The sequence below is a fragment of the Micromonospora sp. NPDC047548 genome (genome assembly GCF_040642975.1).
GTDB lineage: Bacteria > Actinomycetota > Actinomycetes > Mycobacteriales > Micromonosporaceae > Micromonospora.
The window spans coordinates 1-57671 of record NZ_JBEYTI010000030.1 but is presented as its reverse complement, the minus strand read 5'-3'; the positions used below and the strand labels follow the sequence as shown (position 1 = coordinate 57671).

Annotated in this window: 34 protein-coding genes and 2 pseudogenes (1 of these 36 running past the window's edge); 22 read left to right on the top strand and 14 right to left on the bottom strand. The window is 73.1% G+C overall.

Features of this window, described 5'->3' with window-relative positions:
* Together ABZ807_RS24610 and ABZ807_RS24605 are read right to left on the bottom strand one after the other, a co-directional pair.
* Nucleotides 1-1430: the 5' portion of a ricin-type beta-trefoil lectin domain protein gene (locus ABZ807_RS24610; RefSeq protein ID WP_357162390.1), read on the bottom strand. It extends 118 nt beyond the left edge of the window; 1430 of the gene's 1548 nt are visible here — the first part of the coding sequence; its start codon is at nt 1428-1430; its stop codon lies off the left edge, out of view.
* A 184-nt stretch (nt 1431-1614) separates the two neighbouring features.
* A complete protein-coding gene (locus ABZ807_RS24605; protein WP_357162387.1) occupies nt 1615-1797 on the bottom strand; it encodes a GNAT family N-acetyltransferase in 183 nt (60 codons plus the stop codon).
* Between the two features lie 239 nt (nt 1798-2036).
* Between ABZ807_RS24605 and ABZ807_RS24600 the strand changes: the two genes are divergently transcribed.
* The 3 genes from ABZ807_RS24600 (at nt 2037) to ABZ807_RS24590 (ending at nt 4087) form a co-directional block, all read left to right on the top strand.
* Nucleotides 2037-2498 carry a deaminase gene (locus ABZ807_RS24600; RefSeq protein ID WP_357162384.1) on the top strand — a complete coding sequence of 154 codons (462 nt, stop codon included), beginning with the start codon at nt 2037-2039 and terminating at the stop codon, nt 2496-2498.
* Between the two features lie 284 nt (nt 2499-2782).
* Nucleotides 2783-3529 (top strand): ABC transporter permease, encoded by a 747-nt coding sequence (locus tag ABZ807_RS24595; RefSeq protein WP_357162381.1) that lies wholly within the window; start codon nt 2783-2785, stop codon nt 3527-3529.
* A gap of 435 nt (nt 3530-3964) precedes the next feature.
* Complete coding sequence (locus ABZ807_RS24590) at nt 3965-4087, top strand: 50S ribosomal protein L36 (protein WP_357162378.1); 123 nt, start codon at nt 3965-3967, stop codon at nt 4085-4087.
* Between the two features lie 86 nt (nt 4088-4173).
* Here the strand turns inward: ABZ807_RS24590 and ABZ807_RS24585 are convergent, their stop codons facing one another.
* Nucleotides 4174-4332, bottom strand: coding sequence for a hypothetical protein (locus ABZ807_RS24585; RefSeq protein WP_357162375.1), 159 nt, complete (start codon nt 4330-4332; stop codon nt 4174-4176).
* Between the two features lie 129 nt (nt 4333-4461).
* A complete protein-coding gene (locus ABZ807_RS24580) occupies nt 4462-5319 on the bottom strand; it encodes an SDR family oxidoreductase (RefSeq protein WP_357162372.1) in 858 nt (285 codons plus the stop codon).
* A 114-nt stretch (nt 5320-5433) separates the two neighbouring features.
* On the opposite strand from ABZ807_RS24580, the gene ABZ807_RS24575 reads away from it, so the two are divergent.
* Both ABZ807_RS24575 and ABZ807_RS24570 read left to right on the top strand, forming a co-directional pair.
* Nucleotides 5434-5874: a helix-turn-helix domain-containing protein gene (locus ABZ807_RS24575; RefSeq protein ID WP_357162369.1), complete on the top strand. Its 441-nt coding sequence runs from the start codon at nt 5434-5436 to the stop codon at nt 5872-5874.
* 237 nt (nt 5875-6111) lie between these two features.
* A complete protein-coding gene (locus tag ABZ807_RS24570) occupies nt 6112-6453 on the top strand; it encodes an MmcQ/YjbR family DNA-binding protein (RefSeq protein ID WP_357162366.1) in 342 nt (113 codons plus the stop codon).
* Nucleotides 6454-6459: 6 nt separating this feature from the next.
* Here the strand turns inward: ABZ807_RS24570 and ABZ807_RS24565 are convergent, their stop codons facing one another.
* The 4 genes and pseudogenes from ABZ807_RS24565 to ABZ807_RS24550 all read right to left on the bottom strand — a co-directional run.
* On the bottom strand, nt 6460-7002 hold the full coding sequence (locus ABZ807_RS24565; protein WP_357162364.1) for a hypothetical protein: 543 nt from the start codon (nt 7000-7002) through the stop codon (nt 6460-6462).
* 39 nt (nt 7003-7041) lie between these two features.
* Nucleotides 7042-7779, bottom strand: coding sequence for a VOC family protein (locus ABZ807_RS24560; RefSeq protein WP_357162361.1), 738 nt, complete (start codon nt 7777-7779; stop codon nt 7042-7044).
* A 130-nt stretch (nt 7780-7909) separates the two neighbouring features.
* On the bottom strand, nt 7910-9487 hold the full coding sequence (locus ABZ807_RS24555; RefSeq protein WP_357162359.1) for a Na+/H+ antiporter: 1578 nt from the start codon (nt 9485-9487) through the stop codon (nt 7910-7912).
* Between the two features lie 377 nt (nt 9488-9864).
* Nucleotides 9865-9960, bottom strand: a pseudogene (locus ABZ807_RS24550) (transposase); the annotation flags it as partial.
* Between the two features lie 197 nt (nt 9961-10157).
* On the opposite strand from ABZ807_RS24550, the gene ABZ807_RS24545 reads away from it, so the two are divergent.
* From ABZ807_RS24545 to ABZ807_RS24535, 3 genes are all read left to right on the top strand, one after another.
* The gene (locus tag ABZ807_RS24545) at nt 10158-10892 is read left to right on the top strand and encodes a hypothetical protein (protein ID WP_357162356.1); all 735 of its coding nucleotides are present in this window, start codon (nt 10158-10160) and stop codon (nt 10890-10892) included.
* A 328-nt stretch (nt 10893-11220) separates the two neighbouring features.
* Complete coding sequence (locus ABZ807_RS24540; RefSeq protein ID WP_357162353.1) at nt 11221-12069, top strand: mycofactocin-coupled SDR family oxidoreductase; 849 nt, start codon at nt 11221-11223, stop codon at nt 12067-12069.
* A 154-nt stretch (nt 12070-12223) separates the two neighbouring features.
* Complete coding sequence (locus ABZ807_RS24535; RefSeq protein ID WP_357162350.1) at nt 12224-12970, top strand: TylF/MycF/NovP-related O-methyltransferase; 747 nt, start codon at nt 12224-12226, stop codon at nt 12968-12970.
* Nucleotides 12971-13114: 144 nt separating this feature from the next.
* On the opposite strand, the gene ABZ807_RS24530 is transcribed toward ABZ807_RS24535, so the two are convergent.
* Complete coding sequence (locus ABZ807_RS24530) at nt 13115-13906, bottom strand: ABC transporter permease (RefSeq protein ID WP_357162347.1); 792 nt, start codon at nt 13904-13906, stop codon at nt 13115-13117.
* Nucleotides 13899-14876, bottom strand: a complete 978-nt coding sequence (locus tag ABZ807_RS24525; protein ID WP_357162344.1) for an ATP-binding cassette domain-containing protein — start codon at nt 14874-14876, stop codon at nt 13899-13901. The genes ABZ807_RS24530 and ABZ807_RS24525 overlap by 8 nt, the downstream gene beginning before the upstream one ends.
* A 946-nt stretch (nt 14877-15822) precedes the next feature.
* Here ABZ807_RS24525 and ABZ807_RS24520 point away from each other — a divergent pair.
* On the top strand, nt 15823-16053 hold the full coding sequence (locus tag ABZ807_RS24520) for a hypothetical protein (protein ID WP_357162341.1): 231 nt from the start codon (nt 15823-15825) through the stop codon (nt 16051-16053).
* Nucleotides 16054-16092: 39 nt separating this feature from the next.
* On the opposite strand, the gene ABZ807_RS24515 is transcribed toward ABZ807_RS24520, so the two are convergent.
* Both ABZ807_RS24515 and ABZ807_RS24510 read right to left on the bottom strand, forming a co-directional pair.
* Nucleotides 16093-16317 (bottom strand): acyl-CoA carboxylase epsilon subunit, encoded by a 225-nt coding sequence (locus ABZ807_RS24515; RefSeq protein WP_357162338.1) that lies wholly within the window; start codon nt 16315-16317, stop codon nt 16093-16095.
* The gene (locus ABZ807_RS24510; RefSeq protein WP_357162335.1) at nt 16314-17882 is read right to left on the bottom strand and encodes an acyl-CoA carboxylase subunit beta; all 1569 of its coding nucleotides are present in this window, start codon (nt 17880-17882) and stop codon (nt 16314-16316) included. Before ABZ807_RS24510 ends, ABZ807_RS24515 begins: the two co-directional genes overlap by 4 nt.
* Before the next feature lie 427 nt (nt 17883-18309).
* Here ABZ807_RS24510 and ABZ807_RS24505 point away from each other — a divergent pair, with 427 nt between their 5' ends.
* Complete coding sequence (locus ABZ807_RS24505; protein ID WP_357162332.1) at nt 18310-20433, top strand: MMPL family transporter; 2124 nt, start codon at nt 18310-18312, stop codon at nt 20431-20433.
* A 1108-nt stretch (nt 20434-21541) separates the two neighbouring features.
* On the top strand, nt 21542-24367 hold the full coding sequence (locus tag ABZ807_RS24500; RefSeq protein ID WP_357162329.1) for an AAA family ATPase: 2826 nt from the start codon (nt 21542-21544) through the stop codon (nt 24365-24367).
* Between the two features lie 138 nt (nt 24368-24505).
* On the opposite strand, the gene ABZ807_RS24495 is transcribed toward ABZ807_RS24500, so the two are convergent.
* On the bottom strand, nt 24506-24778 hold the full coding sequence (locus ABZ807_RS24495) for an acyl carrier protein (protein ID WP_357162326.1): 273 nt from the start codon (nt 24776-24778) through the stop codon (nt 24506-24508).
* A gap of 104 nt (nt 24779-24882) precedes the next feature.
* Here ABZ807_RS24495 and ABZ807_RS24490 point away from each other — a divergent pair, with 104 nt between their 5' ends.
* From ABZ807_RS24490 to ABZ807_RS24465, 6 genes and pseudogenes are all read left to right on the top strand, one after another.
* Complete coding sequence (locus tag ABZ807_RS24490) at nt 24883-26421, top strand: AMP-binding protein (RefSeq protein ID WP_357162323.1); 1539 nt, start codon at nt 24883-24885, stop codon at nt 26419-26421.
* 76 nt (nt 26422-26497) lie between these two features.
* Nucleotides 26498-43207: a type I polyketide synthase gene (locus ABZ807_RS24485; RefSeq protein WP_357162320.1), complete on the top strand. Its 16710-nt coding sequence runs from the start codon at nt 26498-26500 to the stop codon at nt 43205-43207.
* Nucleotides 43208-43212: 5 nt separating this feature from the next.
* Nucleotides 43213-44544, top strand: a pseudogene (locus ABZ807_RS24480) (beta-ketoacyl synthase N-terminal-like domain-containing protein); the annotation flags it as partial.
* 56 nt (nt 44545-44600) lie between these two features.
* Entirely contained in the window at nt 44601-45191 is a 591-nt protein-coding gene (locus tag ABZ807_RS24475) for a flavin reductase family protein (protein ID WP_357162317.1), read from the top strand.
* A 252-nt stretch (nt 45192-45443) separates the two neighbouring features.
* Nucleotides 45444-46727 carry an LLM class flavin-dependent oxidoreductase gene (locus tag ABZ807_RS24470; RefSeq protein WP_357162314.1) on the top strand — a complete coding sequence of 428 codons (1284 nt, stop codon included), beginning with the start codon at nt 45444-45446 and terminating at the stop codon, nt 46725-46727.
* Between the two features lie 133 nt (nt 46728-46860).
* A complete protein-coding gene (locus ABZ807_RS24465; RefSeq protein ID WP_357162311.1) occupies nt 46861-47634 on the top strand; it encodes an alpha/beta fold hydrolase in 774 nt (257 codons plus the stop codon).
* A 37-nt stretch (nt 47635-47671) separates the two neighbouring features.
* Here ABZ807_RS24465 and ABZ807_RS24460 read toward each other — a convergent pair whose 3' ends face one another.
* The gene (locus ABZ807_RS24460) at nt 47672-48454 is read right to left on the bottom strand and encodes a TetR/AcrR family transcriptional regulator (RefSeq protein WP_357162308.1); all 783 of its coding nucleotides are present in this window, start codon (nt 48452-48454) and stop codon (nt 47672-47674) included.
* A gap of 279 nt (nt 48455-48733) precedes the next feature.
* Here ABZ807_RS24460 and ABZ807_RS24455 point away from each other — a divergent pair, with 279 nt between their 5' ends.
* The 5 genes from ABZ807_RS24455 to ABZ807_RS24435 all read left to right on the top strand — a co-directional run.
* Nucleotides 48734-49966, top strand: coding sequence for a cytochrome P450 (locus ABZ807_RS24455; protein WP_357162306.1), 1233 nt, complete (start codon nt 48734-48736; stop codon nt 49964-49966).
* 17 nt (nt 49967-49983) lie between these two features.
* On the top strand, nt 49984-50214 hold the full coding sequence (locus ABZ807_RS24450; protein ID WP_357162303.1) for a ferredoxin: 231 nt from the start codon (nt 49984-49986) through the stop codon (nt 50212-50214).
* A gap of 131 nt (nt 50215-50345) precedes the next feature.
* The gene (locus tag ABZ807_RS24445) at nt 50346-51539 is read left to right on the top strand and encodes a DUF993 family protein (RefSeq protein ID WP_357162300.1); all 1194 of its coding nucleotides are present in this window, start codon (nt 50346-50348) and stop codon (nt 51537-51539) included.
* Entirely contained in the window at nt 51536-52945 is a 1410-nt protein-coding gene (locus tag ABZ807_RS24440; RefSeq protein ID WP_357162297.1) for an FAD-dependent monooxygenase, read from the top strand. Before ABZ807_RS24445 ends, ABZ807_RS24440 begins: the two co-directional genes overlap by 4 nt.
* A gap of 55 nt (nt 52946-53000) precedes the next feature.
* Nucleotides 53001-57671 (top strand): type I polyketide synthase (locus ABZ807_RS24435; RefSeq protein ID WP_357162294.1); only part of this gene is annotated, 4671 nt, incomplete at its 3' end.

Sequence of the window (57671 nt, the reverse complement as noted above, 5' to 3'; positions counted from 1 at the left end):
AGGTCGCCGGCGCCGCTCAGCACGAACTGCTGCGCGGCGTTGCCGGAGCAGTTGACAATCTGGATGGCGGCGCCGTTCGCGGTGGAGCCCCACGCCACGTCCATGCACTTGTTGTTGGACGTCTGCAGGGTGCCGTTCACGAAGGTCCACCGCTGGGCGGCGGTGTTGTTGCAGGTGTACATCTGCAACTGCTTGCCGTCGGAGAAGTCGCTGCCGGGCACGTCGATGCACTTGTTGTTCCAGTTGCTGATGATCGCGCTGCCACCGCCACCGCCACCGGATGTGGTGAGTGTCAGGCCGTACGTGTTGAGGATCTCGTTGACCGGCTGGAACCACATGGTGCCGCCCGACGAGCAGTTGCCGGTGCCGCCCGATGTCACACCCTGGGCCTGGTTGCCGGCGATCCACGAACCGCCCGAGTCGCCGGGTTCGGCGCACGCGTTGCTGCGGGACAGGCCGGAGACCGCGCCCTGCGCGTACACGATGGTCTCGTCGCGGCCCAGCAGCGTGCCACAGCGCCAGCCGGTGGTCCGTCCCGAGCGGCAGATCGAGCTGCCGACCGCGGCGTCCTGGGACCCGGCCACGATCACGTTGCCGCCCGCGTAGTTGTTGACCCACGGCTGCGGCGTCCAGCTGCCGTTGGTCCGGATCCACGAGTAGTCGTTGCCGGGAAACGACGAGCCGGCGAAGGTGCCCTGCCCGACATTGTTGTAGCCGAGCGTCGGACTGCCCGTACCGCCGCAGTGGCCGGCGCTGACGAAGCCACCCGAGACCGCGAAACCGACCGAGCAGAGCGTGTTGCCGTTGATGACGTACTGGTCGCCGCCGCGGATGTCGTACATCGGCTTCGGTGCCTCGGCGCTGGTGACCACGGAGACCGTACCCGCGCCGCTGTCCCTGGCGAATGCCCTGGCCGCCGCCTCGGCGCCGGGCTTGGCCAGCACGACCACGCTGTTGGTGGTGATGTCGACGTACCAGCCGCGGACGGAGCTGCGGGTGGCGTTGGCGGCGTGCCGGTCGAGCGACTGGCGCGACCTGGTCAGGTCGGCCTCGCTGCGCTTGACCACCGTGGCGTCGGCGCCCTCCGCCCGCACCGTCGCCGCCGCGGACGGGTCGGTCACCGCGACCGTGAGCCGGCTGGCGCCGGACGGGATCCACGCGCCGGCGAAGACCGCGCCGAGCTCGCCGCGCAGCCGGTGTTCCGTCGCCGCGGCGGCCGCCTCGGTGCGCAGGCGGGTGGCGATCTGGTGGTCGTCGAGCTTGAGGTCGCGGCGCATCGCCGCGAGCATGCCGGGCGCCATGTCGAACGAGGGGGTGGCGGTGGGTGTCGCCGCCGCGGACCTCTCGGCAGCGAAGCTGACGAGCGGCGACGCGCCGACCACGGTGAGGGCCACCGCGGCGACGACGAGCGCCTTGACTGGACGGGCCATCGAATTCCTTTCACACACGTCGGTGCCGCTCCGGGGGAGGGGTGCGGGACGCGGCGCTGTTCGTAGCGGACCGAGGAGCATGGAGAGCGCTCTCTTGATCGGAGTGTGTCTATGGTCTGTCGAACTGTCAAGGTTCTTTAGAGAAGTGTCCCGGTGAGAGTCGGGGCGGGTGTCGCGGAGCCGGTCACCCGATCAACGGCAGGTAGCTCTCCGGACGCCACCCCGCGACCACCCTGGTCCGCAGCGTGGCGCCGAGCCGCCGGTAGAACCGTTGCGCCGCCACGTTCTCCGGTTTCACCTCCCAGCGGATGGCCAGCCTGTCGGCGGCCGCCGACCCGGCCAGCGCGGTCATCAGCTGACGCCCCACACCGGCGTCCCGGGTGCCCGCACGTCATCGCGGCCGAGCAGTTCCCGGCAACGGCGTGGGAAGATCTTCACCATCGACCCGGGGGCGTCGAACGTGGTGACAGACAGCCGGGCGGCACGCTTCGTCGGTGACCGTCGGCTTCCATGGAACCCGGATCACCGGGCCCGCCCGGCCGAGGTACGCGAGATGGGGGACGTGGTGCTGCTGCAGTACGTGTGGTCGGATCGGTTTGGCACGACATGACCGAGCCGCTTTCCGTCGACCGCCGTTGGCTCCGGGACGCGATCGACCTTTCCCGGCGCTGCCCGCCGAAGGCGACCGCGTACGCGGTCGGTGCGATCGTGGTCGGCGGCGACGGGGCTGAGCTGGCCCGCGGGTACTCCCGGGAGACCGACCCCCATGGGCACGCCGAGGAGTCTGCGCTGGGCAAGCTCCAGGGAGCCGGGATCGACCTGTCCGCAGCGACGATCTACAGCTCCCTGGAGCCCTGCAGCGTCCGTAGCCACCGGTCGCCCACCTGCACCCAGCTGATCCTGGCCGCAGGTATCCGTAGGGTCGTGCTGGCGATGCGGGAACCGCCGAACTTTGTGGACTGCCAGGGGGTCGAGGTCCTCGAGGCGGCGGGCGTCGAGGTGGTCGAGATGCCGGATCTCGCGGACCAGGTACGCCTGATCAACGCGCATGTCATGGGAGCGCCGTGACGCCCTCGCCGCTGATCGGCTTCGGCGCGTGTTCCGGGCGCCATCGCCCGGCGCTGACCTACGCTGCCGAAGGGGAGAAATGTCCGGGAGGTCAGATGACGGAACCACAACGGGTGGCCGTACTCGGGCTCGGCGGTATGGGGCGGCCGATGGCGGGCGAACATCCTCCGGGCCGGCCTGCCCACGGTCGTCTGGAACCGCCGCCCTGAGCCGGCCGCGGGCAGGTGACCGCGATCGCAGACAGGTGACGCGCGGACCTGGCGACGTCGCGGGAGACTGATCCGATGTCGTCGACGATGCTGGTGGTCGGCCCGAAGCTGGCTGTGGGCCTGGTCGTGCTGACCGCCCTGGCGGCGGCCGTGGCCACCGTCGGGAAGCTCGGGCACGGCCGCCAGATCGCGGTCGCCGCCATCCGGGCGGCGGTCCAGTTGGCGGCGGTGTCGCTGCTGATAGCCGCCATCGTGGCATCGCTGTGGGCCACCGCCGGTTTCGTGGTCGTGATGTGCGCGGTCGCGGCGGGCACCTCCGGCCGGCGGATCACCGGTGGGGCACGCGGTTGGTGGGCTGCCCTGCCGATCGTGGCGGGAAGCCTGTCCGTCGTGGCGGGTCTGCTGCTGGCGGGCCTGGTGCCGCTCCGCGGGATCGCGATCATCCCGGTGGCCGGGATCCTGATCGGCGGGGCGATGACCGCCGCCTCGCTGGCCGGCCGGCGGGCGGTGGACGAGCTGACCGGTCGCCGGGGCGAGGTGGAGGCGGCCCTGGCCCTGGGCCTGCGGCCGCGGGACGCAGTGCTGCTGGTCTGCCGCCCGGCGGCCGGCCAGGCGTTGATCCCGGCGCTGGACCAGACCCGCACGGTGGGCCTGGTGACCCTGCCCGGGGCCTTCGTCGGGGTGCTGCTCGGCGGGGCGAGTCCCCTCGCGGCCGGGGTAACCCAACTGTTCGTCCTCGTCGGACTTCTGGCCGTGGAGGCCGTCGCGGTCGTCCTGACCGTCGAACTGGTGGCCCGCGGGCGGCTGCGTCCGATGCCGTGACCCGCCGAGAAACCCCTGCCGATCCCGTCCTCGATGGACGCCGCCACCACCGCCCTGTTGAACGCCGGGTACATCCCGAAGTCGTCCAGGTTGACGATCAACACCCGGGCGTCGGCCAGAAACTCCCAGCAGTTCGGTGGAGCGAACCGGCGGCGCGCAGGAGGCCGGCCCGTCCATGCCCCATCCTGGGCCGGCAAGGGACGACCACCGCGCGAGTTCCCCAAACCCGGCACGCGGAGACGACCTGACCGTTCGCGAACGCGGGACGCCGACGGCTCGACGATTGCCCGCTGCCTGCTCGGGTAGACCATCCGCGGTCCGCCGACGGCCCGGCTGGCAGACGCCCTGGTGCCGTCGCCGCCCCGGGCCAGCCGACCCGTTGCGCCGGTCCACCGGTCGTGGCGGGGCGGGACCACCAGGAAGGGATGGCTTGCGATGAAGGTCAGAAGCTCCCTGCGGGGGTTGAAGAGGAAGGTGAACTCGATCGTGGTTCGCCGCCGAGGCAAGCTGTTCGTGATCAACAAGGCCGACCGGCGCCAGAAGGCGCGGCAGGGCTGAGCGGAGGGTGCTGTCGCCACCACGGTCGGCTGACCTATGCAGCGGCGGCGCCGGCACCGATCGGGTGCCGGCGCCGCCGCTGACTGTCAGCTCTTGGCCTGGCGCTTGGCCATCTCCGGTTGAACGCCCTTGCCAACCTGGCGCAGGGCGTTGCGGAGCTGGTCCTCGGTCATCTTCGAGTTGCCCTCGATGCCCGCGTTGTGGGCCTGCTGGCGCAGTTCGTGCAGTTGCTCGCGGTGAGCCATGTCCAACCTCCCCTGTGCGGTCGGCGCGAGAGGGTCGCGCCGTCGAGTCCCCTGGCTTCCCGGGCCGGTCCGCCACAAACAGCCCGGGTGTTCGGCGCAGCAGTACCGGTCCGCCGTCGTCGACGTGGGTCAGCCCTTGAGCGCCACCGCGACCGCGTCGGCGAGGGTGGTGGTGGGGCGGCCGGCGAGCCGGCGCAGGTCACCACTGTCGGTGGTCAGCTCGCCGCGGGCGATGCCCAGGTCGCACTCGGCCAGCGTGGCGGCGTACGGCTCGGGCAGGCCGGCGGCGACCAGCACCTTCGTGTACTCCTCGGCCGGCAGGTCGCGGTAGACCACCTCGGTGCCGCTTTGCCGGGAGATCTCGGCGGCGAGTTCGGCCATCGTGAACGGCTCGTCGCCACCCAGTTCGTAGACGGTGTTCTCGTGGCCGTCGCCGACCAGGACGGCGGCGGCAGCGGCGGCGAAGTCGGCCCGGGTGGCGGCGGCGACCCGGCCGTCACCGGCGCTGCCGAGGACCGCGCCGTGCTGGAGCGTCGCCGCGAGGTTGCCGGTGTAGTTCTCGGTGTACCAGCCGTTGCGCAGCAGCGCGAACGGTAGCCCGGAGGCCCGGATCAGCTCCTCGGTGGCCTGGTGCTCGGCGGCGAGGGGGAAGGTGGCGGTGTCGGCCTTCAGGACGCTGGTGTACGCGAACAGGCGTACCCCGGCGCGCACGGCGGCGTCGACGACGGCGCGGTGCTGGGCTGCCCGCCGGCCGACCTCGCTGGACGAGACGAGCAGGAGGCGGTCGGCGCCGGCGAACGCGGGGGCCAGCGTCTCGGGGCGGTCGTAGTCGGCCTCCCGGACCACCACGCCCCGTCTGGCCAGGTCGGCGGCCTTCTCCGTGGTGCGGACCGCCGCGACGATCTCCTGGGCGGGAACGCCCCGATCGAGCAGTTCGGCGACGACGAGGCGGCCGAGCAGGCCGGTGGCTCCGGTTACGACGATCATGGTTACTCCTCTGGATGACGGGTGCGCCTTGAATGATGCACTAACTTTTAGAAAGTGCCAACCCGACGGTAAGTGCGGTGGTACGGATCGCGTCCAGGCGGGTACCGTCGAGCCATGACTGCTCCCCTCACCGGCCCCGGCGGAGCGGACGCCCCGGACGCCGACGACCAGCTCGTCGCGGACGTCTTCGCCCGCGGCTGCGGCTCGCGTCGCACCCTGGAGAACATTGCCGGCAAGTGGGGGATCCTGGCGCTGTCCGCGCTGCATGAGGGCGCGTACCGCTTCAACGCGCTGCGTCGGCGCGTCGACGGGGTCAGCGAGAAGATGCTGTCCCAGACGTTGCAGGCGCTGGAGCGGGACGGCCTGGTCCGGCGCGACGTGCAGGCGACCATCCCGCCCCACGTCGAGTACAGCCTTACCCCGCTCGGGGCCCGGGTCGCCGAGCGGCTGATCAGGCTGATCGAGCTGGTCGAGAGCGAACTGGGCACCGTCGTGGCGGCCCAGGCCGAGTACGACCGGGTGGCCGCGGACCGAAGGCGACACAAGCCGGCCTGAGGCCGGCGGCAGGGCAGCGACACCGCTGCCCGTCACCAGGGACGACAGCCTGGTCCGGTGCTCCATCCGCCGATGTTTCCATGGCGTCGGAATGGCGACAGTGGCTGCGGGGGGCCGACGGCCGGCCGGACGGCTAGATTCCCGCTCCCCGTACCCTGCTGCGCGCGGTGTGGGTCAACCGGGCCCGCGGGCGCTGAGCGTCCAGGGAATGTCGGCCCCCGCCGCTAGGGTCCGGGCATGGTCACCGTCGCCGACGTACGGGCGCTGGCACTGACGCTGCCGCGCACCACCGAGCACCTGATCCGCGACCGGGTGAAGTTCCGGGTCGGCGCCATCGTGTACGTCGCGTTCTCCCGCGACGAGACGACGATGGGCTTCGGCTACCCGAAGGAGGAACGCGACGCGCTCGTCGCCGCCGAGCCGGACGTCTTCTTCCTGCCCGGGACGTCCGACCTGCGCTTCCAGTGGGTCTGCTGCCACCTCGACCGGCTCGACCACGACCAGATGACCGAGCTGGTCAGCGAGGCGTGGCGGATGGTCGTGCCCAAGTTCCTGGCCCGGCAGCGGCTGGGCGACTGACGGCGGTCAGCACCGCCGGTGCAGGAAGGCGTAGGCGCGGTCCCGCATCTGCGGGGTGAACACGTGTCCCGCCTCGTACATCGCGAGCTCGACCCGGTCACCGAGCGACCCTCGGGCACTGTCGAACAGTTTCTCCGCGCCCCGGCTCCACCGGTCGTCGGAGGTGGTCGAGATGAGCAGCGACGCCGGGCCGAAGCGGGCCACGACGTCCTCCAGGTCGTGCTCGGCGGCGAACCCGGGCAGGACGAATTCGGCCTGCAACCCGGTGTCGTGGGTGAATGAGTACCGGTACGGGATGCAGCCGTAGTGCGACACCGACGCGGTGATGCGGTGGTCGAAGGCGGGCGCCCACAACGCCGTCCGGCCGCCGTACGAGTGGCCGACGAAGCCCCGCTCGGCCAGCTCCCGGGCGTACGCCTGGTCGGGGTGGCCGGCGAGACCCACCACCTCGCTCTTGCCCAGGTGGAACTGCCCGGCGTGCTGGTGGTGGCAGAAGACCGCCGGCAGCGGGCCGTCCGCGCCCTTGGGGACGCAGACGTACGCCGACACCCGCTGGTCGACGTAGTGAGCGGATGAAAGGGGTCTGGGTCAGCCTGGGGCGAGGAGGCAGAACTCGTTGCCTTCCGGGTCGGCGAGGACCGTCCACGGGACTTCGCTCTGGCCTAGGTCGGTGGCGGTGGCGCCGAGAGTCCGCAGTCTGGCCGCCTCGGCCTCCGGGTCGTCACCTGGGTATGGGCGGACGTCGAGATGGACGCGGTTCCACACGGTCTTCACGTCGGGTGTGCGGAGGAACTGCAGATATGGGCCGACGCCCTTGGCGGAGCGCAGTACCGCGTTGTGGTCGGTCACCTCGTGCAGGGCCCAGTCCATGGCCTCGCCCCAGAAGCGGGCCATGGCTCGCGGATCCGCGCAGTCGACCACTACCGCGGCGATCGGTCCGGTGTCTCGGTAGAGCGGGCGGGGGTCCAGCACGCAGAACTCGTTGCCCTCTGGGTCGACCATGACCGTCCATGGGACGTCGCCCTGGCCTACGTCGGCGGGTGTTGCGCCGAGATCCTTCAGGCGCGTGACCACCTCCGCCTGATGGGTCGCCGAGGTGGTGGCGAGGTCGACGTGTACGCGGTTCTTCACCGTCTTGGGTTCCGGGGAGGCGATGAGGTCGACGCAGACGGCGACGGGGTCGGGGTAGACGAAGCCCTCGGGTTCGAGGTTGGTCACGCCGGGTCCCTCGCTGGAGACTCCCCAGCCGAGCGCCTCCGCCCAGAAACCGCCCAGCGCGGAGTCGTCCCGAGCCTTCATGTTGATCTGAACAAGCCGCGTTGCCATGCCGGCGATGCTAGCGTGTTCTCAAAGTCTTGAGCTGTGTCCCGGCGTGCCATGATCGTTGAATAGGGGGCCTCCGGTAGGAGGGTTTTTCGATCAAGAAGAACCTGACTACCGGAGGCCTCGTGGTGCCCTAGTCGTTGGTGTCCGGCCCCAGCAGCCGGATCTCCTCGATGTCCATCGCGGCCTGCACCTCCCGCTGCACGGCGTCGTCGATTTCGTTGGTGTCGCGCAGCCGGTTCACCTCGCGGCGCTTGTGTTCGAGCACGCTGAGCCGCAGGCGCCGGTCGAGCTCCCGGGCCCGGGCGGCCTCGTCGCCCGTGTCGGCGGCGAGCACGTCGTCGAGGTGTCGCTGGTAGTCGGAGCGGAGCCGGTCGACCGCGTCCGGCTCGACGCCGAGCCCGGCGGCGGCCTCGGGCAGCGCGGCCAGACCGGCGCGGGTGGCTGCCGCCCGGGCCCGCCGGACCTCGCTCTCCCGCTCCCGGTCGCCCGTGAGGCCTGCCCAGCCGACGACCGCCGGCAGCGTGGTGCCCTGGATCAGCATCGTGAGCACGATGACCATCGCGGTGCAGAAGATGATCAGGTCACGGTCGGCGACGCGCGCCCCCGACGCGGTCGTCACCGGCACCGCGAGCGCCGCCGCGAGGGACACCGCGCCGCGAAAGCCCGCCCACCCGGCCGCGGTGCGCACCCGCCAGCCGGTCTGGTCCTCGCGCTGCGGCGTTCGCCAGTGGACGAGGCGCAGGCCGTACGTGGACAGGTGCACCAACGCCATCCGGGTCGCCATCACCACGCCCGTCGCCACCGCCCCGATGGTGAGCGCCTGCGTCGTCGACGTGCTGGTGATGCTCTCCGCCGCCCGGGGGATCTGCATGCCGAGCAGGACGAACAACGAACCGTTGATGAGGAAGGTGGAGAGGTCCCAGAAGGCGTACGCCAGCACCCGGGACCGGGCCCGGATGACCCGCGGCCCGAAGTAGGACAGGACCATGCCGGCGACCACCACCGCCAGGACGCCGCTGGCATGGACGAGCTCCGCCAGCAGGAACGCGCCGAAGGGGGTCAGTACGCTCAGCGCGCCCTCGCGCAGCGGGTCGTCGAGGCGTCGACGGATCGCGATCACGACCGCGCTGGCGAGCAGGCCGGCGGCGACCCCGCCCGCCGCGGAGCCGGCGAACTTGCCGAGCAGGAGCGGTGCGGCCGGCCAGGCGCCCCCGGCGATCAGGCCGACTGTGACGGAGAAGAGCACCAGCGCGGTGCCGTCGTTGATCAGGCTCTCCGCGCGCAGCGTGGTCAGGATCCAGCGGGGCATCCGTTTGGCCAGGCCGGCTACCGCCGCGGCGTCGGTCGGCGCGAGCACCGCGCCCAGCACCCAGGCGGCGGCCGGTTCGACGCCGAGCCGCTGCACGACGAGGGACACCGCGATCATCGTGACCACCACCAGCACCACGGCGAGCAACGTGATCGCCGCCAGGTTCGCCCGGATCTCGCGGATGCTGATGACCAGGCTCTCCCGGTAGAGGATCGCCGGCAGGAAGAGCAACAGCACCACCTCCGGCTCCAGCGCCACGTGGGACAGCGGCGGAAGCAGCGCCAGCAGCGCGCCCATGGTGATCAGCAGGACCGGTGGGGCCACGCTGTAGCGGCCGCCGAGCGTGGTGCCGACCAGCACCGTGGTGCCCAGGACCACGATCAGGACCAGCGCGCTCACGTCACCCCTCCCGCCGGCCGGCGGTCGGCACGCCGCCGCTGCGGGGCGCCGTCCCCGCCGGTTCCGTGCCGGCGGCCCGACGCCGCCTGCCCCGACTGGCCCGGGGGGAGCGGGCGCGCGGGTCGCCGGCCACCCCCGAACATCGTGATACGGCGGGCGGCCGGCGCGGGGTGGAACGATCGATCCGGGCCGGGCCGACCGCCGGCGCGGACGTCGTGGGGCGGATCAGCCCGACCCTCCCGACCGGGGCCACCAGGTAGAGCCGGCCGAGGGGCTTCGCCACCGTCGTCGGGACGTCATTCTGTGCGACCGGTCGCGGCGTCGTTCAACGGGAATTAGCGAGGGATCCCGGTCGTTCAGGGCCGGGAGGAATCGCGTTACGAGCCTGGAGGTTTCTGGTTTTCGATGTACTCGTGGATGACGGCGAGGGGTGCCCTGCCGCATGATCCGGCGAAGTATGACGGCGACCATAGGTGGCCGTGCATGATGTGTGGGTTGATTCGGCTGGTGAACTCACCGGGTGGGCCTGGCGTCGTTGAGCACGTCTCGTCGGTACCTGGTGATGAAGACAAGATGCACGTGCAGGTTGTGGACGACGCTGCGGCCCCGCCGGACATCGGGGTCGATCTGGGCCGTCGTGCTGACATAGACAAGCTGCTATATTGTGGCCGTGAAGATCGTCGTGCAGGTTCGGCTGTACCCGGACACCGCCCAGGCGGTGGCGCTTCGGGCGACGCTGGAACTGTGCAACGAGGCCGCTGACCTCGCCTCGGCTGAGGCGTTCCAGCGGCGGATCTACTCGAAGCAGGCGCTGCAGCGACTCACCTACGGCCGCCTGAAGGCCTTGGGTCTGTCGGCCCAGCCGGCGATCCACGTTGCCCGCAAGGTTGCCGGCGCGTACGCCACCCTGAAGGCCAACATCCGTGCCGGTAATCTCGGCAAGCCCGGGTCGAAGCGGCGCGCCAGGGTCGAGTCGAAGCCGATCAGGTTCCGGGCGGACGCGGCTCAGCCGTTTGACGACCGCTGCCTGTCGTGGCAGTTCGCCGACCGTACGGTGTCGATCTGGGCCGTCGGCGGCCGGTTGAACCGAGTCCGGTTCGGCTGCTCGGAGCAGCAGTACGCGACCCTGGTGGTGCACCGGCAGGGTGAGTCTGACCTGGTCTGCCGTGATGGCATGTGGTTCCTGTACGCCACCTGCGACATCCCCGACGCCGAGGTGAAGGAGCCTGAGGGGTTCCTCGGCGTCGACCTGGGCATCGCCAACATCGCCACCACCAACGACGGCACCCGACACTGCGGCAAGGGCCTGAACCGGGTCAGGCATCGCAACCAGCGGCTGCGGGCCAAACTTCAGCGTGTCGGCACCAAATCGGCCAAGCGGCTGTTGAAAGGCCCGCCGCCGTAAGGAAGCCCGGTTCGCGGCCGACACCAACCATCGCATCGCCAAGCAGATCGTGACCGAGGCCGAACGCACCGGCCGTGGTGGGCAGCTGTCAGCCTGCCGAACGCGGCGTGACCGGTGCAGCCAGCATCGAGCACGATCTGCAAGCTCGGCCCTCCAGGGCCGAGAAGCTGACGGGACCAGTAGGGGTCGGAAGGGGTACTGACCCGTCCCGTACGTGGTTAGCGTCGGCCTCGAGCGGGCCACCGTACGCGAGAGTGACCGCCGCACGCGGCGCTGTTCCCGGTCGGTCTCGACTCACTTTCACGCGATCCGGCAGAGGGAGACCCACATGGGGCGGGCGGAGAACAAGGTCGTCGTCATCACAGGCGCGGCCCGTGGTCAGGGGCGCAGCCACGCGGTCCGGCTGGCCGAGGAGGGCGCCGACATCATCGCGATCGACATCTGCAGGGACATCGACTCGGCCGGCTACGGCATGGCTGGGAACGAGGACCTGGAGGAGACGGCGCGCCTGGTCAAGGAGACCGGCCGCCGGGTGGTGGTCCGGCACGCGGACGTCCGCGACTACGCCGCACTGCGCTCGGCCATCGACGAGGGCGTCGCCGAGCTGGGGAAGATCGACGTCCTGATCCCGAACGCCGGCATCCTGCCGATGGGGCCGGACCAGCCGATCAGTGCCTTCACCGGCACCATCGACGTCAACCTCGCCGGTGTGCTGAACACGGTGCACGCCGCGCTGCCGCACTTCAACGAGGGCGTGTCGGTCATCATCGTCGGCTCGATCGCGAGTTTCCTGCCGCCGATGCCCTCCGACATCATGGCGGGCGCCGGGTACGCCGGGTACCGGTTCGCCAAGCACGTCCTGGTCGACTACGTGAAGGCGCTGGCGTTGCAGCTCGCGCCGACGAGCGGGCGGGTCAACTCGATCCACCCGACCACGGTCGACACCGACATGGCGTTCAACAAGTCGATGTTCCAGACCTACCGGCCCGACCTCGACAACCCCACCATCGAGGACGTCGAGCCGATCCTGAGCGCCATCCACGCCATGCCGATCTCGCACGTGACGCAGGCCGACGTGACGCACGCCGTGCTCTACCTGGCCTCCGACGAGTCGCGCTATGTCACCGGCAGCCAGATCAAGATCGACGGTGGCGCGCTGGCCATGCAGCACCTGTGACGTCGTTCCGCCGTACCCGTACGGCGGGGTGGCGGCAGCCGGCGGTCGGGCCGCGCCGGAGATGGCGCGGCCCGACCGGCGTCCGGCACGGGCAACCGAGGACCGATCGACAGCGGCGCCGGCCCGCGCGCCGGCCGCGGAAGAGGACGGACAGATGACCGACACAGGCGTTACGCTCTACCTTGAGCTGATCAAGAAGGTGATCGCCAACGAGATCTACACCGACAACGCCGCCCCCTGGTGGACGGGGTCCGAGGGCGCCGCGGTGCCCGAGGGGGGCCTTCCCGGGACCTCCGCCGCGCACACCCTGGTGGGTCTCGGCGGCCTGGACAACGTGCAGGAGTGCGTCGAGCGGGTGCTGGCCGACGGGATCCCCGGGGACCTGGTCGAGACGGGCGTGTGGCGCGGCGGCGTCACCATCCTGATGCGCGCCATCCTCAAGGCGCACGGCGTCACCGACCGTCGGGTCTGGGCCGCCGACTCCTTCGAGGGCGTGCCCGAGGCGGGGGAGGGCAGCCACCCCCTGGATCAGGAGATGGCCCTGCACAACCTCAACAGCATGCTCAGCGTCTCGGCCGACGCCGTGCGGGCCAACTTCAAGGCGTACGACCTGCTCGACGAGCAGGTGGAGTTCCTGGAGGGGTGGTTCAAGGACACCCTGCCGGCGGCGCCGATCTCCTCGATCGCCGTGCTCCGTCTCGACGGCGACCTGTACGAGTCGACCCGGGAGGCGCTGATCCCGTTGTACCCGAAGCTCTCCCCGGGCGGTTTCATCATCATCGACGACTACAACATGGAGCCCTGCCGGGCCGCGGTGCACGAGTACCGCGACGAGCACGGGATCACCGACGAGATCCGGCCGGTGGACAACGGCGGGGTCTTCTGGCGTAAGACGGCCTGAACCCGCGTACGCCGACAGGGCGCCGCCTCCCGACGGAGGCGGCGCCCTGTCGCATGGCCCGGGCCGCTGCCCGTGCCCGTGCGAAGGCCCTTCTCCAACGGGGGAGGAGAAGGGCCTTCGCTGTCGGTGACCCGTGCCGGGGAATCAGTCGGTCTTCTTCTGGAAGAAGACCGCGGCGAGGATGACGGAGACGACGAGGATGCCCACGGACCAGGTGAGGGCGATCCAGGGGTTGTTGCCGACCGGCCGGTCGAGCAGGAACCCGCGGACGCTCTCGATGATCGGCGTGGACGGCTGGTGCTTGGCCACGCCCTGCAGCCAGCCGGGCAGCGTGTTGATCGGGACGAACGCGCTGCTGACGTACGGCAGGAACATCATGATGAAGGCGAAGCTGGCGGCCGCGTCGGTGGACTTGGTGAGCAGCCCGACCACGGCGGAGAGCCAGGACATCGCCAGGATGAAGGTGACCAGGATGCCGCCGGCGGCGAGCCACTGGAGCAGGCTCGCCTCGGGACGGAACCCGATGAGCAGGGCCACCGCGATCACCACGACGGTGGAGACGATGTTCTTGATGACGCTGGCGGTCACGTGGCCGCCGAGCAGCACCGCCCCGCTGACGTCCATCGACCGGAACCGGTCGATGATGCCGGTGCTCATGTCGTTGGCCACGCCCACGCCGGTCTGGGCGGCTCCCCAGACCGTGCAGAGCAGCAGTACGCCAGGGGACACGTAGGTGACGTAGTCGCCGCCGGTCTGGATCGCCCCGCCGAAGAGGTAGACGAAGAGCACCATCATCATGATGGGCAGCATCAGCGCCATCATCAGGGCGTCCAGGTCCCGGCTGGTCAGCCGGGTGCACCGGGCGATCATGGTGACCATGTCGGTCCCCAGCGAGGTGGGCCGGGGCCGGTTGCGCAGGACGATGGTCTCAGTCACCGACAGTCTCCTTAACTCTCTCCACCTCCGGGCTCGGGGTGGGGTGGCCCGTCAGCGCCAGGAACACGTCGTCCAGCGTCGCGCTGTGCACCTGGAACTTGGTGATCCGGTTGCGCTGCGGGTCGGCTTCGTCCAGCACGGCCCGCACCTGGTTGGCGGAACCGTCGGTGGTGACGCCGATCGTCAGCAGGTCGAGGTCCTTGCTGACCACCCGGTCGCCGAGCAGCGTGAGGACGTCCTCCAGCGCCGGGCGGTCGACCAGCTCCAGGTCGAGCCGCTGACCCGCGACCCGCTCCTTGAGCTCGGTGGGGGTCCCCTCGGCGACGATGGTGCCGCCGTCGAGCAGGGCCACCCGGTCGGCGAGGCGGTCGGCCTCCTCCAGGTATTGCGTGGTCAGGAAGATGGTCAGGCCGTTGGCGGCCAGGTCGGCGATGACGCCCCACAGTGCGAGGCGGCTGCGCGGGTCCAGGCCGGTGGTCGGTTCGTCGAGGAAGACGACCGACGGTGCCCCGACCAGGCTCGCGGCGAGGTCCAGCCGGCGGGCCATGCCGCCCGAGTAGGTGGCCAGTCGCCGGCCACCGGCGTCGGTCAGGTCGAACCGGGCGAGCAGTTGCGTCGCGCGCTCCTGCGCCTCGCTGCGGGACAGGCCGGTGAGCCGGCCCATCATGCGCAGGTTCTCCTCGCCGGTCTGGTTCTTGTCGATCGCCGCGTACTGGCCGGTCAGGGTGATGGCACGCCGCACCTTGCGACGCTCCCGGACGACGTCGTAGCCGGCGACCCTGGCCTGGCCCGCGTCGAGGGAGGTGAGCGTCGAGAGGATGCGGACGGTGGTCGTCTTGCCCGACCCGTTCGGGCCCAGCAGGGCGAAGACGCTGCCCCGGGGGACGGTGATGTCCACGCCCTTGAGTACCTGCACGTCGCCGTAGGACTTTCGTAGCCCGCTGGCTTCTATTGCCAATTCATAGGCCATTGTCGTTGCACTCCTTGCCGTCCCTGCTCCGGGTGGTCTTCTGCGTGCCTCGTACGCTGATTCGTGTAGACTGTACGCAGTTCGATGTTCGCCTGTCAACCTGTTTGGTCGCCGCAGGTCAAGACCGTTTTTGTCCCGCGTCGCGGGCGCCCCTTCGGCGGGCTCGCGGGCGGTCCGGCCGGTGCGCCGCGGGCCCCTTGGGCGGTGCGACCAGGCTCGGCGGTCGGCGCGCCGCCGAGAGGCGGACCCGGGCCGGCGTCGCGGCCACCAATGGGAGGTGACGCGGCTGGATTTCCCGTGCCCGACAATGCGCGGAACCGCCTCTGCCGGCACCGCGGTACTGGCGTTCAGAACGGTTCCCACTCATTTCCGCCATCCGGGATCAGATGGGGGATGACCCTGAGGCGCGGCCCCTCGGCGCGCCCGCCGACCCCTAGGTGGTTGACGTCGGCGCTGTTCAGCGCCGGGTTCCGAGGTGCGCCCGACGGTCGCCGATGGGGGTGCCGGGGCGCCGTGCCGGTGCTGCCGGGTGGTGGTGGGGTTGACGCGTCGAGTACGCGGTGTGTACGGTCTGCACACAACGGTATACGGCATACACAGAAGATTCCGGAGTCCATTCCTGAGCCGATTTCTGTTCGGTTCGAGGTCGACGCCGGGGAAAGTCGCCACAGTCATTTCCGTTCTCATTCGTCGCATTTATGTCCGACATCTTTCGTCACGTCCCGTCCGGCGCGGACGTGGCTCGGGTCGTCGAGCGGACGGTGAGGCGGCGCGGACGCGAGGCCGTACGCGGCCGTCGGCCCGGGAGGGATCACCTCGCGGGTGGTCGCCGCGGCTCACGGCCCGGGAGGTGGGGGCGACGGTGAGCGGAGCGCACAGGGATCGGGCGAGGCTGATGTCGGGAGGAATGGTGGGTCTGCGTTGGGAACACAACGTGGAGGTCACGGTGTCTCCGGACGGGTGGCTGATCCTGCACCGACAGTCGACCGCCACCACGTACCGGTACCCGCCCTTCGTCACGGTCTCCTGGATCTCGCTGCAACGGCACGGCGGCGACCTCCACCTGGCCGCGGACGAGGTGGCCGCCAGCTGGCAGGCGGACCGGGCGGAGATCATCGTGGTCATCGGCCGATGGCTCGACGAGTTGCGCGACGCCGGCCTGGTGCGGGAGGACTGACCCCGCCGGCGGGCGCCGGGACCCCCGGTGACCGCCGGGTCAGTGGCATCGAGAGGCCCAGGCGCCCGGCGCCCGGTAGTCCGCCGCAGCGGACCACGACACCTCCGCGCGCCGGGTGCCGGTCCGGGTCGCGCCCCGACCGGCGCGCAGCGAGCACATCAGCGCGACGGTGGCCGCCGCGAGTTCCTCCTCGGTGGGGGCGCCCCGGACCACCACCAACCGGGGGACCGGCCCCGCCGCGTCGAACTCCTCCGGGGCGGTCACGTCGGCGGGTTCCCGTGCTTGCGCCCCGGCAGCTGCACCCGCTTGGCCCGCAGCGTCTCCAGCGCACCGACCAGCACCGCGCGCGTGTCCGCCGGGTCGATGACGTCGTCCACCAGCCCGCGCTCGGCCGCGTAGTAGGGATGGACCAGCTCCTGCTCGTACTGCTTGATCCGCTGCCGGCGGGCCGCCTCCGGGTCGGGGGCCGCCGCGATCTCCTTGCGGAACATCACGTTGGCTGCGCTCTCCGCGCCCATCACCGCGATCTCGTTGCTCGGCCAGGCGAAGGAGAGGTCCGCGCCGATCGACCGGGAGTCCATCACGATGTACGCCCCGCCGTACGCCTTGCGCAGGATCACCTGGATCCGGGGCACGGTCGCCGAGCAGTACGCGTACAGCAACTGCGCGCCGTGCCGGATGATCCCGCTGTGCTCCTGCTCGGTGCCGGGCAGGAAGCCGGGCACGTCCACCAGGGTCACCAGCGGGATGCTGAAGGCGTCGCAGGTCTGCACGAAGCGGGCCGCCTTGGCCGAGGCCAGCCCGTCGAGGGCGCCGGCGAGCATCCGGGGCTGGTTGGCGACGATGCCGACCACGTGCCCGTCCAGCCGGGCCAGACCGCAGACGATGTTGCGGGCCCAGGAGGCGTGCACTTCCAGCAGGTCCCCGTCGTCGACGATCTCCTCGATCACCTCGCGCATGTCGTAGGAGCCCCGGGGATCGGCCGGCACCAGGTCGAGCAGACGGGGGCAGCGGCGGTCCGGCGGATCGCCGGTGGGGTGCACCGGGGGCAGCTCCCGGTTGTTGGACGGCAGCAGCGAGAGCAGGTGCCGGACGTCGGCCAGGCAGTCGGCCTCGGTGTCGTGCACGAATGAGACGGTGCCGGTGACCGAGGCGTGCACCTGGGCGCCACCGAGCTGCTCGTGTGTCACGGTCTCACCGGTCACCGCCTGCACCACGTCCGGCCCGGTGAGGTACATCTGGGCCACGTTGCGGACGGCGAAGACGAAGTCGGTCAGCGCCGGGGAGTACGCCGCGCCGCCGGCGCAGGGCCCGAGCAGCACGCTGATCTGCGGGATCACCCCGGACGCCTGCACGTTGCGGCGGAAGATGCCGCCATACCCGGCCAGCGCGGTGACGCCCTCCTGGATCCGGGCGCCCGCGCCGTCGCCGAGGCAGATCAGGGGCGCGCCGGTCGACTCGGCCATGTCCATGATCTTGTGGATCTTCTCGGCGTGGCCCTCGCCCAGGGAGCCGCCGAAGATGCGGAAGTCGTGCGCGTACGCGAACACCGTCCGGCCGTCAACCTTGCCCCAGCCGGTGACCACGCCGTCGGTGTACGGGCGGCGGTCCTCCAGCCCGAACCCGGCGGCCCGATGCCGGCGCAGCTGCTCGATCTCCCGGAAGGTGCCCTCGTCGAAGAGCATGTCGAGGCGTTCCCGGACGGTGAGTTTGCCCTTGGCGTGCTGTTGCGCCGACGCCCGGGGCCCGGGGCCGGCGACGGCCGTGGCCTTGACGGAATGCAGCTCGGCCACTCGGGATTCGAGGTCGGAGTGCGGTTTTTCCACCATGCGCCGTCGCCTCTCACGCTCGCCGACGTCGATCAGCGTCAACCGGCTGGTCGGGTTCTCACGTAACCACCGCTGGTGCCGGCGCGACCAGGACGGCCGCCCCCTAACCCGGGCGCCGGAGCCCCTAACCGGCTCGCCGGCCACCCCAGGCATGCCGCCATTTCCGCAGGTCAGCGCGGTTGACGGCGGCTCTGCGGAGACTGATCGGACACTCTGCCAAAGAGCTTGACGGTGTTCCGGCGTACTGCATAGCATGTACGCGTGGGGCATACGCAGAAGCGGGTCCCGCGTGGTGGGGCACCTTTGGAAATGGCCGTCAGGCCGATGAGCGACGAGGTCTTGTCCCCGCCCCAGGCGGACGACGTCGGGATCTCCGTGCCCTGAACGATGAAATCGGCATAGACGGGCATAGAAGGGTTTCGGCGCAATGAGCGATTCTGTCGGGCTACTGGCCAAATTGCCGAGTGGTCGGCGTTCCAAGTGGGCGATCCTCGCGTTGTGGATAGTCCTCGCCGTCGTCCTCGGTCCGCTCTTCGGCAAGATCGAGGAGTACGAGGACCGGACTCCCTCCGGCAGCCTCCCCCGCGGCGCCGAGTCGACCGCGGTGATGGAGGAGCTGGACAAGTACCGCTCCGCCTCGGAAGCCGTCCCGGTCGTCGCCGTCTACACCCGGGAGGCCGGGATCCAGGACGCCGACCGGAGCAAGGTGGAGGCCGACCGCACGGCGTTCGCGAAGCTCGCCGACGGCGGCGCGACCATCGCGCCGGCCATTCCGTCCCAGGACGGCAAGGCGCTCATGCTGGTCGTACCGCTCACCCGCGACGACGTCGAGATCGACTTCGCGGTCAAGGACCTGCGGGCCGCCGCCCAGGCCGGCGCCCCGGCCGGGCTGGACGTCGACCTCGGCGGCCCCGGCGGCCTGCTCAACGACTACACCCAGGCGTTCGAGAACCTCGACGTCAACCTGATGATCGCGACCAGCTCGATCGTCATCGTGCTGCTGCTGGTGATCTACCGCAGCCCGTTCCTCTGGTTCTTCCCGCTGCTGGCCGTCGGCTTCGCCAGCGCGCTCACCCAGGGCGTGGCGTACCTGCTCGCCAAGCATGCCGGGCTGCCCGTCAACCCGGCCAGTTCCAGCCTGCTGATGATCCTGTTGTTCGGTGTCGGCACCGACTACGCGCTGCTGCTCATCGCGCGCTACCGCGAGGAGCTGCGCCGGCACGCCGACCGGCATCTGGCCATGGGCATCGCGCTGCGCCGCTCGGGCCCCGCGATCCTCGCCTCCGCCGCGACCGTCGTGGTGGGTCTGGCCTGCCTCGCCCTCGCCGACATGCAGAGCGCCCGCAGCCTCGGCCTGGTCGGCGCCACCGGTGTGCTCTGCGCGTACCTGGCGATGGTCACCATCCTGCCGGCCCTGCTGGTGATCGCCGGCCGGTGGGTGTTCTGGCCGTTCGTGCCAAAGTTCGGCCAGGAGGTCCGGGTCGGGCGCGGCTTCTGGTCCCGGATCGGCACGGGCGTCGGCCGTCATCCCCGGGTGGTCTGGCTCGGCTGCCTGATCGTGATCGGCGGCCTCGCCGTCAGCGCGCTGGACATGAAGATGGGGCTGGCCCAGACCGAGGTGTTCCAGACCAAGCCCCAGTCGGTCGCCGCGCAGGAGAAGCTTGCCCGGCACTTCCCGTCCGGCGCCTCCGACCCGGCCATCCTCGTCGCCGACGCCTCGGCGGCCGCGCCGGTCAAGGCCGCCGCCGCCGGGGTGGACGGCGCGACGGTCGGCCAGGAGTCACCCAGCCCGGACGGCAAGCGGGTCATCGTCGAGGTGGTGCTTCGGGACGCGCCCGACAGCGACGCGGCGAAGGAGACCATCGACGAGATCCGGGACGCCGTGCATGCCGTACCCGGGGCGAACGCGAAGGTCGGCGGCACGACCGCGGAGACCCTGGACATCGACCGGGCCTCCAACCGGGACGCCCGCGTGGTCATCCCGGTGGTACTCGCGGTGATCCTGCTGTTCCTGATCATCCTGCTCCGTGCCCTGGTGGCGCCGCTGGTCCTGCTCGGCACGGTGGTGGCGTCCTACTTCGCCGCCCTGGGCGCGTCGCACCTGCTCTTCAAGCACGTGTTCGGGCACGAGGGGACGGCCTGGCAGTTGCCGCTGGTCAGCTTCGTCTTCCTCGCGGCACTCGGCGTGGACTACAACATCTTCCTGATGACCCGGGTACACGAGGAGGCCGCGCGGCACGGCCACGCCGAGGGCGTACGCCGTGGTCTGTCCACCACCGGCAGTGTCATCACCTCGGCCGGCATCGTGCTGGCGGCGACCTTCGCGGTCTTCGCCTCCATGCCGGTGGTCGACATGATCCAGTTCGGTGTGGTGGTCGCGGTGGGCGTCCTCCTCGACGCCTTCCTGGTGCGGACCCTGCTGGTGCCGGCGCTCTCCTTCGACATCGGCCGGGCGAGCTGGTGGCCCGGGCGGCTCTACCGGGACCTCGGCAAGCCGGCCGCCGTGCCGGTCAGCCCGGGAGTGCCGGGGCCGGTGCGGGCCACCAAGTAACCACCGGGCGGGGCGGGCCCGGGTGGCCCGTCCCTCCCTGGTGGGGTACGGACACCCACGTTCTCGGCGGCGGTCAGCCCGGCGTTGGCCGGGATCGTGACCTGGGGCGAGGTGGCACCGACCCTGAGCAGGACGTGCGCTTCACGTCGCGGCGCGCTCGACGACATCGTCGGGCGCGCCGCTTCATTGCCTCCTCCTGGTGCTGGCCGGGGCGAGGGAGCTGCATCGGCCAACGGGTCCCGGTGGGGGCTCCCCGCGTAGGCCAGGGCCGGGTGATGGCGGCCGGACCGGGTCGGCCGGAGCCACGTGGTGTCGGCGAGTGGGTGGCGGCCGTCGGCCGGGGTCAGTTGGTGGCAGCCTTGGCGGCCGGCCGGCCGGCGGGCCGGATCCCGGTGTGGACCGGGCCGCCGCGGTACGACGTGACGTCTGGGAGCCCAGAAAGCTCTGCCCTGCCCGGATCGGCGGGGTGTGGGCGGGGCCACGTGTCGGGAACCGGCCACGGTGACCGGCGTGCACCGGGGTGACGACGCCGGTCGCGGCCGTCCCGGCGTCGCGTCTCGCGTCGCCGTTCGGTGGTGAGGATGGGTTGGACGGCCAGCGCGGCGAGGTTCGTCAGCCGGGCTGTCGGCGCGTCCCGCGGCGGTCCCGGTAGGTCACGACGAGGTCACATATCCGCCGTCGGGTGACGGCGGGGCGGCGGGCGGGACGGGTGTCTCCTCGGCGCGGTCCGGCAGAAGTGGACCGGACCTGCGCGAATGCTGGGGCCGCGCCGATACCGATCGCCGGAAATGAGCATTAAGTTGCCGAATCAAGTAACCGTTCGTGACGTTCGAAGATCGTTCGCATCGCTCACAGGATTGATTACCGGGTCAAGTGCAGCGACGTGATCATCGCATTAAAAATGGGACACACCGGCGAACTGGACATACTGCAATTCGGCCGGATCGGATCGCTGACAGGCGCCTGACCGGGCCGGCGGGCCGGGTCTGAGCTAAAGGGGAGGGCTAGCATCACCGTCGATCTGCGGATATGATACGCGGCAGCGTGGCTGCCAGTGCTGGAGCGTTTCGACTACTACGCTACTTAGGGGTATGCAAACGTGGCGACCATGGGATATGAGGGGGCCCTGTCGCTGTTGCAAGGGCTCCTTCGCCAATGCGACGGCTCAAGCGGTCGACTGGCGCTCGTCGAGGGGGGGCTGGCCAGCGGTAAAACATATCTGCTCCATCAATTTTCGCGTTACGCGGCGGAGGCGGGGGCGTTACTTCTCACCGGTACGGGATCGCGGGCGGAGCAGTCGATGCCGCTCGGGGTGGTCGATCAGTTGTTCCGCGGCGTCGACCTGGTGGGCGCGCTGCCCGAACGGGTGGCCCGACTCATCGGTTCGGTCGATACGGGCGACCAGGACGGAGGATGGTCGGGCCCGCCGGCGGAGCCGGATGCTCAATCGGGCTGGATGCGCGAGTTCTGCGCGGTGCTGCTGGGCCTGTGCCGGGAGCGCACCGTCGTGATCGTGATCGACGATCTGCAGTTCGCTGATTCCGCCTCACTGCGGCTGTTGTTGTATCTGCAGCGACGGATGGACGCGTCCCGATTGCTGCTCGTCCTGAGCAAGTGGCATCGACGCCGACCTACCCTGCCGCTTTTCTACACGGAACTCACCCGCCAGCCGCACGAGAGCATCAGGCTGTCCGCCCTGACCGTGTCGGACATTGCCGATCTGCTCACCAAGAAATGGGGAAAGGCGGCGCTCGAGTCCGTGGCCCAGGAATACCACGATCTGACAAACGGTAATCCACTGTTGGTCCACGCGCTGCTCGACGACAATGTGCCCGATGCCGGGATCGACGACGGGGCCACGCCCGTCGTCGGCGACGGATATGCCCACGCCGTGCTGGCCGGCCTGCACAGATGGGACGCCCAGCTGCTGGACGTGGCCGCCGCGACCGCGGTCCTGAACGAACGTTCCGATCCGGCCCTGATCGGCCGTCTTCTCGGAATGCGGACGGAAACCGCCGAGGAGATGGTCGGAACACTGACCGAGGCCGGCGTGCTGCGGGACTGCCGCATGCGCCACCGCCTGGGCGGCGCCACCGTGCTGGAGAGCATGATCCCGGCGGACCGGGCCGCCGTCCACGTCCGGGCCGCCGACCTGCTCAATCAGCAGGGCGCACCGGCGGCCGAGGTCGGGCGGCACCTGCTCGACGCCGAGCAGGTGCCCGCCGACTGGGCGGTCGGTGTCCTGCGTACCGCCGCAGACCAGGCGCTGGCCGGGGACGACCCGGACATGGCGGTGCGCTACCTGGAGCTCGCGCTCTCCGGCTGCACCGACCGCAAGGAACGGATCGCCATCATGCACGCGCTCACCGGCGCGCTCTGGCGACGGAACCCCTCCGCCGCGCTGCCGTACCTGCCCTGCCTGCAGGGCGCGGTCCGGGATGGAGAACTGCGCGGGCCGGACGCGGCGGCGGTGATCCGTTACAGCCTGTGGAACGGCGACGAGAGCGCGGCAGCCCAGGCGGCCACGGCGCTCGGCGCGGCCGCCGACCCGGTCGACCCGCAGACGGCGGCCGAGCTGGCGGTCAGCTTCCACTGGTTCCTCGGTACGGCCCGCGGGCGCCTGCCCGAACTCGGGTCCAACGGCAACAGCCACCCGAGGGACCTCTGGGCGGACGCGGCGCAGCGGCTCGCCTCGCTCTGGGGGCGGGGCGGCGGGGAGGCCGCCACCACCAGTGCCGAGCACATCCTGCGCAGCTGCCAGGTCGGTGAGACGCCGCTGGAGGTGGTCGCCGCCGCGGTGCTCGCGGTGCTGCGCGGCAACAAGCCGGAGCTGGCTCGCACCTGGTGCGAGCGGCTCACGCGGCAGGCCGCGGAGCGGGGTGAGGTCACCTGGCAGGCGGTGCTCTCCTCGCTGGCCGGCAGCATCGCCTACCGGCGCGGCGACCTGGTCAACGCGATCCGGCACGCCGAGCAGGCGCTGACCCTGCTGCCAGAGAAGGGCTGGGGAGTCCTCATCGGTCAGCCACGCGCCACCCTGATCGTCGCGCGGACGGCCCGGGGGGAGTACCAGGAGGCGGCGGAGGTGCTCCAGGCGCCGGTGCCCGACTCCATGTTCGGCACCATCTTCAGCCTGCCGTACCTGCGGGCCCGGGGGCAGTACCACCTGGCCACCGACCGGGTGCTCGCCGCCGGGCGGGACTTCCAGCTGTGCGGCCGGCTGATGCGCGACTGGGACGTGGACGTGCCGACGCTGATCCCGTGGCGCAGCGACCTGGCCGAGGTGAACCTCCGGCTGGGCCGCTCCGTCGAGGCCCGGGACCTGGTCACCCAGCAACTGGAACGGGCCCGCGCGGCCGACGTCCGGGTACGGGGCATCTCGCTGCGGGTGCTCGCCGCCGCCAGCGAGCCGGCCCAGCGTCCGACCCTGCTGCGGCAGAGCGTGGAATGTCTCCAGGCGGCCGACGACCGGCTGGAACTGTCCAAGGCGCTGACCGCGTTCAGCGTCGTCCGGCAGCAGCTCGGTGAGTTCGACCGGGCCCGGGTGCTGGCCCGCCGGGCCGCGCAGGTCGCCCAGGCGGGTACGACCGGGCCCGCGCTCCCCGCCGGCGGGGACCGGCCGGTCGAGCCACCCGCGCTGGTCGGGCGCTGGCACGACCGGGAGAAGGAGGAACGGCATGTGCTCAGCGAGGCCGAGCGTCGGGTGGCGAAGCTGGCCGCGTTGGGTCACACGAACCGGGAGATCAGCCAGACGTTGTACATCACCGTCAGCACCGTCGAGCAGCACCTGACGCGGGTCTACCGCAAGCTCGGCATCACCCGGCGCACGGACCTGCCGGCCGAGCACGAGCTGCGCAAGCGGCTGTCCGAGTCCCGTGGCGAGGGCGTCACCGGGCTGCTGCATGCCGGGCAGGACTGGGAGGAACTGGCCGGCTGAGGCGGACCGCATTCGTCCGCAGGTCGCCCAGACCGCCGCCCGAGCAGCCGGCCCGGCGGGCCGCGCAGGTCAGGGGGCGCTAGGGGTTTCCGGGCGTACGGGGCTGCACCAGCATTGCCTCACACGGGCGGCACGGGCTCAGTGGCCGACCCGGGCCTCGGTCACCTGGCCCGTGGCGCCCAACGCGGTGAGGCTCGCCCAGATCGTGCCAGGGGTGGCGAAGTTCTCCAGGCTCAGCAGGTCGTCGACGAACCGGACCTGGTACATCGACTCCAGGTCGGAGATCAGCTCCACCGTGGCCATCGAGTCCAGCCCGAAGTCGCGCAGCGCGGTGTCCTCGGTGAGGGTGTCGGTCGGCGACAGGAAGGCCAGGTATCCCCGCAGGATCCCCTCGAACCGTTCGTCCAGCATGGGTCACTCCGAATCTGTCGGAACCGGTGTCGGCGGTGACCTCGATACAAGTACCTGCCCATGCGGCCGACAACCCCTGTCGCCCCTTACTGTTGGAGCACCGGATGGTAGACGTGGACGGTCCCGCCCTGTCGGCGCGTTTCCTTCGCGGCCTGGCGGCCAACCCCACCGGTACGGCCCTGCGAGTCGGATCCCGCGCCGTGAGCTACGAGGAACTGCACGAGCTGGCGCTGGCCCGGGCCGGGGCCCTGCGCGCCGCCGGGGAGCAGCCGCCGCGGGCCGTCGCGGTGCTCACCGGCAAGAGCGTCGAGGCGTACGCGGGGATCCTGGCCGTGCTGTACGCCGGCGCCACGGTCGTACCGTTGCACGCCGGCTTCCCGGTGTCCCGGACCCGGCGGATGCTGGAGGTCTCCGGCGCGAGCGCCGTGGTGGCCGACGAGGCCGGCCTGGCCACCCTCGGCGAGCTGGCCGGCGCCGGGCTGGAGTTGCCGGTGCTGGCACCCGGCCTGGACGCCGACGCGGTGCCCGGCGCGGCGCGGATCCCGCTGGGGCGCCGGCCCCTCGACGCGCCGCTGCCGGTCGCCGCGTCGCAGGTGGCGTACGTGCTGTTCACCTCCGGCTCCACCGGCCGGCCCAAGGGCGTGCCGATCACCTACGGCATGACCGACCACTACTTCCGCCTGGTCGACCGGCACTACGACTTCACCGCCACGGACGTCTTCTCGCAGACCTTCGACCTGAACTTCGACTGCGCGGCGTTCGACATGTTCTGCGCCTGGGGAGCCGGGGCGGGCGTGCAGCCGGTGCCCGCGCAGGCCTACCGGGACCTGCCCGGCTTCCTCGCCGAACGCGGGGTGACGGTCTGGTTCTCGGCGCCGAGCGCGATCACCCTGATCCGTCGACTGGGTGGCCTGCGCCCCGGCGGAATGCCCGGGCTGCGCTGGAGCCTGTTCGCCGGGGAGGCGCTGCGCGCGGCGGACGTGGCGGACTGGCACGCCGCCGCCGACCGGACCACGGTGGCGAACATCTACGGCCCGACCGAGCTGACCCTCACCATCACCGGCCACCGGTGGTCGCCGCAGACCTCGCCGGGGCTCTGCATCAACGGCCTGGTGCCGATCGGCCAGCTGCACGAGGGACACCACGCCCTGCTGCGCACCCCGGACGGCCAGCTGTCCGACCACGAGGGCGAGCTCTGCGTCACCGGCCCGCAGATGACCCCCGGCTACCTTGATCCCGCCGACGACGAGGGCCGGTTCCTCGACCACGACGGGCGCCGCTGGTACCGGACCGGCGACCGGGTACGCCGGCGGGCCAACGGGGAACTGGTCTACCTCGGCCGGTGGGACGCGCAGGTGCAGGTGAACGGCTGGCGGATCGAGCTGGCCGAGATCGAGCACGCGCTCACCGGCTGCCCGGGCGTACGGGACGCGGTGGCGGTCACCCGGACCGTCGACGGGCTGGTGGAGATCGTCGTCTACTACACCGGCGAGCAGGTCCCCGCCGCCCAGTTGGCCAAACAGCTCGCCGAGATCCTGCCGAAGGGGATGCTGCCCCGCCGGTACACCCACCTCGACGAGTTCCCGCTGAACTCCAACCGGAAGATCGACCGCGGCCGGCTGGCCCGGGCGGCGGCGGACTGATCAGCCGGCCCCGATCGGCACCGGTAGGGGCTGGTAGGGGCTTCGGAAAGGCCCGGCCCGACGTAATTCTGGGCGGGTGGCAGAAGAGGGTACGGAGAACCGGGGAACGCCCACGTCGGCCGCCCGCCTGGCGGGCCTGCCGGGACCGGAGCAGACGCGCGTCCTTGTCGACCTGGTCCGCGCGCACGCGCTGGCCGTGCTGCGGGACATCGGCGCCGACGACGCGCCGGACGCCGTCGACGCCGGCCGGCCGCTGCGCGAGCAGGGCCTGGACTCGCTCGGCCTGGTCCAGCTGCAACGGCAGCTCACCGCCGCCACCGGCCTGACCCTGCCACCCACCGTCGGCTTCGACCACCCGACCGCGACGGCGCTCGCCGACCACCTGCGCACCCTGCTGCTCGGCGAGGGGCCGGACGGGTCCGAGCCGGCCCCCGCCGGCCCGCCGGCCGAGGAGGAGCCGATCGCCGTGGTCGGCATCGGCTGCCGCTACCCGGGCGGGGTGGACTCCCCGGAACGGCTGTGGGCGCTGGTCGCCGACGGCGGCACCGTGGTCACCGGCTTCCCCACCGACCGGGGCTGGGACCTCGACGCGCTCTACCACCCCGACCCGGACCACCCCGGCACCACGTACGTGCGCCACGGCGGCTTCCTCGACGACGCCGCCGGCTTCGACGCCGAGTTCTTCGGCATCAGCCCCCGCGAGGCCAGCGCCATGGAACCGCAGCAGCGGCTGGTGCTGGAGACCGCCTGGGAGGCCCTGGAACACGCCGGCATCGACCCGCAGTCGCTGCGCGGCAGCCGCTCCGGCGTCTTCATCGGCGCCGACCCGCAGGACTACGGCATGCGGCTGCACGAGGCCCCGGACGGCCTCGACGGCTACCTGATGACCGGCAACTCGCCGAGCGTCGTCTCCGGGCGGCTGGCGTACGTGCTGGGCACGGAGGGGCCCACGCTGACCGTCGACACCGCCTGCTCGGGCTCGCTGGTCGCGCTGCACCTGGCCGTCCGCTCGCTGCAACGCGGCGAGTGCACCCTGGCGCTGACCGGCGCGGCGTCGGTCATGGTCAACCCCGGGGCGTTCACCTCGTTCAGCCGGCAGCGCGGGCTCTCCCCGGACGGGGTCTGCCGCCCCTTCGCCGCCGCCGCCGACGGCACCGCCTGGGCCGAGGGCGTCGGCCTCTTCGTCCTCGAACGACTCTCCGACGCCCGCCGCCACGGCCACCCCGTGCTCGGCGTCATCCGGGGCACCGCGATCAACTCCGACGGCGCCAGCAACGGCCTCACCGCCCCGAACGGCCGGGCCCAGCAGCGGGTCATCCGGCAGGCGCTGGCCGACGCCGGGCTCACCCCCGCCGACGTGGACGCGGTGGAGGCGCACGGCACCGCCACCACCCTCGGCGACCCGATCGAGGCGCAGGCGCTGATCGCCACGTACGGGCGGGGGCACCAGGCCGACGCGCCGCTCTGGCTCGGCTCGATCAAGTCCAACCTCGGTCACGCGCAGGCCGCCGCCGGCGCCGCCGGGCTCATCAAGATGCTGATGGCCATGCGGCACGGCACCCTGCCCCGCACCCTCGGCGTGGACGCGCCGACCCCGCACGTCGACTGGTCGGCCGGCACCGTACGGCTGCTCACCGAGGCCCGGCCCTGGCCCGCCGACGGCGCCCCGCGCCGCGCCGGCATCTCCTCCTTCGGAGTCAGCGGCACCAACGCCCACGTCATCGTCGAGGAGCCGCCGGCGGTCGAGCCGGCCCCCGCGACGGACCCCGGGCCGCCCGTCGCCGCGGCGCTGCGCCCGGTCGTCGTGTCGGCCCGGACCGCGCCCGCGCTGCCCGCCCAGGCCGCCCGGCTGCTCGACGCCACCGACCCCGCCGGCACGCCGCCGGACCTGGCCGACCTGGGCTGGTCGCTGGCCACCGGCCGCGCCGCCCTCACCCACCGCGCGGTGCTGCTGGCCCGCGACACCGACGAGGTACGCGCCGGACTGCGCGCCCTCGCCGCCGGCGACCCGGCCCCCGGGCTGGTCCGGGGCACCGCCACCGGCGGCCGGCTGGCCCTGCTCTTCACCGGCCAGGGCAGCCAGCGCGTCGGCACCGGCCGCCGGCTGCACGCCGCGTACCCGGTCTTCGCCGACGCCCTGGAGGAAGCGATCGGTCACCTCGACCTGCAACTGGAACACTCGCTGTGGGACGTGCTCTTCGCCGCCGAGGGCACCGCCGAAGCGGCGCTGCTCGACCAGACCGGGTACGCCCAGCCGGCGCTCTTCGCCGTCGAGACCGCGCTCTACCGGCTGGTCGAGTCGTGGGGCCTGCGGCCGGACTTCGTCGCCGGCCACTCCATCGGCGAGCTGGCCGCCGCCCACGCGGCCGGGGTCTTCTCGCTGCCCGACGCCGCCATGCTGGTCGCCGCCCGGGGTCGGCTCATGCAGGAGCTGGAGTCGGCGGGCGCGATGGTGGCGGTGGCCGCTGCCGAGGACGAGGTCCGCGAGCTGCTCGTCGACGGGGTGGACCTGGCCGCCGTCAACGGCCCGGCCGCCGTGGTGATCTCCGGCGTCGAGGACGAGACGCTGCGGATCGCCGCCGAGCTCGCCGGCCGGGGCCGGCGCACCAAGCGGCTGCGGGTCAGCCACGCCTTCCACTCGCCGCTGATGGAGCCGATGCTCGACAAGTTCCGCCGGGTCGCCGAGCTGGTCGCGTACGAGCAGCCGCGCGTCCCGGTGGTCTCCAACGTCACCGGTGGGCTCGCCACCGCCGAGCTCTGCACCCCCGACTACTGGGTGCAGCACGTCCGCCGGCCGGTCCGCTTCGCCGACGGGATCGCCTTCCTCGACGCGGCCGGCGTCGACACGTACCTCGAACTCGGGCCCGACCCGGTGCTCAGCGCGATGGCGCAGGAGTGCGTCGCGCCCGACGGCGAACGCGCCTTCGTCGCCGCCCTGCGCCGCGACCACGACGAGGAGCGGGAGGTGCTGGCCGCGGTCGCGGCGGCGCACGTGCGGGGCGCCCGGGTGGACTGGGCGGCCTGCTACGCCGGCAGCGGCGCCCACCGCGCCGAGCTGCCCACGTACGCCTTCCAGCACCGGCACTACTGGCTGACCTCTCCGCCCGCCACCGGCGACGCCTCCGGAATCGGTCAGCTCGCCGCCGACCACCCGCTGCTCGGCGCGCTGCTGCACCTGGCCACCGAGGACGGCACGGTGCTCACCGGCCGGCTGTCCCGCCGCTCCCACCCGTGGCTCGCCGATCACGTCATCGGCGGCGTCAACCTGGTGCCCGGCACCGCCCTCGTCGAGCTGGCCGCCTACGCCGGCGACCAGGTCGGCTGCGCGCTGGTCGAGGAGCTGACCCTGGAGGCGCCACTGGTCCTGCCGGAGGACACGGCCGTCGTGCTCCAGGTCGTGGTCACCCCGCCGGACGCCGGCGGGCGGCGGACGGTGGAGTTCCACTCCCGCCGGGAGGACACCCCGGCCGGCGGCGACTGGACCCGGCACGCCAGCGGGGTGCTCGCCCCGACCGGCGCCGCCCCGGCCCGCGACGACGACCTGACCCGGTGGCCGCCGCGCGACGCCGAGGCCGTCGACGTCACCGACTTCTACCCGGGCCTGGCCGAGCAGGGCTACGGCTACGGGCCGACCTTCCACGGGCTGCGCGCGGTCTGGCGGCGGACCGGCGAGGTGTTCGCCGAGGTGGCGCTGCCGGAGTCCACCACCGACGGTGGCGCGTACGGGCTGCACCCGGCGCTGCTCGACGCCGCGCTGCACGCGCTGGACCTGGCGCTGCCGCAGCCCGCCGACGGAGTGACCCTGCCGTTCACCTGGTACGACCTCACCCTGCACGCCTCCGGCGCCACCGCCGTGCGGGTGCGGCTCACCGCGACCGGGCCGGACACCGTCCGGGTCGCGCTGGCCGACGGCTCCGGCGCGCCGGTCGCCACCGTCGGGTCGCTGCTGGTGCGCACCGTCGACGCCGAACAGCTCGGCGCCGGCACCGGTGGCGGGGACCTGCTGCACATCGAGTGGACCGAGCAGCCCCCGCCCGTGCCGGCCGAGGTCTCCGTGGCCGTCCTCGGCCCGGACCCGTTCGGGTTGGCCGGCGCGCTCGGCGTGCCGGCGCTGGCCGGCCCCGAGGCCGCCGATACCGTGCCGGACCTGCTCGTCGCGACGTTCGACGCCGTCGACGGCGAGCCCCTGGCCGGCGTACGGGCCGCCGCGCACCGGGCGCTGCGGCTGGTCCAGGACGTTCTCGCCGACGACCGGCTCGCCGACACCCGGCTGGTCGTGGTGACCCAGCACGCCGTACGGGCGCTGCCGGCGGACCGGATCGCGCTGACCACCGCACCGCTGTGGGGCCTGCTGCGGGCGGCGCAGGCCGAGAATCCGGGCCGGCTGCTCCTGCTCGACCTCGACCCGGCGACCCCGGCGATCGCGCTGCTCGGCGCGGCCACAACCGGTGAGCCGGAGGTGGCGCTGCGGGACGGCCGGCTGTTCGCCCCCCGCCTGGTGCCCGCCCGCCGCCCCCGCCCCGGCGCCCCCGACACCTGGGACGGCACCGTCCTGGTCACCGGCGGCACCGGTGGACTCGGCGCGGTGCTGGCCCGGCACCTGGTCACCACCCACGGGGTACGGCACCTGCTGTTGGCCAGCCGGCGCGGACCGGACGCCCCCGGCGCCACCGAGCTGCGGGACGAGCTGACCGGGCTCGGTGCCCAGGTCACCCTCGCCGGCTGTGACGTCGCCGACCGGGACGCCCTCGCCGCGCTGCTCGCCACGGTCCCCGCCGACCGGCCGCTCACCGGCGTGGTGCACGCCGCCGGCATCGTCGACGACGGCACGTTCGCCGGCCTCACCCCGCAGCGGGTGGACGCGGTGCTGCGCCCCAAGGCCGACGCCGCCTGGCACCTGCATGAGCTGACCCGGGACGTCGAGCTGCGGGCGTTCGTGCTCTACTCCTCGGCCGCCGGCTTCCTCGACGGCTCCGGGCAGGCCAACTACGCCGCGGCCAACACCTTCCTGGACGCCCTCGCCGAGCATCGCCGCGCCGCCGGGCTGCCCGCCACCAGTCTCGGCTGGGGGCTCTGGCCCCGCGACATCGGCATGGGCGCCGGCGTCGACGACGTCGCCGCCCACCGGGTGAGCCGCCTCGGCCTGCGGGAACTCACCGCCGCGCAGAACCTCGCCCTCTTCGACGCCGCGCTCAGCGTGGACGAGGCGTTCCTCGCGCCGCTGCGCTTCGACCTGGCGGACCTGCAGCAGCGGGCCGCCGAACTGCCGCCGCTGCTGCGCCGGCTGGTCCGCGCGCCCCGGCGGCCCGCCGCCCGGGCCGGCGCCGGGGCCGTCCCGGTCGAGCTCTCCCTGGCCCGCCAGATCGCCGAACTCGCCGAGGCCGAGCGCACGGCGGTCCTGCTCGACCTGGTCCGTACCCAGGTGGCCGCCGTGCTCGGGCACACCACCGCGGACGCGATCGAGCCTCGGCAGGCGTTCAACGAGATCGGCTTCGACTCGCTGGCCGCGGTGGAACTGCGCAACCGGCTCAACGCGGCGACCGGGCTGCGGCTGACCGCCACCCTCGTCTTCGACTATCCGAACCCCCGGGCGCTGGCCGGGCACCTGGTCGAGAAGTTGCTCGACCTGCGCCCGGCGGCCGAGCCGGTCCGGACCGTGGTCAGCGCCGTCCCGGACGAGCCGATCGCCATCGTCGCGATGAGCTGCCGCTACCCGGGCGGGGTCGCCTCGCCGGAGGAGCTGTGGCGGCTGGTCGCCGACGGGGTGGACGCCATCGGCGACTTCCCCGCCGACCGGGGTTGGCACGTCGACGAGCTGTACGACCCGGAGCCGGGTCGGTCCGGGCGTACCTCCACCAGGGAGGGCGGCTTCCTCTACGACGCGGCCCTGTTCGACCCGGACTTCTTCGGGATCAGCCCCCGCGAGGCCAGCGCCATGGACCCGCAGCAGCGGCTGATGCTGGAGGCGTCCTGGGAGGCGTTCGAGCGGGCGGGCATCGACCCGCACTCGGTGGCCGGCTCGCGTACCGGGGTGTTCGCCGGGGTGATGTACCACGACTGGGCGACCCGGCCCGGCGAGATGCCGGAGGAGGCGCTGGGCTACCTGGGCAACGGGGGCCACACCAGCGTGGTCTCCGGGCGGGTCGCGTACGTGCTCGGCCTGGAGGGGCCGGCGGTGACCGTGGACACCGCCTGCTCGTCGTCCCTCGTCGCGCTGCACTGGGCGATCCAGGCGCTGCGCACCGGGGAGTGCGAACTCGCCCTGGCCGGCGGCGTGACCGTGATGTCCACCCCGGACACCTTCATCGACATGAACCGGCAGGGCGGTCTCTCCTCCGACGGGCGGTGCCGGTCGTTCGCCGCGTCGGCGGACGGCACCGGCTGGGGCGAGGGAGTCGGCGTCCTGCTGGTGGAGCGGCTCTCGGACGCCCGCCGCAACGGCCACCCGGTCCTCGCGGTGGTGCGCGGTTCGGCGGTGAACTCCGACGGCGCGTCCAACGGCATGACCGCGCCGAACGGCCCGTCGCAGCAGCGGGTGATCCGGGCGGCTCTCGCGTCGGCGGGGGTCCCCGCGGCCGAGGTGGACGTGGTGGAGGCGCACGGTACGGGTACGACGTTGGGTGATCCGATCGAGGCGCAGGCGTTGCTGGCCACGTACGGGCAGGACCGGCCGGTGGACCGTCCGCTGTGGCTGGGGTCGATCAAGTCGAACCTGGGGCACACCCAGGCCGCCGCCGGTGTCGCCGGGATCATCAAGGTGGTCCACGCGATGCGCAACGGCGTCCTGCCGCCCACCCTGCACGTGGACGCGCCGTCCCCGCAGGTCGACTGGTCCGCCGGCGCGGTGGAGCTGCTGACGCAGGCGCGGGAGTGGCCGGTGAACGGGCACCCGCGCCGGGCCGGGGTGTCGTCGTTCGGGATCAGCGGCACCAATGCGCACGTCATCATCGAACAGGCCCCGGACGACGCCCCGCCGGTGACGCCCCCGGCGCCGGCCCGGCCCGGTGGCCTACCGGCGGTGGTGCCGTGGCTTCTCTCCGCCAGGTCCGAGACGGCGGTCCGGGCCCTGGCCGGTCGGCTGGCGGAGTCCGCGTGGTCAATGGACCCGGCGGACGCGGCGCCGGCGGCGCGGACCCTGGCGACCGGTCGGGCGCTCTTCGACCACCGGGCGGTGGTGCTCGGCGCGGACCCTGCCGAGCTGTCGCCGGCCCTCGCCGCGCTCGCCGCCGGCACGTCCGACCCGGCGGTGGTGTCCGGCGTGGCCCGTGGCGGTCGGCTGGCGGTGTTGTTCACCGGTCAGGGTGCGCAGCGTCTGGGTATGGGTCGTGAGTTGTACGGGGTGTTTCCGGTGTTCGCCGCTGCGTTTGACGCGGTGGTGGCGGAGTTGGATCAGTACCTGGATCGGCCGTTGTGTTCGGTGGTCTGGGGTGAGGACGAGGACCTGATTCGCCGGACGGGGTATGCGCAGGCGGGGTTGTTTGCGGTTGAGGTGGCCTTGTTCCGGCTGATGGAGTCGTGGGGTGTGCGGCCGGATTTTGTGGCGGGGCATTCGATTGGTGAGTTGGTTGCCGCGCATGTGGCGGGGGTGTGGTCGCTGGCGGATGCGGCGCGGTTGGTGGTGGCGCGTGGTCGGTTGATGCAGGGCCTGCCGGGTGGTGGGGCGATGGTGGCGGTGCAGGCGTCGGAGGAGGAGGTGCGGGGGGTCCTGGCGGGGCGGGGTGTGGTGGTCGGGTCCTTTGGAGCTGATGTCGTAAACGATTCAGCCTCTGACGTGGCGGTGCCGGCCGGTGGTGACCTGTCGGCGGCCTCGGGCACCAACGCCAACCGCAACGGCAACGGCAACCGCAACGGCAACCGTAACGGCAACCGCAACCGTAACGGCAACGGCGACGGCCACAACGGCCTCAGGGTCAATGGCGGCAGCGACGCCGACAGCGCTGGGGTGGACATCGCCGCTGTCAACGGTCCCCGATCGGTGGTTGTTTCCGGTCCGGAAGCCGCCGTGATGAGCCTGGCCGAGCAGTTCACCAACCTGGGCCGTAAGACGACCCGGCTGCTGGTGAGTCACGCGTTCCACAGCGGGTTGATGGACCCGATGCTCGACGACTTCCGCGCCGTCGCCGCGAGCCTCACCTACACCGAGCCGCAGCTACCGCTCGTGTCCAACCTGACCGGCGCCCTCGCGATCGCCGACGACCTGACGGACCCGGACTACTGGGTGCGGCATGTCCGTGAGGCGGTCCGTTTCGCCGACGGCATCACCGCCCTGCACCAGGCGGGCGCGACCACGTTCCTGGAACTCGGCCCCGACGCCGCCCTCACCCCGATGATCGAGGGCATCCTCACCGACGTCACGATCATCCCCAGCCTGCGGCGAAACCATGACGAACACCGACAGGCGCTCACCGCCCTGGCCAGGTTGCACGTCACCGGCACCACCGTCGACTGGACGACACTGCTCCCACAGACCACCCGCACCATCGACCTGCCCACCTACCCCTTCCAGCGCGAGCGCTACTGGCTGAACCCGCTGCCGCCCGCCGGCGACGTCGGCTCGGTCGGGCTCGACCCGGTCGGGCACCCGCTGCTCGGCGCCGCCGTACCGGCCGCCGACACCGACCGGGTGGTGCTCACCGGGCGGCTCGCCGTCGACCGGCAGCCCTGGCTCGCCGACCACGAGATCCTCGGGGCGGTGCTGCTACCCGGCACCGGCTTCGTCGAACTCGCCGTCCGGGCCGGTGACCACGTCGGCTGCGGCCGGGTCGAGGAACTGACCCACCGGGCCCCGATGATCCTGCCCAGCCGGGGCGCGGTGGCCGTACAGGTGGTGGTGGGGTCGCCCGACGACAGCGGCGTACGCCAGCTCGGCATCCACTCCCGACCCGAGGGCGGGGACGGAGCGTGGACCCTGCACGCCACCGGCGCGGTCGCGCCGACCGCCGTCCCGGCCACCTGGGACCTCACGCAGTGGCCGCCGGCGGGTGCCACCCCGCTGCCGGTGGAGAGCTTCTACCCGGGGCTGCGCGCCCGCGGGTACGGCTACGGGCCGACGTTCCAGGGCCTGCGGGCCGCCTGGCGGCGCGGCGAGGACATCTTCGCCGAGGTCGAGCTCCCCGAAGGCGAGGACGCCGAGCGGTACGGCCTGCACCCGGCCCTGCTGGACGCCGCCATGCACGCCGACCAGCTCGGCGAGGACGGGCCGCTGGACGGCGAGACGCTGCTGCCGTTCTCCTGGTCCGGGGTCACCCTGCACGCCGCCGGGGCCCGCGCGCTGCGCGTACACCTGGAACGGCTGCGCGGCGACGAGGAGTGCCGGATCCGGGTGGCCGACCCCGACGGACGCCCGGTCGCCACCGTCGAGTCGCTGCTGGTGCGACCGGTCTCCGCCGGGCAGCTGGCCGCCGCCCGGGACGACCGGGCCGGTGCGCTGCTGCGCCTGGCCTGGACCCCGGAGCCGGTCCCGCCGGCGACCAGCAGGGCCGTCGTGCTCGGCGACCTGCCGGGGACCGGACTGCCCACGTACCCGGATCTGGCCGCGCTCGGTGCGGCGCTCGATGCGGGAGAGACCGGCACCCCGGACCTGGTGCTGCTCGCCGCCGCGCTGCCCGGGGGCGACCCGGCCGAGGCGGCCCGCGCCGCCACCCGCAACACGCTGCGGACCGTGCGGTCCTGGCTGGCCGACGGCCGGCTCGACGGGGCCCGCCTCACCGTCGTCACCCGGCAGGCGGTCGCCACCTCGACCGGCGAGGACGTCGACCTGACCCAGGCCCCGATCTGGGGGCTGCTGCGGGCGGCAACCGGCGAACAGCCGGGCCGGTTCGGGCTGCTCGACACCGACGGCGCCGCCGACTCCGCGCGGCTGCTCGCCGCGGTCGCCACCGCCGAACCCGAGGCGGCGGTCCGCGCCGGCCAGGTCAGCGTGCCGCGACTGACCCGGCTGCGCCCCACCGGCGGCGCACCGGCCTGGAAGCCGGACGGCACGGTGCTGATCACCGGCGGCACCGGCGGGCTCGGCGCGCTGATCGCCCGGCACCTGGTGTCCACCCACGGGGTACGCCGGCTCGTGCTCACCAGCCGGCGCGGCCCGGACGCCCCCGGCGCGGCGGCGCTGCGCGACGAAATTCGCGCGCTCGGCGCGGCGGAGGTCACCGTCGTCGCCTGCGACGTCACCGACCGCGCCGCCGTCGCCGCCGTGCTCGCCGTCGTCCCCACCGACCATCCGCTCACCGCCGTGGTGCACGCCGCCGGCGTACCCGGCGCCGGCCTGGTCGCCGACCTCGACCCCGACGGGCTCGACCCGGTGCTGGCCCCCAAGGTGGACGGCGCCTGGCATCTGCACGAGCTGACCCGGGACCTGCCGCTCGACGCGTTCGTGCTGCTCTCCTCCGCCGGGGGACTGGTGCTCGCTGCCGGGCAGGGGCACTACGCCGCCGCGAACGTCTTCCTGGACGCCCTCGCCGCCCACCGGGCCGCCGCCGGCCTGCCCGCCACCGCGGTGGCCTTCGGCCTCTGGGACCTGGGCGACTCCTCGGCCGACGACGTTGCCCTGGTGCGGCGGCTCGGCCTGCCGGCGCTCGGCGTCGACGACGGGCTCGCGCTGCTGGACGCCGCGGTGGCGACCGCCGAGCCGCTGGTCGTGCCGCTGCACGTTGACCCGGCCGCCGTCCGCGCCCGGGGCGAGGTGCCGACCCTGCTCCGCGGGCTGGTCACCGCACCCGCCCGGCGCGCCGCCGCCGGTACGACCAGCGGCGTCGCCGCCACCGGGCTGGCCCAGCGGCTCGCCGGCGTCACCGAGGCGGAACGGCACCGGGTCCTCGTCGACCTGGTCCGCGCCCGGGTGGCGGCGGTCCTCGGCCACTCCGGCGTCGACGCGGTCGCCCCCGACCGGGCGTTCAAGGACCTCGGCTTCGACTCCCTCGCCGCCGTCGAGCTGCGCAACGCCCTCAACGAGGTGACCGGCCTGCGGCTGCCCGCCACCCTGGTCTTCGACCACCCGACCGCCGAGGCCGCCGCGCGCTTCCTCGCCGACCGGCTGGTCGGCGCCGCCCCCGCCGCCGGCCCCGCCCCGACCAGCCCGACCGCGCCCCCGCCGGACGACGACCCGATCGCCATCGTCGCCATCCACTGCCGCTATCCGGGCGAGGTGCGCTCCGCCGACGACCTGTGGCGACTGCTGGTCGAGGAGCGCGACGCGATCTCCGAGTTCCCGGTCGACCGGGGCTGGGACGTCGACGCCGTCTACGACCCGGAGCCCGGCGCGGCCGGGAAGACGTACGTCAGGACCGGCGGTTTCATGCACGACGCGGCCGAGTTCGACCCGGAGTTCTTCGGCATCATGCCGCGCGAGGCGCTCGCCATGGACCCGCAGCAGCGGCTGCTGCTCCAGGGCGCCTGGGAGGCGTTCGAGCGGGCCGGCATCGACCCCGCCGCCGCGCGGGGCAGCCGCACCGGGGTCTACGTCGGCGTCATGTACACCGAGTACGGCAGCCGGGTGCAGCAGCACGTGCCCGAGGAGATCGCGGCGTACCTGAGCGGCGGCAGCGGCGCCAGCATCGCCTCCGGGCGGGTGGCGTACGCGCTGGGACTGGAGGGGCCGGCGGTCACCATCGACACGGCCTGCTCATCCTCGCTGGTCGCGCTGCACATCGCCTGCCAGGCGCTGCGCCAGGGCGAGGTGGACATGGCGCTGGCCGGCGGCGTGACCGTGCTGCCCACCCCGGACGTCTTCGTCGACTTCAGCCGGCAGCGGGGCCTCGCCCCGGACGGCCGGTGCAAGGCGTACGCGAACGGGGCCGACGGCACCGGCTGGTCCGAGGGGATCGGGCTGCTGCTGGTGGAACGGCTCTCCGACGCCCGGCGCAAGGGGCACCCCGTGCTCGCCGTGGTGCGCGGCTCGGCGATCAACCAGGACGGCGCGTCCAACGGGCTGACCGCCCCTAACGGCCCCTCCCAGCAGCGGGTCATCGAGGCGGCCCTCGCCGCCGCCGCGCTGGCCCCGACCGACGTGGACCTGGTCGAGGGGCACGGCACCGGCACCGCGCTCGGCGACCCGATCGAGGCGCAGGCGCTGCTGGCCACGTACGGCCGGGACCGGGACCGTCCACTGTGGCTCGGCTCGGTCAAGTCGAACCTGGGGCACACCCAGGCCGCTGCCGGAGTGGCCGGGGTGATCAAGGCGGTGCAGGCGATGCGGCACGGGCTGATGCCCGCGACACTGCACGTCGACGCCCCCTCCGACGAGGTCGACTGGTCCTCCGGCGCGGTGGAGTTGCTGACCCGGCCACAGGAGTGGCCGGCGCAGGAACGGCCGCGCCGGGCGGCGGTCTCCTCGTTCGGGCTCAGCGGCACCAACGCTCACATGATCATCGAGGAGGCGCCGGCGGATCTCACCGCTCCGGACCGGCCGGCCGAACCGTCGGCCGGCGGCGTCGGCGTCGGCGTCGGCGCGACCGTGCCGGCGCTGCCGTGGGTGCTGTCCGGCCGTACCGACCGGGCGTTGCGGGTGCAGGCGGAGCGGCTGGCGGCGCACCTTGACGACCGGGACGACCTGGCCGACCGGGACGTCGCGTGGTCCCTGGCCACCGGCCGGGCGGCCCTGGAGCACCGGGCCGTGGTGCTCGGCGCGGACCGGGACGAGCTGGCCGCCGGGCTGACCGCCCTGGCCACCGGCGCCAGCGCCCCCGGCCTGGTCACCGCGGTGGCCCGGCCGGGTGGCCGGCTGGCGGTGTTGTTCACCGGTCAGGGTGCGCAGCGTCTGGGTATGGGTCGTGAGTTGTACGGGGTGTTTCCGGTGTTCGCCGCTGCCTTTGATGCGGTGGTGGCGGAGTTGGATCAGCATCTGGATCGTGCGTTGTGTTCGGTGATCTGGGGTGAGGACGAGGAGCTGATTCGCCGCACCGGGTATGCGCAGGCGGGTCTGTTCGCGGTTGAGGTGGCCCTGTTCCGGTTGGTGGAGTCGTGGGGTGTGCGGCCGGATTTTGTGGCGGGGCACTCCATCGGTGAGTTGGTTGCCGCTCATGTTGCCGGGGTGTGGTCGCTGGCGGATGCGGCGAAGCTGGTCGCGGCTCGTGGTCGGTTGATGCAGGGCCTGCCGGCTGGTGGGGCGATGGTGGCGGTTCAGGCGTCGGAGGAGGAGGTGCGGGCGGTCCTGTCGGGGCAGGGTGTGGTGGTCGGGTCCTTTGGAGCTGATGTCGTCAACGATTCAGCCTCCGACATGGCGGCGTCGGCCGGTGGTGACAAGGTGGCGGCCTCGCGCAACGGCGGTGGCGCCGGCAGCAGCGACGCCTTCGGTGGTGGGGTGGACATTGCCGCGGTCAACGGTCCCCGGTCGGTGGTTGTCTCCGGCCCCGAGGCCGCCGTGCTGAGTTTGGCCGAGCAGTTCACCGCTCTGGGTCGTAAGACGACTCGGCTGCGGGTGAGTCACGCGTTCCACAGCGGTTTGATGGATCCGATGCTCGACGACTTCCGGGCCGTCGCCGCGAGCCTGGCCTACGCCGAGCCGCAGCTCCCGGTGGTGTCGAACCTGACCGGTGCGCTCGCCGCGAGCGAGTTGACCGACCCTGAGTACTGGGTGCGGCACGTCCGCGAGGCGGTCCGTTTCGCCGACGGGATCACCGCCCTGCATCAGGCGGGGGCGACCAGGTTCCTGGAACTCGGTCCCGACGCCGCGCTCACCCCGATGATCGAAGGCATCCTCACCGACACCGTCGTCGCGCCGGCCCAGCGTCGGGACCGGCCCGAGGTGGCGCAGCTGCTCGACGCCCTGGCCCGGCTGCACGTGACCGGCACCCCGGTCCGGTGGCCGGTGATCCTCGGCGGCGGCAGCCGCGTCGACCTGCCGACGTACCCGTTCGAGAAGCGGCACCTGTGGTTGAACGCCCCGAAGACCCGGGCCGCGGACGCCGCCGGACACGGCCAGCGCGACGCCGAGCACCCGCTGCTCAGCGCCGTCATGGTGGCGCCGCAGGGCGGCGGGGTCGTCCTCACCGGCCGGCTCGCCCTCGACACCCACGCCTGGCTGGCCGACCACAACGTGATGGGCATGGGGCTGCTGCCCGGCACCGGCTTCGTCGAGCTGGCCCTGCGGGCCGCCGAGGAGGTCGGCTGCGACGTGGTCGAGGAACTGATCATCGAGCAGCTGATGCCGCTGCCCGACCACGGCGGCGCGGCCGTCCAGGTCGTGGTGGGGGAGCCGGACGCCGGGAACCGGCGGACCATCGCCATCTGGTCCCGGTTCGACAACGCGCCGCCGGAGGTGGGCTGGACCCGGCACGTCACCGGCTGGCTGGCCACCGAGAACGCGCCGCCGGTCACCCCGGAGGAGTTCGACGTCGGCGTCGGCCAGTGGCCGCCGGCCGGCGCCCAGCCGGTCGACATCAGCGGCGTCTACGACTACCTCACCGCGCAGGGCTACCACTTCGGCCCGATGTTCCGCGGGCTGCGCGCCGTCTGGCTGCGCGGCCGGGACCTCTTCGTCGAGGTGGCGCTCCCCGACGAGGCCCGGCAGGACGCCGCCGCGTACCGGCTGCACCCGTCGCTGCTCGACGCCGCGCTCAGCGCCACCGACTTCCTCGGCGGACGCAAGCCGCAGGACATCGGCGCCGGCCAGCTGCCGTTCTCCTGGACCGGGGTACGGCTGCACTCCGGTGGCCGCAGCCGCCTGCGGGTCCGGATCAACTGGACCAACTCCGACGAGACCGCCGGATCTGAGGCGGTCCGTCTCGACCTGGCCGACACCGCCGGCACCCCGGTCGCCACCGTCGAGTCGCTGGTCGTCCGGCCGGTCACCGCGGACCGGCTGGTGGCCGCCGGAGCGGCGATGACCGGCACCCGCCACCTCGACTCGGTGTTCCGGGTCGACTGGCCCCAGCTGCCGCTCGGCGAGGCCGCCGAGGCCGTACCCGGGCGGTGGGCCGTGCTCGGCGACGAGGTCGACCTCGGCCGCGCGGACGTGCCGGCGTACCCGGACCTCGCGGCCCTGGCCGCGGCGGCCGCGACGGGCGGCGTACCCGAGGTGGTGTTCCTGCCGGTGGAGCCGGCGGACGGCGAGGTGCCCGAGGCGGTCCGCGACGGCCTGGCCACGGTGCTGGAGACCACCCGGGCCTGGCTCGCCGACGAGCGGTTCGCCGCCACCCGGCTGGTGGTGCTGACCTGGTTCGCGGCGGACGACGACAGCGGGCACCTCGACCTGACCGTCGCCCCGGTCTGGGGCCTGCTGCGCGCCGCCCAGGCCGAGAACCCGGACCGGCTGATGCTGGTCGACCTCGACTCCGACGAGGCCAGCCTGCGGATGCTGCCGGCCGTGGTCACCCTGCCCGAGCCGGAGGTCGCCGTGCGCGGCAACCAGGTGAAAGTGCCCCGGCTGGCCCCCGTCCCGGTGCCCACCGGGCTGCCCCAGTCGCCCTGGCGGCCCGACGGCACGGTGCTGGTCACCGGCGGCACCACCGGGCTCGGCGCGCTGGTCGCCCGGCACCTGGTCGGCACGCACGGCGTGCGGCAGCTGGCCCTGGTCAGCCGGCGCGGCCCGGACACCCCGGGCGCGGCGCAGCTGCGCGACGAGCTGACCGCGCTCGGCGCCGAGGTGACCGTGGCCGCCTGCGACGTCACCGACCCGAAGGCCCTCGCGGCGCTGGTCGACGGGCTGCCGCAGCCGCTGACCGCCGTGGTGCACGCCGCCGCCGTGCTCGACGACGCACTGTTCACCTCGCTCACGCCCGACCGGCTCGACGCGGTGCTCCGGCCCAAGGTGGACGCCGCCTGGGCGCTGCACGAGCTGACCGAGGAGCGGGAGCTGACCGCGTTCGTCCTGTTCTCCTCGGTGGCCGGCCTGCTCGACCCCGCCGGCCAGGGCAACTACGCGGCGGCGAACAGCTTCCTCGACGCGCTCGCCCGGCATCGCCGGTCGACGGGGCTGCCCGCCACCTCGCTGGTCTGGAACCTCTGGGGAGAGGGCGCCGGCCTGGCCGGCGGCACCGACCCCGCGGTCACCCGCCGGCTCGCCGCGATGGGCATGCCGGTGCTGTCGCCCGCCGACGGGCTCGCCCTGTTCGACCAGGCGATGCGGGCCGACGAGGCGGTGCTGGTGCCGCTGCGCCCCGACCCGGCCGGCACCGGGATTCCGGCCAAGCTGCGCGACGTCACCCGCGCCGCCGCCGGCCGCCGGCCCGCCCCGGCGGCGAGCCCGGCCACGACCGCCGAGGCGGCGCCCGCCCCGGCGGACGAGGGCAGCCTCGTCCAGCGTCTCGCCGCGCTGCCCGAGGAGGGCCGCCAGCGGATGCTGCTGGACCTGGTCCGCGGCCACGTCGCCGCCGTCCGGCACGCCGAACCGGGGGAGATCGACGTCAACCGGGGCTTCACCGAGCTCGGCCTGGACTCGCTGGCCGCGATCGAGCTGCGCAACCGGCTCAGCGCGGCGACCGGGCTGCGGCTCGCCGCCACGCTGATGTTCGACCACCCGACCCCGGTCGAGGTCGCCCGGTTGCTCCGCGAGGAACTCGCCGAGGAGCTGCCCGTCGGGCCGTCGGCCGACGCCCCCGCGGGGCCGGCCGTGACCGAGGCGCCGGACGAGGCCGACGTACGCCGCCGGCTGGCCACCATCGGGCTGGACGCGCTGCGCGAGGCGGGCCTGCTCGACGCCCTGCTGCGGCTCACCGAGCCGGGCGTCGAACCCCCGCCCGCCGCAGCGCCCGCCGCCGCCGACCGCAGCGAGGAGATCCGGAACATGGCCGTGGACGACCTGGTCCGTGCGGCCCTCGGCGGCGCCGACCCGAACGGGACGCACCGGTGAGCGGGGTGGACACCGACCAGATCGTTGCCGCGCTGCGGACCTCGCTGCTGGAGAACGACCGGCTGCGGCAGGAGAACGCCCGCCTGGCCCAGCTCGCCGACGAGCCGATCGCCATCGTCGGGATGGCCTGCCGGCTGCCCGGCGGGGTGGACTCCCCGGAGAGCTACTGGGAGCTGCTGGCGCAGGGGCGGGACGCGGTCACCCCGTTCCCCACCGACCGCGGCTGGGACACCGACGCCCTGTACGACCCGGAGCCCGGCCGCCCCGGCCGGACCGTCACCCGGGAGGGCGCCTTCCTGCACGACGCCGCCGACTTCGACGCCGACCTGTTCGGCATCTCCCCGCGTGAGGCCCGCGACATCGACCCGCAGCAGCGGGTGATCCTGGAGACCGCCTGGGAGGCCCTGGAGCACGCCCGGATCGACCCGCTCTCGCTCAAGGAGAGCCGCACCGGCGTGTACTGCGGGGTGATGTACCACGACTACGACGGCGCCGACGGCGGCGGCAGCATCACCAGCGGCCGGATCTCCTACACGCTGGGCCTGCAAGGGCCGTCCGTCTCGCTCGACACCGCCTGCTCGTCCTCCCTGGTCGCGCTGAACCTGGCCGGGCACGCGCTGCGCTCCGGGGAGTGCACCCTCGCGCTGGCCGGCGGCATCACCGTGATGTCCACCCCGGAGACCTTCGTCTACTTCAGCTCCCAGCGTGGGCTCGCCCCGGACGGCCGGTGCAAGTCGTTCGCCGCCGCCGCCGACGGCACCGGCTGGGGGGAGGGCAGCGGCCTGCTCGTGCTGGAACGGCTCTCCGACGCCCGCCGCAACGGCCGGCGCATCCTGGCCGTGATCCGGGGCGCGGCGGTGAACTCCGACGGCGCGTCCAGCGGCATCACCGTGCCCAACGGGCCCGCGCAGCAACGGGTGATCCGGCAGGCCCTCGACAGCGCCGGGCTGCGACCGGCCGACGTGGACGCCGTGGAGGCGCACGGCACCGGCACCCGGCTCGGCGACCCGATCGAGGCCCAGGCGCTGCTGGCCACGTACGGGCGGGACCGGGCGGGGGAGCCGCTGTGGCTCGGGTCGGTCAAGTCCAACCTTGGGCACACGCAGGCCGCCGCCGGGGTCGCCGGGGTGATCAAGATGGTGCTCGCCATGCGGCACGGGCTGCTCCCCACCACGTTGCACGTCGACGCGCCCACCCCGCAGGTCGACTGGTCGGCCGGGCGGGTGGAGCTGCTGACCGAGGCCCGGGCCTGGCCGGAGACCGGCCGGCCACGCCGGGCTGCCGTGTCGTCCTTCGGCATCAGCGGCACCAACGCACACGTGATCCTCGAAGAGGCGCCGGCCGAGGGCGGGGACGCCCCGGCACCGGCGCCGGGCTGACGGGCGGGAGAGCGATGACATCGCGTACGGGAACCACGGCGGGTCGGGTCGACCCCGGCGCCTTCCGGCACGTCCTCGGGCTCTTCTGCACCGGGGTCACCATCATCACCGCCGCCGGCGACGGGGTACGCCCGGTCGGTTTCACCTGCCAGTCGTTCGTCTCGCTCTCCCTCGACCCCCCGCTGGTCTCCTTCTCGGTGTCCCGCACCTCCCGCTCCTGGCCGCTGATCCGTGACCGGGGCGCGTTCGGGGTGAACATCCTGACCGCCGAGCAGGAGGGGCTGTGCCGGACCTTCGCCAGCCGCGCCACGGACAAGTTCACCGGGGTGGACTGGACACCCGGGCCGGTGACCGGCTCGCCCCGGCTGCCCGGCTCACTGGCCTGGGTGGAGTGCACCGTCGAGGCGGAGTACCCGGGTGGGGACCACGTCATCGCCGTGGGCCGGGTACGCGACCTGGAGGTGGTCGACGGCGAGGCGGACCCGCTGCTGTTCTTCCTCGCCGGCTTCCGCCGTCCCGCCCCGGCCGTGCCGACGGCCCCCGCCGTACCCGGGTCCGTGGTGCCTGCCGCCCGCCCCGCGCCTGCCGTCCCGGGCACCCCCTAGGCCGCGCCGGCCGACCCCTGAACGGCCCCCGCCGGCCCCCTGATTACCGCCTCCGCCAGGCCGGATCCGGCGCCTGCGGCCCTAGGGTCGAGGCAGCCATCGACGGGCCTCGGCGCGGCGAGCACCAGCGATGCCGGTCGTGCCCGTGGTCGACGGCCCGCGCTCGGTACCGGCGACCGCTCGGCCTCCGCTACCGTGGCCGGCCGCGCGCGTCATGGCCACCGGGCAGCTTCTCGTCACGCGGAGGAACGCATGCGCTTCGGCTTGACCTATCACCACCAACTCCCGCGGCCGTGGGCCGAGGACAGCGAGGAACGCCTGTTCCAGGAGGCGTTGGAGCAGATCGAGCTGGCCGACCGGCTCGGCTTCGACTACGCCTGGGGAACGGAACACCACTTCTTCGAGGAGTACTCGCACTCCTCGGCGCCGGAGGTCTTCCTCGCCGCCGCCGCGGCCCGGACCAAGAACATCCGGCTCGCGCACGGCATCATCCACATGCCGCCCGCGGTGAACCACCCGGCGCGGATCGCCGAGCGGCTGGCCATGCTGGACCTGATCTCCGGCGGCCGGGTCGACTTCGGCTCCGGCCAGGGCAGCTCACAGCTGGAGGTGGGCGCCTTCGGCATCGAGCTGGCGGACAAGGTCGACCAGTGGCACGAGGCGCTCGAGGTGGTCATCCGGATGATGACCGAAACCCCGTTCACCGGGCACAAGGGCAAGTGGGTCGACGTGCCCGTCCGCAACGTCATCCCCAAGCCCAAGCAGAAGCCGCACCCGCCGCTGTGGCGAGCCTGCACCCGCCGGGAGAGCATCCAGGAGGCGGCCCGCGAGGGCATGGGCGCACTCGCCTTCTCCTTCGTCAACCCGGAGGAGGCGCAGGAGTGGGTGGCGGCCTACTACCGGACGCTGGAGTCGGAGGAGTGCGTCCCGATCGGCCAGGCCGTCAACCCCAACGTCGCCATGGTGCTGCCCTTCATGTGCCACGAGGACGAGGAGGTCGCCCTCGACCGCGGGCTGGAGGGGGCGTACTTCTTCTCGTACGCGCTGATGCACTACTACATCACCGGCGAGCACCAGCCGGGCGTGACCGACATCTGGCAGAGCTTCCAGGACGCCCGGGAGAGCATGGGCTTCACCCGGGAGGCGATCGTGCCGGACGAGAAGGACCTCCAGTCGGCCGAGTCGCAGGCCATGATGGACCAGGTCGGGCAGCTGCGCCGAGGCATCGGCACCCCGGAGCAGATCGCCGACATCATCCGCCGGTACGAGGCGGTCGGCGTCGACCAGATCATCTTCTCGGTGCAGATCGGCAAGAACAAGCATGAGCACATCATGGAGTCGCTGGAGCTGTTCGCCCGCGAGGTGATGCCGGAGTTCGTCGACCGCCGGGAGGCCCGCGAGGCCGCCAAGCGGGACCGGCTCGACATCGCCGTCAAGGCGGCCCTCGGCCGGGTCAAGCAGCAGACCAAGGACGTCTCCGACTTCACCGTCCCCCCGGAGATGTCGCTGTACGGCGACGACGAGGACGACGACTGACCCACCCCGGCACCCGACCGACCCGACGGCCGCCGCGGTCCGTACCACCGGACCCGGCGGCTGCCGTGTCCCCGGCCGGGCCTGTTCCTCCCGCGCCGGCCGCGCCGGCGCACCGACGCGAAGGATGGACGAGATGGCCGTACCCACGGACAACGGCGCCTGGATCCGGCGCTTCCACCCCGCCCCCGACGCGCCCACCCGGCTGGTCTGCTTCGCCCACGCCGGTGGCTCCGCGTCGTACTTCTATCCGGTGTCGCAGGCGCTGAGCCCCACCCTCGACGTGCTGGCGGTGCAGTACCCGGGCCGGCAGGACCGGCGCGCCGAGCCGGCCATCGAGGACGTGCCCCGGCTGGTCGACGCGCTCGTCGACGAGGTGGCGGTCTGGGCCGACCGGCCGCTGGCGCTGTTTGGGCACAGCCTGGGCGCGACCGTGGCGTTCGAGGTGGCCCGCCGGCTCCAGGCGCGCGGAACGGAGCTGTCGGCGCTCTTCGCCTCCGGCCGGCGCGCGCCGTCGCGGCACCGCCCGGCCTGGGTGCACGAGGGCGACGACGACGCGCTGATCAGCGAAATGATGAAGCTGGAAGGCACCGACGCCCAGATGCTCACCGACCCCGAGCTGGTCCGGATGATCCTGCCGGCGCTGCGCGCCGACTACAAGGCCGCCGAGACCTACCGCTACCAGCCGGGTCCGCCGCTGACCTGCCCGGTGTACGCGCTGACCGGCGACGCCGACCCGCAGGTCGACGTGCCGGACGCGGACAGCTGGCGGGAGCACACCACCGGCCCGTTCGAGCTGCACGTCTTCCCCGGCGGGCACTTCTACCTCAACCGGCACGCCGCCCGGGTCGTGGCGCTGATCCGCCGGCACGCGGTGGCCGGGGTGGCGGCCGGCAACGCCCGCGCCTGACGGGGGTGTGCGCGTCGGTCAGCGCAGCGGCGGAGGGTCAGGCCCCTCCGTCGTGGGCGCCGCTCCCCGGGACGCGCTGCTCGATCAGGGCGCCGACACCGTCGAGGATGCGCTCCAGGCCGAAGACGAACTCGTCGTCCGGCCCGGCCGGGGTGTCCAGCACGCCGGCGTCGATCACCGCGGTGAACGCCGGGAAGCGGTCCGGCCCGGCGAGCTTGCGGACCAGCTGACCGTAGGACGACATCGCGGCCAGCTCGTCGGGGGCCTTGGACATGAACGAGGCCTGCACGTCGGCGGAGACGGTGGCGTCGTTGCGGCAGAAGCCGCTCAGCAGCATGATCACCGACAGCTTCTCGCCCTCGCCCAGCGGGGTGCCGCCCAGGCACTCCAGCCCCCGCTCCAGCCAGATGATCTGGTTGGGGGTGACCGGCGGGCCGAGGGTCGGGATGTGCAGCGCCCAGGTGTGCTTGCGCAGGATGCCGTGCTGCTCCCAGGTCCACCGGGCCAGCCCGGCGCGCCACCCCTCGTCGGGCGAGTCCGGCCCGGACGGCGGGGTCTGGTAGATCGCGTCCATCATGAGCTGGAGCAGCTCGTCCTTGGCCGACAGGTAGCGGTACAGGGACATGGTCGAGGCGCCCAGATCCGATGCCACCCGGCTCATCGACACCGCCGAGAGGCCCTCCGACGCGGCGATGGCGACCGCCGCGTCGACGATGCGCGGAAGGCTCAGCGCCCGCTTGGGGCCCTTGTTCGGTCGGTCCCGCAAACCCCAGGCGTCCCCGATGTATCCCGGCAGTCCCGGATCAATGCTTCCGCCCATCGACTCCACTTTCCCTCGAGACGCCCGGCCGCGGTCAGGTGCCCTCGCCGCTGCCCGTCGCTGCGGTTCAGGGTATGCCGCCGCCCGAACGATGTCTGCACGGGATTGGGAACCGGACCGTCGGTGCCGTGACAGTAACCGTTCCGTACCGTCCCGTGGGGCTGGCATAGGGGGCGCATCGCCGACCTTAGGGGGTGCGGAACCTGTCCGGCGTACCGGCGCGCTGCTTGAATCGACCTGATCGAATCCCCGCCGCCCCAGGAGAGAGGCGTCGCAGCGATGACCGAAACAGCCGATGCCGTGACCACCGGTACCGAGCGCCCGGATTTTCCGCTGGACCGGCGCCGGTGCCCGCTCGCCGTACCGCAGGAATACGAGCGGATGCGCGAGGAGAATCCGCTCGCCCCGGTGACCAACCGGATGACCGGTAAACCTGTCTGGGCATTGACCCGCTACCGGGACGTGCGCCAGGTGCTCGGCGATCCGTCGATGAGTTCGAACGCCCGTAACCCCGCCTACCCGGCGCAGTTCCACGTGCCGGAGGAGATGCTGCCGTACATCGCCTTCCCGTTCCCGGCGATGGACCCGCCGGAGCACACGGTCCGTCGGCGAATGGTGATCCCCGAATTCACTGCCGCGCGCATCAACAAGCTCCGGCCGCGGATGCGGCAGATCGTCGACACGCAGATCGACCAGATGCTGGCCAAGGGTGGCCCGCTCGACCTGATGGCCGAGCTGGCGCTGCCGGTGCCGGCGCTGCTGTTCTGCGAGATGCTCGGCGTCGATCCGGTTCATATCGGTTATTTCCGCCGCTACGCCGAGACCACCACCGGTCGTGACTCCAGCCAGGAGGCGGTGGCCGGCGCGATCGCCGAGATGGACGAGTTCCTCGACGAGCTGATCACCGAGAAGACCAAGAACCCGGGCGACGACCTGCTCAGCAGGATCGCGGCCCGGCTGCCCGACGAGCCCACCCTCGAACACGAGGACCTGGTCGCCATCGCCCGGGTGCTGGTCATCGCCGGCTCCGACACCACCGCCAATGTCGTCTCCCTCGGCACCGTGGTGCTGCTGGAGCACCCCGAGCAGCTCGCCGAGCTCAAGGCCGACCCCTCGCTGTGGCCCGGCGCGGTCGAGGAGCTGCTGCGTTTCCTCAGCATCCTCGACTCGGCCACCGTGCGGGTGGCCACCCACGACGTCGAGGTCAGCGGCGGCCCGATCCGCCAGGGCGAGGGGGTGCTCGCGCTCAACGGCGCGGCGAACTGGGACCCGGAGCGTTTCCCGGAACCAGAGAAGTTCGACATCCACCGCAACGCCGAAGGGCACCTGGCGTTCAGTTACGGCAACCACATGTGCCCCGGCGCGAACCTGGCCCGGATGCAGCTCGAAACCGTCTTCCGTACGCTTTTCGACCGCATTCCGGAGCTGCGGCTGGCCGCCGATGTCGACAAACTGTCGTACATGTTCGACGCGCACGCCTACGGGTTGCACGAACTGCCCGTCACCTGGTGAGTGACGGGTCGCCGACAATGCGCGTCGAGGTCGACCGGGAAACCTGTGTCGGTTCCGGCAACTGCGTGTTCTTCGCATCCGCCGTGTTCGACCAGGACGACCGCGACGGTCGCGTGGTCGTCCTGGAGGAATCGCCGGAACCGGCGCTGCGTGCGGCGACCCGTACGGCCGCGCTGAACTGTCCGGTCGGCGCCATCTCGGTCGATCGGACCAATTCCGGCAACCCGCCGGTCCAGCCCGCCCCCTAGCGGCGCGGTCGGCCGGCGGAAGCCGTTCAGGGGTTGCCCCGGAATTAGGGGGTCGCCGCTATGGAACCGCACTCCCGCGAGTCGCTTGAATTGTGCCGACTCGATCCAGACGACGGTTCGGAGCAGAAAAAATGATCAAGCTTCCGGAGTCGGACGGCACGTTGACCGTCTACCACCCGACCCAGGCGCCGCGCGTGGTGCAGCCCGCCGACGCCTCCCCGTTCCGGACCCGATCCGTGCTGGCCACCGCGCACGTGCTGGGTGACCCGCTGGCCGACAACGAGCCCTTCGGGCCGCCCGGTGGGTCGCCGCCCCCGCAGTCGCTGGACTGGGAGGCGACCCTGGCCTTCCGCCGGCACCTGTGGTCGTACGGCTTCACGCTCTGCGAGGGGATGGACACGGCGCACCGCGGCATGGGGCTGGACTGGCCCGGCGCCGCGGAGCTGATCCGCCGCTGCGGCGCCGAGGCCCGGGCGGTTGGCGGCCGGATGGCCGCCGCCGTCCTCACCGACCAGCTGGAGCCGTTCGCCCCGGTCACCCTCGCCGAGGTCCAGGCGGCCTACGAGGAGCAGCTGGCCGTGGTCGAGGAGGCCGGCGCGCAGCCGGTGATCATGTGCAGCCCGCACCTGAACGTCGCCGTCCGCGGCCCCGAGGACTTCGCCACCGTGTACGGCAACCTGCTGCGCCAGTCGAGCCAGCCGGCGATCGTGCACTGGATCACCTCCGAGTGGGACCCGCGCAATTCGGAGTACTTCGGCTACGAGGAGCCCGACGACGCGTACGACGCGCTGATCGCCATCGTCCGGGACAACCTGGACAAGGTCGACGGCGTCAAGATCGGACCGGCGTCGCTGGCCCGGCAGGTCGAGTGGCGCAAGCGGCTGCCCGAGGGCGTCAAGTTCTACACCAGCGACACCACCGAGTACCCGGAGATGTTCGTCGGCGACGGGTCCGGGCACAGCCACGCGCTCACCCCGGTCATCGACGCCGTCGTCCCGATCGCCGCCGAGGCGTTCCGGGCGCTGGACTCCGGCGACGACAGCCGGGCCCGCGAACTGCTGGACGAGACGCTGCCGCTGAACACGCACCTGTTCAGCGGCGAGGGCCGGAGCATCTTCTTCTTCAAGACCGGGGTGGCCTTCCTCGGCTGGCTGGCCGGGCACCACGACCACTTCCGGATGGTCTGGGGCGAGCAGTCGGCCCGCTCCGTGCCGCACCTGGCCGCCGCGTACCGGCTGGCCGACACCCTCGGCGCGCTGCCGGACCCGGAGCTCGCCGAGCGGCGGATGAAGCTCTTCCTCGCCACCTCCGGGATCGAGCAGTGAGCCGGGCCGTCGTCCTCGGCGGCGGCCTCGCCGGAATGCTCGCCGCCGCCGCGCTGGCCCGCGCCGTCGACGAGGTCATCGTCGTGGAACGGGACCAGCTCCCCACCGAGCCACAGCCCCGCCGGGGGCTGCCGCAGGGCCACCACAGCCACATCCTCATGCGCGGCGGCGTCGAGGCGTTCGACCAGCTGCTCCCCGGCACCACCGACCTGCTGTACGCCGCCGGCGCCAAGCGCCGCGGCCTGCCCTCCGGCGCGCTGGCCCGCGGGCCGGAGGGCTGGATGGAACGGCTGGACACCGACGCGTACCTGCTGCTGTGCAGCCGGGAACTGCTCGACCACGTGGTCCGGGAGCAGGTGCTGCGCGACCGGCGGGTCACGGTGCGGGAGGGCACCCGGGTCACCGGGCTCATCGGCGACTCCGGGCGGGTCACCGGCGTGCGGATCGAACAGGGCGGCGCGGAGAGCACCCTCGACGCCGACCTGGTGGTCGACGCCACCGGCCGCGCCACCAGCGCCCCGAAATGGCTGGTCGACCTGGGCCTGCCCCAGGTCCGCGAGGACGTGGTGGACGCCGGCATCGTCTACGTCAGCCGCTGGTTCACCGCGCCGCCCGGCACCCGTGACGACTTCCCCGGCGTCATGATCCAGATGCAGCCGGGCACCGGCCGGCCCGGCCAGGGCGCCGGGCTGCTGCCGATGGAGAACGGCCGGTGGATCCTCAGCCTCTTCGGCAGCCGGGGCGGCGAGCCCCCCACCGACGAGGAGGGCTTCCAGCAGTTCGCCCGGGAACGGCACCACCCGATCATCGCGGACCTGATCGCCCAGGCTCGGCCGGACGGGCCGATCCGCGCCTACCGGAGCATCCCCGACCAGCGGCGGCGCTTCGAGAAGCTGCCCGTGCCGGAGGGCTTCCTGGTGATCGGTGACGCCGCCCAGGCGTTGAACCCGGTGCACGGCACCGGCATGTCGGTCGCCGCGCAGTGCGCGCTGACGCTGCGTACCGAGCTGGACGCCCGGGGGCTGCGCCCCGGTTTCTCCCGCAACGTGCAGGCCGCCATCGCGAAGATCAACCAGGGCGCCTGGCAGATCGCCGTCAACACCGACCAGGGGCTGCCGAACGTGAAGGCCACCGTGCCGCTGCGCGGCGGCGCGTTCGCCGACAAGATGGCCGCCCGGGTCGCCCGGACCGGCTGCGGCAACCGCATGGTCATCAACACCGTGTTCAGCGTCGCGTCGCTCTGCGCGCCGATGACCCGGATGATGACGCCCGCCTTCCTCTGGGCGGTGCTGCGCGGCCCCCGTACGCCGGCGCTGACCGCCGAGCAGGCCATCGCGCAGTTCCCCGAGTTCGGCGACCTCGTCAAGGTCGACGCGGCGCCCCGGTCCACGGCCAGCCCGGCCTGACCATGCACGACCCGCACACGGCTCACCTCGCAATCGGATGGGGCGGTGGTACCCGGTGAACCAGGAGATGCCGTCGCGGGACGGCGAGGTGCTGCCCTGGGTGCTCTCCGGGCGCGGCGCCGACGCGCTGCGCGGGCAGGCGGCCCGGCTGTCCGCGTACCTGGCGGACGCCGCCGACCTGCCGGCGGCGGACGTCGGTCACTCGCTGCTGACCACCCGGGCCCGGCTCGGCCAACGCGCCGTGGTGCTCGGCGCGGACCGCGCCGAACTGCTGACCGGGGTACGCGCGCTGGCCGACGACGGCGACGCCCCCGGCGTGGTCACCGGCGCGGTCCTGCCGGACTCCCGGGCGGTGTTCGTCTTCCCCGGCCAGGGCTCCCAGTGGCCGGGGATGGCCCGGGCGCTGCTCGACGAGGCGCCCGCCTTCGCGGCCCGGCTCACCGAGTGCGCCACCGCGCTGGAGCCGTACGCCGACTGGCGGCTGCTGGACGTGCTGCGCGACCCCGGCTCCCCGCTCTGGGACCGGGTCGACGTGGTGCAGCCGATGCTCTGGGCGGTCATGGTCTCGCTTGCCCACCTCTGGCAGGAACACGGGGTGCGGCCCGCCGCGGTCGTCGGGCACTCCCAGGGCGAGATCGCCGCCGCCTGCGTCGCCGGCGCGCTCACCCTTGACGACGGCGCCCGCGTCGTCGCCCTGCGCAGCAAGCTCATCGGCGCCGAACTCGCCGGCCTGGGCGGGATGATGTCCGTGCTGCTGCCCCGCGACGCCGTCGAGGCGCGGCTGGAGCGGTGGGCCGGCCGGCTCCAACTCGCCGTGGTCAACGGACCGTCGTCCATGGTGGTCTGCGGCGAGGTCGACGCCCTCGACGAGTTCCACGCCGAGCTGACCGCCGACGGCGTGCAGGTCCGCCGGATCGCCGTCGACTACGCCTCGCACTCGCACTACGTCGAGGGCATCCGGGAGAAGCTGATCGAGGCGCTCGGGCCGGTCAGCCCGCGTACCGCCGGGGTGGCCTTCTACTCCACGGTCACCGGCGGGCCGCTGGACACCGCCACGGTGACCGCCGACTACTGGTACCGCAACCTGCGCCAGACGGTCCGCTTCTCCGAGGCCGTCCGGGCGCTGCTCGCCGACGGGCACCGCGTCTTCGTGGAGTCCAGCGCCCACCCGGTGCTCACCTCCGCCGTGCAGGAGACCGCCGAGGCGGCCGGCGTCACCGCCGTGCCGATCGGGTCGCTGCGCCGCGACGACGGCGGGCTGCGCCGCTTCGCCACCTCGCTCGCCGAGGCGTACGTGCACGGCGCGCCGGTGGACTGGGCCGGCTTCCTCGCCGGGGGCCGCACCGTCGACCTGCCCACCTACGCCTTCCAGCGCCGCCGCTACTGGAAGAACCCGACCGGGCGCACCACCGGCGCCGGCGAGGGCCCCCCGGGCCACCCGCTGCTGACCGGGCTGGTCCGGCCCGCCGACGGCGACGGCCTGCTGCTCACCGGCCGGCTCGCCGCGAACCGGCAGCCCTGGCTCGCCGACCACGAGGTGTACGGCCGGCCGGTGCTCCCCGGCGCCGCCCTGGTGGAGCTGGCGCTGCACGCCGGCGAGCAGGTCGACCTGCCCGGCGTGGCGGAGCTGACCCTCGGCGCGCCGCTGGTGCTGCCCGAGCGGGGCGCCGTCGCGCTCCAGGTGGTCGTCGGCGCCCCCGACGCCGGCGGCGCGCGGCCGGTCAGCGTCCACTCCCGCCCCGAGGAGGGGGACGGGCCGTGGACCCGGCACGCCGAGGGGCTGCTGGGCCCCGCCGCCCCGGCGCCCGCCGCCGGACCGGCCGACTGGCCGCCGCGCGACGCGGTCGTCGTCGACACCCGCGACGGGTACGCCCGGCTGGCCGAGCGGGGCTACGGCTACGGCCCGGCGTTCCAGGGCCTGACCGGGCTCTGGCGGCGCGGCGACGAACTCTTCGCCGAGGTGACCCTGCCCGAACCGGCCCAGCCGGACGCCGACCGGTTCGGGGTGCACCCGGCGCTGCTCGACGCCTGCCTGCACGCCGGTGTGATCGAGGACGCGGGCGGGGACACCCTGCTGCCGTTCGCCTGGACCGACGTCACCCTGCACGCCGTCGGGGCCACCGCGCTGCGGGTACGGCTGCGGCATACCGGGCCGGACCGGGCCGCGATCGAGGCGGTCGACCCGGCCGGTGCACCGGTGATCTCGGTCGGCGCGCTGGTGGCCCGCCCGGTCGCCGCCGAGCAACTGGCCGCCGCCGGCGCGTCGCCCGTGGAGCCGCTGCGCCTGGACCATCGACCGGTCGACCTGGCGGTGGGGGTCGGCTCCTTCGACGGCTGGGCGGTGCTCGGCGCGGACCCGCCGGTCGGCGCTCCCGCCACCAGCCACCCCGACCTGGCCGCGCTCCGGGTCGACCTGGACGCCGCGGTCGCCGTACCCGAGGTGGTGCTCTGGCCCGTCACCGCCGGCGACGGCGATGTGGTCGGCGGCGCGCACGCGGCGGCCCGGCGGACGCTGCGGGTCGTCCAGGAGTGGCTGGCCGACGATCGGCTGGCCGGCTCGACCCTGGTGACGCTGCTTCCCGACGCCGACGACGACCTGCTCACCGCGCCGGTGCGGGGCGTGCTGCGGGCCGCCGCGGCCGAGCACCCGGGGCGCTTCCTGCTGGTCGGCTCCGACGACGATCCCGCCTCGCTGGCGGCGCTGCCGGCCGTGCTGCGCCTCGGCGAGCCCGAGGTGACGCTGCGTACCGGCGCGGCCGCCGTACCCCGGCTGGTGCGTGCCCCCGCGGACCGGGACGCGCCGCCGGCGCTGGCGCCCGCCGGCACCGTCCTGGTCACCGGCGGTACCGGCGGCCTCGGCGCCCTGGTGGCCCGCCACCTGGCCGCCGCCCACGGCGTGCGGCACCTGCTGCTGACCAGCCGCCGCGGCCCGGACGCGCCCGGCGTCGACGCGCTGCGCGCCGAGCTGACCGACCTCGGCGCGCAGGTCACCGTCGCCGCCTGCGACGCCGCCGACGCGGTGGCGCTGCGCGCCCTGCTCGACGGCGTCCCCGCCGCGCACCCGCTGACCGGGGTGGTGCACGCCGCCGGGGTCCTCGACGACGGCCTCGTGCAGTCGCTGACACCCGAGCGGATGGACGCCGTGCTGGCGCCGAAGGTCGACGCCGCCTGGCACCTGCACGAGCTGACCCGCGACGCCGGCCTGGCGCTGTTCTGCCTCTTCTCCTCCGCCGCCGGGGTGCTCTCCCCGGCCGGGCAGGCCAACTACGCCGCCGCGAACCTCTTCCTGGACGCTGTCGCCGCGCACCGCCGCAGCCAGGGCCTGCCGGCGCATTCCCTGGGCTGGGGGCTCTGGGCCGGCGGCACCGGGATGACCGGGCACCTCGACGAGACGGCGCTGCGCCGGCTGCGCCAGCAGGGCTTCGACGCCCTCTCCGCCGCCGACGGCCTGGCCCTGCTCGACGCCGCGCTGGCCGGGGACGTCACGGCGCCGGTGCTGCTCCGGCTGGACCCGGCCGGCCTGCGGGCCCAGGCCACCTCGGGCGCGCTGCCGGCCGTGCTGCGCGACCTCGTCCGGGTGCCGCGCCGGCAGGCCCACCGGGGCGCCGGCGCCGCCTCCCTCGCCGACCGCCTGCTGCGGCTGCCCGAGGAGGAGCGCCGCCGCACCCTGCTGGACCTGGTCCGCGCCGAGGTCGCCGGGGTGCTGGGCCACGCCACCCCGGATGCGGTGGAGGCCGATCGGGCCCTCAAGGAACTCGGCTTCGACTCGCTCACGGCGGTGGAACTGCGCAACCGGCTCAACGCGGCGACCGGGCTGCGGCTGCCCGCCACCCTGGTCTTCGACCACCCGACCGTCTCGGCGGTCGCCGCCCACCTCGCCGCGACGCTGCTCGGCACGGGTCGCCCGGCCACCCCGGCCGGGGTGGCGCCGGCGGTCGCCGACGAGCCGATCGCGATCGTCGCGATGGGCTGCCGCTTCCCCGGCGGGGTCGGCTCGCCGGAGCAGTTGTGGCGGCTGGTCGTCGACGGGGTGGACGCCATCTCCGGGTTCCCCACCGACCGGGGCTGGGACACCGACGGCCTGTACCACCCCGAGCCGGGGCTGGCCGGGCGCACGTACACCCGGTCGGGTGGGTTCCTGGCCGACGCGGGGGAGTTCGACGCGGACTTCTTCGGCATCAGCCCCAACGAGGCCGTGGCGATGGACCCGCAGCAGCGGCTGCTGCTGGAGTGCGCCTGGGAGACCCTGGAACGGGCCGGCATCGACCCGGCCACCCTGCGCGGCAGCGACACCGGCGTCTTCGCCGGGCTGATGTACCACGACTACGCCGGCAGCACCGCCACCGGCTCGATCGCCTCCGGCCGGATCGCGTACGCCCTCGGGTTGGAGGGCCCGGCGGTCACCGTGGACACCGCCTGCTCGTCGTCGCTGGTGGCGCTGCACTGGGCGGTCCGCGCGCTGCGCGCTGGCGAGTGCTCGCTGGCCCTCGCCGGCGGGGCGACCGTGATGGCCACCCCGGAGGTGATCCTGGAGTTCAGCCGGCAGCGCGGGCTCTCCCCGGACGGGCGGTGCCGGTCGTTCGGCGCGGGTGCCGACGGCACCGGCTTTTCCGAGGGTGCCGGCCTGCTGTTGGTGGAGCGGTTGTCGGATGCCCGCCGCAACGGTCATCCGGTCCTGGCGGTGGTGCGGGGTTCGGCGGTGAACTCCGACGGCGCGTCGAACGGG

Bases quoted from the DNA above. Each gene is read 5' to 3' on its own strand.
- ABZ807_RS24470 (WP_357162314.1), top strand. From the start codon at position 45,444: ATGCGCTTCGGCTTGACCTATCACCACCAACTCCCGCGGCCGTGGGCC.
- ABZ807_RS24585 (WP_357162375.1), bottom strand. From the start codon at position 4,332: ATGGCTCACCGCGAGCAACTGCACGAACTGCGCCAGCAGGCCCACAAC.
- ABZ807_RS24580 (WP_357162372.1), bottom strand. From the start codon at position 5,319: ATGATCGTCGTAACCGGAGCCACCGGCCTGCTCGGCCGCCTCGTCGTC.
- ABZ807_RS24595 (WP_357162381.1), top strand. From the start codon at position 2,783: ATGTCGTCGACGATGCTGGTGGTCGGCCCGAAGCTGGCTGTGGGCCTG.
- ABZ807_RS24490 (WP_357162323.1), top strand. From the start codon at position 24,883: ATGGTAGACGTGGACGGTCCCGCCCTGTCGGCGCGTTTCCTTCGCGGC.
- ABZ807_RS24445 (WP_357162300.1), top strand. From the start codon at position 50,346: ATGATCAAGCTTCCGGAGTCGGACGGCACGTTGACCGTCTACCACCCG.
- ABZ807_RS24495 (WP_357162326.1), bottom strand. From the start codon at position 24,778: ATGCTGGACGAACGGTTCGAGGGGATCCTGCGGGGATACCTGGCCTTC.
- ABZ807_RS24560 (WP_357162361.1), bottom strand. From the start codon at position 7,779: ATGGCAACGCGGCTTGTTCAGATCAACATGAAGGCTCGGGACGACTCC.
- ABZ807_RS24450 (WP_357162303.1), top strand. From the start codon at position 49,984: ATGCGCGTCGAGGTCGACCGGGAAACCTGTGTCGGTTCCGGCAACTGC.
- ABZ807_RS24575 (WP_357162369.1), top strand. From the start codon at position 5,434: ATGACTGCTCCCCTCACCGGCCCCGGCGGAGCGGACGCCCCGGACGCC.
- ABZ807_RS24500 (WP_357162329.1), top strand. From the start codon at position 21,542: ATGGGATATGAGGGGGCCCTGTCGCTGTTGCAAGGGCTCCTTCGCCAA.
- ABZ807_RS24475 (WP_357162317.1), top strand. From the start codon at position 44,601: ATGACATCGCGTACGGGAACCACGGCGGGTCGGGTCGACCCCGGCGCC.
- ABZ807_RS24510 (WP_357162335.1), bottom strand. From the start codon at position 17,882: ATGGTGGAAAAACCGCACTCCGACCTCGAATCCCGAGTGGCCGAGCTG.
- ABZ807_RS24570 (WP_357162366.1), top strand. From the start codon at position 6,112: ATGGTCACCGTCGCCGACGTACGGGCGCTGGCACTGACGCTGCCGCGC.
- ABZ807_RS24465 (WP_357162311.1), top strand. From the start codon at position 46,861: ATGGCCGTACCCACGGACAACGGCGCCTGGATCCGGCGCTTCCACCCC.
- ABZ807_RS24460 (WP_357162308.1), bottom strand. From the start codon at position 48,454: ATGGGCGGAAGCATTGATCCGGGACTGCCGGGATACATCGGGGACGCC.
- ABZ807_RS24525 (WP_357162344.1), bottom strand. From the start codon at position 14,876: ATGGCCTATGAATTGGCAATAGAAGCCAGCGGGCTACGAAAGTCCTAC.
- ABZ807_RS24505 (WP_357162332.1), top strand. From the start codon at position 18,310: ATGAGCGATTCTGTCGGGCTACTGGCCAAATTGCCGAGTGGTCGGCGT.
- ABZ807_RS24455 (WP_357162306.1), top strand. From the start codon at position 48,734: ATGACCGAAACAGCCGATGCCGTGACCACCGGTACCGAGCGCCCGGAT.
- ABZ807_RS24590 (WP_357162378.1), top strand. From the start codon at position 3,965: ATGAAGGTCAGAAGCTCCCTGCGGGGGTTGAAGAGGAAGGTGAACTCG.
- ABZ807_RS24535 (WP_357162350.1), top strand. From the start codon at position 12,224: ATGACCGACACAGGCGTTACGCTCTACCTTGAGCTGATCAAGAAGGTG.
- ABZ807_RS24540 (WP_357162353.1), top strand. From the start codon at position 11,221: ATGGGGCGGGCGGAGAACAAGGTCGTCGTCATCACAGGCGCGGCCCGT.
- ABZ807_RS24600 (WP_357162384.1), top strand. From the start codon at position 2,037: ATGACCGAGCCGCTTTCCGTCGACCGCCGTTGGCTCCGGGACGCGATC.